This window comes from Asaia spathodeae NBRC 105894, assembly GCF_025994195.1.
Lineage (GTDB): Bacteria > Pseudomonadota > Alphaproteobacteria > Acetobacterales > Acetobacteraceae > Asaia > Asaia siamensis.
Map to the genome: position 1 here is coordinate 115343 of NZ_BAPY01000072.1, position 42121 is coordinate 157463.

Consider the following 42121-nt stretch of genomic DNA (forward strand, 5'->3'; position numbering starts at 1 on the left):
GGGTGTGGGTGAGGAGAGGAAGAACTAGTCTGGTGACCTTGAGCGCAGCAACTGCCGATGCGCCGACGCAAAGCCCGGCAATGAGAACCGAACGGTCGAAGAGGCCGAACTGTGCGTAGAGTATCAGTTTGAGGGCGTGAAGCAGCACCTCATTGGCCGCGCGTGTTGCAATGATGGCTTCCTTCTGCAGGCCGAGTTTCTGATAGAACCGGTTGAACAGGAGCCCCGTCGCGCCGGTAAAGCCTGAAATGAAACCAGCGGCAAAACCGATGGCCGGAAGGCGCTTCCAGGCGCCCTCATCAAAGGCGATCGGGGCGGTGGGGCGAAGCAGAAGAACCACGTTGCCGCTCAGAAACAGGCCCAGCAGCAATTCAAGATAGACCGGGGGCATGAGCCGCAGGCAGAACACGCCGAGCGCCGCGCCGGGTAGAGCCGCAGGAAAGAAAAAGAGCACGACGCGCCTGTCGATGGCGCTCCGGAAGGTCGCGATCCTGCCGATAGTGCTGCACATCGTGCCGATGGAAAGCGCAGCCGGTATTTTAGGGGCTGCCAGTATCAGGCCCAGAACCGGCATGATCACCAGACCCGCGCCACCGCCCGCGACCGAGGAAATGGTGAAAGCAGCGCAGGACAGGCAGAACAGCAGCAGAAAAACCAGCATGACCGGTGCATTCCGTATCAACCGCCCGGCTTCGGGCAGGAAAGGAGGAGGGCTGGCCAGCAGTTTATATGAGAATAATTCTCATATAGATATCAAATCATGTCAGTTTGTCGCGGCTCTCAGAGCTTGCGGTCGCGCTTGATACGGTCCCAGGCGGCGTTGATTCGGGCCACGCGGTCAGCGGCCTTGGCCATCGCTTCGGGGCTGAGGTTTTTCTGTCCCAGCACGTCCGGATGATGCTCCCTGATCAGCACGCGCCAGCGCGTCCGGACTTCCTGATCGCTTGCAGAGCGTGCCAGACCAAGCTCGATATAGGCATCGTTTTCATTGCTGGCCGAGCCGGAGCGCCCTGTCTCCGCACGGTCCCATGCGCCGGGAGGCAGGCCGAGGGCAGCGTGCACCTTCTTCAGAAAAGCGGTTTCCGCAGGGTGGAGTGCCGCACCGGGGGGCAGGTCAGCCCGTGCGATGACGAACAGGGCCATGAGCAGGTTTTCGAGCGGTGCGCGATCCTTGGCAAAGCCTTTGCCCAGTTCACGCGCATACATCTCGAAATCATCTGTGCGGTCGCGTGCCCGATCGAAGAGCATGCCCACTTCGCGGCTGTTATCGGCAGGAAACTGGAAGAGCGATTTGAAGGTCGAGATTTCGGCCTTGTTCACCGGGCCGTCTATCTTGGCCATCTTGGCGCAAAGGGCGACAAGCCCGATGGCATAAAGCTGGTCAGTCTTGCCAAGCAGGGTCGACATCTTGGCGGCCGCCATGAAGGCCGCGCCGTTGGGGTCAGGCTGGCCCTTGGTGCGCCAGTGTTCGTGCCAGCCCCCTGCGGGTGTTTCAAGCAGCGACCCGCGATCGGCCGCATGACCGAGTGCTGCCCCCATGAGAGCGCCCATCGGTCCGCCTACAGCGAAACCGGCCACGCCGCCGAACATCTTGCCCCAGAATGCCATGGCCTATCGGTAGCATGACGCGCGGCAGAAGTTCAAACGGTTGCCGGTCGGTCCGGTGTGGCCAGCGACGTCTCGCTGTTCTCAGGCTCGGCAGCAAGGCGCGGCAGGCTTCGGGCAATGGCCGCACGCATCTGGGCGAGGTCATAGGGCTTGGGCAGTATCTCGACCGAGCTATCTCCCTGTATCGCGTGGCTGTCGCCTGTGGCGAACACCACCCCGATATCTGGTTTCAGGCTGCGCGCCTGTTCTGCCAGATCCTTGCCTGAGAGGCCGGGCAGGTTCACGTCAGTGAGCAGCACATCGACAGGCATGGTCTGGAGCACAATCAGGGCTTCATCATAATCTGAGGCCTCGACTGTCAGATATCCCGACTCCTTCAGCATTTCCGATGTGGCCTGACGGATCAGCCGATCATCTTCCACCAGCAGGATCGTCATGCACAGCGATTGTGACGGGGATGTCGAGACCGGTGCGTTATCGACGGGCGGTATCGCGGCGGTGTGGGTAATCGACGCGGCGGATTGCTGGCGCTGCTGGCGGTTGGCGAGCACATGCCGGAACTTCCGGGCGAGCGCGTCGCGCGTATAGGGCTTCGAGAGCAGCTCGACCCCGGCATCGAGCCGGCCGCCATGCACGATGGAGTTTTCGGTGTAGCCGGAGGTGAACAGGACCGCGATATCGGGCAGGCGTTCCTTGGCGCGGCGCGCGAGTTCGGGGCTTTTCAGCGTGCCGGGCATCACCACGTCTGTGAACAGAATGTCGATAGGCATGCCGCTTTCGATCACGACCAGCGCATTGGCAGCGTCTGTGGCCTTGAGCACCTGATAGCCGAGATCTGACAGCATCTCGACCACGATCGCACGCACTTCGTCATCGTCTTCCACCACGAGCACTGTTTCGTTCCCACCGGTGACGGGGGCCATGTGCAGATCGATCTCGACATCCTCGGCATCCATGGCGCGGGGCAGGTAGAGCTTGATGGTCGTACCCTCACCGGGCTCCGAGTAGATATTGATATGGCCGTTCGACTGTTTGACAAAGCCATAGACCATCGACAGGCCAAGCCCCGATCCCTTGCCCTCGGCCTTTGTCGAGAAAAAGGGCTCGAAGACTTTCGAGAGGATTTCCGGGGTCATGCCCATGCCGGTATCCGAAACGGCAAGCAGGACATACTGACCGGCTTTCACGTCGTCATGCTGACGCACATAGGCATCGTCGAGCTGGGCATTGCCGAGTTCGATGGTGAGTTTGCCGTGACCGTCCATGGCATCGCGCGCGTTGATGGCGAGATTGAGCAGGGCATTCTCGATCTGGGCCGGATCGATGAAGGTGTTCCACAGCCCCGCTGAAACGATGGTTTCGATCTCGATCCCTTCGCCTATGGCGCGGCGCAGCATGTCATCCATACCGCGTACGAAGCGCGTGACATTGACGATCTTGGGCTCAAGCGCCTGGCGGCGCCCGAAGGCGAGTAGCTGGCTGGCCAGACGCGAGCCGCGCTGCACACCGCCCATGGCGCTGGCGACATGGCGCTCGGCACGGGCATTGCCTGCCACATCCTTGCCCAGCAATTGCAGATTGCCGCTGATGACCTGAAGCAGATTGTTGAAGTCATGGGCGACGCCGCCGGTGAGTTTGCCGATCGACTCCATTTTCTGCGCCTGAGCCAGGCGTGTTTCGGCAGCGCGTCTCTCGGTAATCTCTTCGATCACACGGTTTTCGAGCGTCTCGTTGAGTGCGCGGAGCTGTTCCTCTGCACGCTGGCGATGGCGCACCTGACGGGCCAGATCATCGGCGCGCTCGCGCAGGGCAGCTTCGGCAGCGCGCTGATGGGTGATGTCGGTATGCACACCCACCCATTCGGTGATCTCGTTCTTCTCATTCAGGATCGGCAGCGCCCGAATGGCAAAATTGCGCCAGGCGCCATCACGGCTCAGAACGCGATGCTCCTGCACAAACATGCTGCGCGCCCTCACAGAGGCGTTCCATGCGACAACAGTGGAGGCGGCATCGTCAGGGTGGACAGCATTGGCCCAGCCGAAACCCTGATATTCCTCGTAGCTCTGCCCCGTCAGTGCTGCCCAGCCGGGCTGCTCGCCAGTCATGCGACCATCGGCGCTATTGGTCCAGAGCACACCATGAACCGCCTGCATGGCGGTGCGAAAACGCAGGTCGCTCGCCGCAACCTCGGCGATACGCCGTGCCCGGTCTTCAATATCGATGCCAAGAATATGCACGCCATGCACCAGGCCGTCGTCATCGATATGCGGCACGTAGCGGAATTCTGTATGTCGCTCCGTGCCGTCAGGCTGCGGTAGAAGCGTTTCAGCCGTGATCGACCGACCCGAGAGTGCGGCTTCGAGATCGGGGCGCCGGTCTTCATAGACGCGTGCGCCCAGCACCTCGGTGACGGGGCGGTTGACGATGCGCTCCAGCGGCAGGCCAAGCCAGGTTTCATAGGCAGCATTGGCAAAGCGATAGACATGCGCCTGATCGACATAGGAGACGAGCATGGGCGTCGCATCAGTGACGCGCCGCAATTCGGATTCGCTCGAGGCGAGGCGCGTCTCGGCATGGACGCGCTCGGTGTTGTTGACAATCGTGCAGAGCACGCCCCCGGGCGTCTCACCCGTTTCATAGACAGGGGTGAAGTAGAAATCGAGGATCAGCGTCTCGACCTGATCCTTGCGGTTGAGCCTGACCTTTCGATTGAGAAAACTGGCGGCTTCTCCGCGCAGCCCTGCTTCGAGAGCGGGTCTCGTCCAGTCATCGAGTTCAGGGAATGCCCTGGCGAGTGAGGTGCCGAGCGCGCAGGGATGGCGGTCGGCAGCAATGACACTGAAGGCGTCATTATAGAACAGGATCTGCTCCGGCCCCCAGAGCAGCATCTTGGCCACCGGGGAATTGACAACATTGGTTATCGTCGCTCTCAGCGGATCAGACCATATGCGCGTCGGGCCAACGGCATGCTGTGTCCAGTCGAGCCCGCGTATCAGCGCTCCGCATTGCCCCCCGGCAGGAGGAAAGGCGATCCCCTCCCGCTTTGCCGAAAGAACCATTTTCTCACGCAGCAGGGTCAGCCCGGCTTCGACCATGGCGCGCTCACTTGCAAAGCTGCCACGCGTGATCTCGGCGTCCATGAAGGCTTCGAGGCTGTCAGGAGAAGTGGCAGTGCCAGATGGGCAAGACGTCATGGATCGATGAAGCCCCAGCGTCACAGAGGTGAGCAATATGATGTTGTCGTTAAATATCGACAACAATCGTCATTGGCTAGGGGTTCGCTCACGATCGGGTGAGGCGCAGCCCGAAGCCCCGGAAAAATTTCGTGATGATACTGACAAAAGCGCGAACGAGGCCGAGCGGCAATGGTTTTTCAGCCGGCGAAATGCAAACAGGACAGGAGTACTACAGTACACTCTTCTGTTCTCTCTATTGAAGGCGAAATCGTTTGCCCGTGCATTGCGTATTCTACCTCAATGAGAAGGATTTCTCGGTGCTTACCTGCGCGGGGTTCGGCTCGTTTCCTGCTTATTCCGGATCTGGCAATCTGACCAACCGTGCTGCGGCGACCAGCAACAGGAATAATGGCCCGCTCCCGCTGGGGCTTTACCATATCCTCGATCGGCAGTGCGGTGGCCGACTGGGTATCTTCAGGGATCATATCGGTGATCTATTCGCGGGCACCAATCGTCAGGACTGGTTCGCCCTTTATCGCGATGATGGCGTCATTGATGACCAGACATCGATTGACGGCATCAGGCGAGGGGCTTTCAGGCTACACCCGGTCGGGTTCTGGGGCATCAGCAAGGGATGCATCACGCTACCGGACGCCCATGATTTCTACCGCCTGCGTGAGTTTCTGCTCGCCCAACCTCTCGCCTATCTGAATGGCATGCGTTGCTACGGGACACTGGAAGTCAAATGAAAGCGTTCATTACCCTGTCCGTCGCTCTTCTGGTCTATCTCGCTCTGGGCAACGCGACCCATCATTATTTCGCCTGGTCGGGGCGGACATGGAAGATGCTGTCACCCGTCTTTTCTCTCAATGACGCTCTCGGCCTTGGCCTGAGTCAGGCCAGCATCATCATGGCGACCATGATGCTCGTCAGCATCTTTTTGGCCTATGTCATCGTGACAGGGGTCGGCGTATTGATAGGCCGCCGCAGGGGCTGAGTGGCTTGCTGCGCTGCGGGCAGGGCGCGCTATCGGATTACGCTCACCTGCTGCGCTGAAAAACCAGACAGGCCACCCGCAATGCCGAGGCGAGCGGGCGTTCCGGTGGGCGGGTTGCGTCGATGCTTGCGATCAGTGAGGCCAGAGAATTCTCTGCGCTCATCTCTTCTAGCACGGCCCAGAATTCAGGCTCGAGGGCGATGCTGGTGCGATGGCGTGACAAGGTGAAGCTGCGTTTGACGAGATCACTCATTCGATGCGGCTTCCTGTAATTCGGTTTGCGCCCATGCGGCAGCGTCCGCGACAATCGGGCTTTCGTCCTGCGTCAGATGCGCGACCAGAGGCAGATGCGCGCGATTGCCGGAATTGCCGAGCGCAATCAGCACATTCCGTACAAAGCGGTTGCGCCCGATGCGCTTGATAGGTGAGCCGGAAAAAAAGCTGCGGAATCCGGCATCGTCCAGCCGGGCCAGATCATCCAGTCTGGGGGCCATCAGATCGGCACGGGGCTGGAGCTTCATGTGGCGCGAGGTCGCAGCAAACCGGTTCCACGGACAGGCATTGAGGCAGTCATCGCAGCCATAGATGCGATTGCCCATGGCCTTGCGAAATTCGACCGGTATCGGCCCGTCATGCTCGATGGTGAGATAGGCAATGCAGCGCCGCGCATCGAGCGCATAGGGGCGCGGAAAGGCATCGGTAGGGCAGGCTGTCAGGCAGCGCGTGCAACTGCCGCATGACCCGGCGCGAGGCGGCGAGGGGGTGAGTTCAAGCGTGGTGTAGATTTCGCCCAGAAGCAGCCAGGAGCCATGAATGCGAGAGACCACATTGGTGTGCTTGCCCTGCCAGCCAAGCTGGGCCTGTTCGGCAAGGGGCTTTTCCATGACCGGCGCGGTGTCGACAAACACCTTTACCTGCGTGCCATCGCCGCCAACATCCTGACGCACTACGAATTGCGCCAGATGCTTGAGCATGCCTTTGAGCACATCATGATAATCGCGGTGGCGGGCATAGACCGAGATCGTGCCCGTATCGGGCTGGTCGAGCGTTTCTGCAGGATCGGCCTCGGGCGCGTAGGAAAGCCCGAGTGAAATCACACTGCGGACTTCAGGCCAGAGGGCTTTGGGGTCGCCGCGCTGGTCAATGCGCTGTTCCATCCAGCTCATCGTGCCGTGCCGCCCGTCTTCCACGAACTGGCGCAACCGCGTGCGGGCTTCTTCGGGCAGGGAGGCGTCGCAAAAGCCGATCGCATCGAAACCGAGATGCCGCGCATGGTCGGCAATGCGGTCCTCGATGCTCTTGCTCATGGGGAGAGAGGCGTCATGGGACGGGCGGCCAGTCCGGCTGGGGGAACTCGTCCTGTGTCCAGTCTCCCGCGGCCCAGTCGGCGCGCAGGGCGAGCGCTTTCTGCGGCAGGGCGCCGTCGACAATGGCAACCCGTATCTGGCGCATCAGGCGCTGGTAATAGGCAAGATTATGCCATGTCAGCAGCATCGGCCCCAGAATTTCATTGGCACGGAACAAATGATGCAGATAGGCGCGGCTATGGCGTGAGCAGGCCAGACAGTCGCAATCGGGGCTGATGGGACGGTTGTCTTCTGCATGACGCGCATTGCGCATATTGAGCGTGCCGCGCTCGGTATAGGCGCGTGCCGTGCGGCCTGCGCGCGTGGGCATGACGCAATCGAACATGTCGACGCCACGCTCGACACCGCCCAGCAAATCATCGGGCGTGCCCACGCCCATCAGATAGCGCGCATGGTCCTGCGGCAGGAGCGGTGTGGTGAAATCGAGCGTCGAGAACATCAGCTCCTGACCTTCGCCTACCGCCAGACCGCCAATGGCATAGCCTTCAAAGCCGATATCGGTCAGGGCCTTCGCCGAGCGGGCACGCAGATCGCGTTCGGTGCCACCCTGCACAATGCCGAACTGGCCATAGCCGGGGCGCTGCACGAAGGCCTCGCGCGAGCGCGCTGCCCAGCGCATGGACAATTCCATGGAGGATTCGAGACGCTCCGGCGTGGCGGGCAGGGCGGGGCATTCATCGAAGCACATGGTGATGGTGGCATCGAGCGCGTGCTGGATGTCGGTGCTGCTTTCCGGCGTCAGGCGATGCTTCGAGCCATCGATATGCGAGTTGAACGTCACCCCGTCCTGATCGAGCTTGCGCAGCGCGCCGAGCGACATGACCTGAAACCCGCCTGAATCGGTCAGGATCGGGCCTGACCAGTCCATCATGCGATGCAGGCCGCCCATCTTGCGCACGCGCTCGGCGCCGGGGCGCAGCATGAGGTGGTAGGTATTGCCCAGAATGATACCCGCACCTGTTGAGCGCACGGCATCCATGGTCATGGCCTTGACCGTGCCCACCGTGCCGACCGGCATGAACGTAGGCGTCGGGATCGTGCCATGGGCGGTATGCAGATGGCCCGCACGCGCCTGACCGCAACAGGCCTCGGCCTTCCACTGCATTTTCGTGGCGGATTCGGTCATGGGGCGCGGTCCAGCAAGCAGGCATCTCCGTAGGAATAAAAGCGAAAGCCCTGGGCAATCGCATGGCGATAGGCGTCGCGCATGGCCTCGGTTCCGGCCAGCGCACAGACGAGCATGAACAGGGTCGAGCGCGGCAGGTGGAAATTGGTCATCAGCCGATCGACCGCACGGAAACGATAGCCCGGCTTGATGAAAATGGAGGTCTCACCCTCCCAGGGGTGAACGATGCCGTGCTCGTCTGCGGCGCTTTCAAGCAGGCGCAGGCTGGTCGTGCCTACGGCCACGATTTTCCGGCCACTGGCGCGGGTGTCATTGATGAGCTGTGCCGTCCGGGTGTCGATGCGGCCCCATTCGGCGTGCATCTTGTGGCTGGCAATTTCGTCACGCACAGGCAGGAACGTGCCGGCTCCCACATGCAGGGTGAGGGTGTGGCGCTTCACACCGCGCGCATCGAGCGCTGCCAGCAGATCGGGGGTGAAATGCAGCCCCGCTGTCGGAGCGGCGACGGCGCCCTTGTGGCGCTCGAAAATCGTGGCGTAGTCGCTGTCATCCTGCATGGTCGGGCCGGTGGGGCGATCGATATAGGGCGGCAGGGCCAGCACACCGGCCCGTTTGAGGAAGTCGTCAAACGCCTCGCCCTCGGCAGAGAAGCGCATCGAGATCGCGCCATCGCCCTCATTCTCGACCACCTCGGCGGTTACCGGGTCCGTGCCGAAATGCAGTGTGTCGCCCGGCTTCAGCTTGCGGGCGTTTTTCGCCAGCGCATGCCAGCTGCCATCGCTCAGGATACGATCGAGCGTGATGCCGATTTTCGCCTCGCCCCGCCTTGCTGCGAGCTGGGCACGGATGACTGCCGTGTCATTGGCAATCAGCAGATCGCCGGGTTCGAGCAGACCGGGCAGGTCGCTGATGCGCGTTTCGGCCAAAGGCTGACCGGCAGCAACGCGCAACAGACGGGCGCTGTCACGCGGGCGGGCGGGTTCCAGAGCGATATTCTCGCGCGGAAGATCGAAATCGAAATCGGATATCTGCATGGGCGGCTTCGTTTAGGCCAGATCGGTCGGAAAATGCCAGCGCAAATCAGGAAAAACCGGGTTCTCCCTCCGCGCCCGCCGCCGCCGCCCTGCAATGACAGTCGCGGGGATCAGATCGCGAGTGTCGTTGCTTGCTCCTCGTTCATGCCTTCTCCCGCCGCGCTGCTGGCGCTTTTGCCCTCTTCAGCTTCACGCGCAGCCTGCCTTCTGGGGCAGAGCTTGAGATGGTCTATCAGCCAGCGCCCCGCAGGGCCGGGGGGTTCGGCGGTCGAATAGACCACGCTCATGGGCATGTTCGCCCCGCCCGGCGAGATCCCGTCAATGGTCAGTTCGACCAGTCTGCCAGCCTCCAGATCATCGGCAACGCTATGGACCGGCATGCCGCCCCAGCCGAGCCCGCCAAGAAGAAAATGATGCTTGGCGTAGAGATCGGCGAGGCGCCAGGTGAAGGGAGAAAGCACCCCGCGTTCGCGCCCTGCCGAGAGATCGGTGCGGTCGGTCAGCACGAGCTGCACATGCCGCGCGAGTTCGTCACGCGGGATCGGGCCGTTATGGCGGGCGAGAGGATGCTCGGCAGAGGCCACCATCATGAAACGGATATCGCCCAGGGTTTCAGTCGAGCAGGAGGGCGGTACATCCGGCAGGGGCCCCGCAATCGCGATCTGAGCGCGCCCGTCGAGAACAGGCTGGAAGACGCCACCCAAGGCCTCGACGAACAGGCGCAGCGGCGTATGGGGAAAGGTCTCGCGAAAGCCGCGCGCCACGCGGGTCATGCGATCCATAGGGAAGAACACATCGACCACCACCGACAGCTCGGGTTCGATACCCGATGACATGCCATAGGCACGCGCCTTCATATGATCGACATTCATGACAATGCCGCGTGCGTCGGCCAGCAGGGTTTCGCCGGCCTTGGTCAGCTGCGGATAGCGACCGATACGGTCGAAAAGCTGAACGCCGATCTGTGATTCGAGGGTTGCGATCATTTCGCTGATGGCGGGTTGCGAACGCCTGAAGCGTCGTGCAGCCGCAGAGAAGCTGCCCTCGTCGGCAGCGGCTATGAATACGCGCAGCTGGTCGAGAGAGATCCTGTCGAGCATGGAGCCTTCACCTATCGTGTAAAGCGATACTATCCATCGGAATATATTGACTGTCGAGATGGGTCACGATGTGGGACGGTAACAAAGACCAGCGGACCGGTGCGTTTTTCGTTTCATGCCGGGCCGCTTCATCCGACACGACATAAGGCGAAGCTCTCATGAAGATCCTTCATCTCGATTCGAGCATTCTGGGTGATAATTCGGCCAGCCGCGCACTTTCGGCAGAGACGATTGCCCATCTGAAGGCAGCTCATCCCGAGGCCGAAATCACCTATCACGACCTGGCTGCCCAGCCGATACCCGAGCTTGGCTCAGGGCATATCGCGGCGCGCTTTGGCGGCGAAGTGACCGATGAGACGCTTCAGGCCGATCTGGCCCGTGGCAACGCGCATATCGACGAGCTGCTCGCAGCCGATATCGTGGTGATTGGCGTGCCGATGTATAATTTCACGGTTCCTGCCCAGCTCAAGAACTGGATCGACCGGATCATGGTGGCAGGCAAGACCTTCAGCTACAGCGAAAAGGGGCCGGTTGGCCTGCTGCCCGAGGGCAAGAAGGCCATTCTGATCTCGACGCGCGGCGGCCAGTACAGCGCAGGTCATCCGGCAGCCTCGATGGATCATCAGGAGCCTTATCTCGCTGCCGTTCTCGCCTTTGTCGGGCTGAAGGATGTCACCTGGATCCGTGCCGAAGGCCTGAGCCGCGGCGGTGATTCCCGCGAGACGGCCATGAGCGCTGCCCGTGCTGAAATTGCCGCGCTCGCTCTCTGATCCTTTCCCGGGAGTCCTCTCTCGGGCCGCCCCCGATCCAGTCTTTTTTTGCCAACAGGATTTGTTCATGCACAAGACCCTTCTCGCCAGCGCCACCCTCATCACCGCCCTTGCCGCTGCTGGCGCGCCGCAGGCGCATGCCCAGCAGGGCGGATCGCCTGACCCGAAGGCCGTTCAGGCGGGCAGCTATGCAGTCGAGCCGTATCACACCCAGATCAGCTTCTCGCTGCTCCATATGGGGTTCAGCGATTTCTCGGGTTTCTTCTCGCAGGCCTCGGGTACGCTGACCCTTGATCCGGCGCATATCGATGCTACGAAGCTCGATATCACCCTGCCGATCAACTCGGTCCAGACCACGGTGGCAAAGCTCGATGGCGAGCTCAAGGGCGCTGACTGGTTCGATGCCGATAAGTTCCCGACCGCTCATTTCGTCTCGACCAAGGTGGTCAAGACCGGCGCGAAGACTGCCAACATCACGGGTGATCTGACCCTTCATGGCGTAACCCATCCGGTCACGATCAAGGCTCGCCTGATCGGGAGCGGCATCAACCCGCTCGACAAGAAGGAGACGGTCGGTTTCGAGGGCAATGCCGTCATCATGCGCTCGGCTTTCGGGGTAAGCCGTTATGTGCCGCTGGTGGGCGACAGCGTCACCCTGCATATCGCAGGTGCGTTCGAGCGCCAGTCCTGATCTGACTCTCTGGTGGATGACGGGACATGTCGCTAGCGACACAACGTTATGGCGCCGTGGCCATGATCCTGCACTGGATCATGGCCCTTGGTATCCTGGCGCTTCTCGCCATCGGGCTGATCATGGTCCATGGGTCACTCGATCCGGGCACCATGTTCCGCCTGTTCCAGCTGCACAAATCGATCGGCATTACGATTTTGCTCGCGGCGCTGCTGCGGTTGATCTGGCGCCTTCTGCACCGACCGCCTGTCTTGCCTGCCAGCATGGCGCAGCATGAGATCCGGCTGGCGAAACTGGGCCATTTCCTGCTTTACGGTGAAATGTTCTTTCTGCCGCTGACGGGATGGGCGCTGGTTTCGAGTTCGGTCTTTGCCATACCGACCGTGCTGTTCGGTCTGATTCCCTGGCCCGATCTTCCCTATCTGCCCCATCTCGCGGACAAGCGCCCGGTCGAGGCGGTGTTCACCACGCTCCATGCTTACGGCGCCTATTTTCTGATGGCGGTGCTCGCGCTGCATATTCTGGCGGTACTGCGCCATCATTTCATTCTGCGCGACGCCGTGCTGATGCGGATGCTGCCCTCATGGCGTCGAACCAGACACAAGGACCTCTGATATGATGTCTGTTCTCAAGCCCTTCGTGCCCGTGCTTCTATTGTGCGGTGGTATTGCCTGTCAGGCTACTGCGCAGGCGGCGAACTGGCAGGTTGAAAAGGACCATAGTCAGCTCGGCTTTGCCGGCACCCAGACGGGCTCGGCCTTCAAGGGCGTTTTCACGCGCTACGAACCGACGATCATTCTTGATCCGGCTGCGCCGGAAAAAGCGCATATCGAGCTGACAATCGATCTTGCAAGCGCAAAGACCGGCGACACCCAGCGCGATACGGCCCTACCGGGGAGCGACTGGTTCGATATCGCGCATTTTCCAAAGGCGCATTTCGTTTCGACGAGCGTCCGTCAGATTTCGGGTGACCATTATGAGGCTGTTGGCACGTTGACATTGCGCGATCTCAGCCATCCGGTGACGCTCGATTTCACGCTGCATGTCGATGGCAGCAAAGCCCATGCCCAGGGACAGGCTGCCTTTTCACGCGCCCTGTTTGGTGTGGGGCAGGGGCCATGGGCTTCAGGGCAGTGGGTCGGTCTACCTGTAACGGTCACCTTCGACTTTGTTGCCGATCAGGCACCGTAAGCGGTTTTGCCCCGCGCATTCCGGGGGGTGAAGTGACGGGCGGAATGGATTAGACAGAAAGAACAAACGTCACAGGAGATCCGCCATGTCTTATGCAGCACTCGATGCCGCCCGCGTCGCCAAGGCCGCCAAATCTGCCCTAACTGCTCTGGGTCAGGTCAAGGAACAGTCCGAGACCCATGTGCGCAAGACTGTCATGGTCGAGCGCATCGAGGCCCTCGCCTCAGCAGCAGCAGAAACCTCGCTGCCGGGCGGCGGTCTGGTCACGCTGACATCCGAAGAGTTCTGGCTGATCAGCAAGAATTGGTAAGCACGACCATTGAAAGGCGGGGCATGCCCCGCCTTTCAGCCTATCCCTGATAGGAAGCGATCTCGATCAGGTTCTGGTCGGGGTCGTGAATATAGACCGAGGTGATCGGCCCCAGCGCGCCGATACGGATGACCGGCCCCTCGATCACGGCAACGCCGCATTTCTCGAGATGACGCTGGATATTTTCTGAGTCGATGGCCGTGGTAAAGCACAGATCGCTTACACCGGGGGCAGCGCGCTCGGCTGTGGTCCAGCCCTCGGACTCGACGGGGCGGAGATTGATCTTCTGGCCGCCAAAGCTCAGCGAGACACGGTTGTTGCGGCCATATTCCTCGATTTCCATGCCCAGAACGCGCTGATACCAGTTGGCGGAGAGCGCACGGTCACGAACCGTGAGAACGATATGGTCGAGGCGATCGACGGTAAAACGCATGCGGGCCGAACCTTCGCTGACAGGGGCGCATCAAACAGAAGCGGATCAAGCACTATCAGGGTTGCGCCCTGCCTGACTAGGGTCTGTCGGTTCCTGAAGCGATCTGCGGCGGACGCGATGCGTATCATCGAGGGGAGGGAAGACGTGGTTTGTCCTGTAGTGTTTCGACAGCGCGCCATTTTCTGAGACGGGCCCGGAGCTTCGCATTGAGATGTCAATGGCGTCAGGCCCGTTCGGGGGACGAGCGCATTTTTGAGGCGCTCGTGCAGGACGAGCAACTCGACCCCTCCATCCCGGAATTTTGCCCAGAAGCCCCGCTTCGCCCGAAGGATGGATAAGCAGGTAGCGCCCATCTGGTAATCGGGCTTTCCAGAAGGCACGCACCACGTCGCGCGCTTTTGGCGATGCCAGACAATGGCCGCTCTTGCTCAGCGCAGAGCGCGAGCCGGTGTTCTACCTCCCGGGCGCATCGCATCAAGCAGCGCTTTCTGCGTCCTCTATCCCCAATCAGATACCACACCCTGCATCCCGTTCATCGCAAGGAGTCCCGTCATTCCGCTATATTCTTGAGCGCTAGCGGGCCTTGGCACCTGATGTTCCGTCAGTTGGAAGGAAGCGGGTGAGAAAGGTGGCGATGCCCGGCGCCACGATGATCAGAACCATGAAACGGGCGATCTGCATGGCCATGACGAACGGCACATCGATCGGCGTTGAGGCGGCAATAATGGCAACGGAATCGGCGCCGCCGGGGCTGGTGGCCAGATAGGCACTCAGCAGATCGACATGCGCGATATGCGCCAATGGCCAGGAAAGCAGGGCGCAGCCCGCAATCAGGATGCTGGTAGAAACCGTGACAGCAGGCAGGGCGCGCCAGACATGGTGCAGCACGTCTCTGGTAAAGCGCCGCCCGATCATCCAGCCAATAACCACATAGCTCGGCGCCAGCAGCCAGAGCGGCAGCCTGTAGTGAAAGCCAAGACCGGTCTGCACGATCAGCCCGCCTGCGAGACTCAGCAGCAGCGGGGCTGCGCCAAGTCTGACCAGAGGCGTGATCAGGGCCGTCACAGCCACAATGGCCAGACAGGGCCACCAGGGCAGGTCTGCCCCCAATGTCAGGGCATGGACGGGGCTGCGTGTCGTCACAACGAGATGCGAGATAATGGAAGTGGCCAGTGTGACCAGAAGGACGCGCAGATAGACCATGAAGGCGACGAGGCGCTGATCGGCGCCATAGCTCTCGCATAGCAGCGTCATGGCCGTGGCGGCGCCGGGAGAGGCCCCCCAGAGCGCCACATTGCCCGGCATGACCCGCAAGTGTGCGAGTATCCAGCCGAGCGTGAAGCTGAGAATGATGACTGAAAAAACGCCGCCAAGAAAAATGGCCCACTGCGCTGCGACTTCATGCAGCACTTTGAGCGTCAGGCTATGCGCCATGAGCTGCCCGATCACGGCCTGCGCCAGAGGCGGCAATCGTCGATCGAGTGGTATGTCTGCACCCATCACGGCGATGATGATCGCAGCGATCATGGGGCCGACCAGAAACGCGGCAGGGAAACCTGCAAGAGCAAGGCCCCCGGTCAGAAGCGCGGAGAGCACTCCCAGCCCGGCAAGTGTCCGTGCTCTCGTCTGCGCTCTGGTCGTCATGATCATGCCCTCATGCCGTGAAGCTGATCTCGTCGGTGCGTGTCACACGGCAAAGCCGCGGAAAGACGCGTGTGAACGCCATCTCATGCAGGTCCTTGTCGAGAGAGGTGCAGCCATCTTCGGGAACCACGAGGTCATAGCCGAGTTCCCAAGCATGACGCAGGGTTGATTCGACTCCGAAATTGGTCGCGATGCCTGCAAGGATAATGGTTTTGATGCCGCGGCGGCGCAGCTGCAGATCAAGATCGGTTCCGGTGAAAGCGCCCCATTGATGCTTGAGCACAACCAGATCGCCCTCCTGCTGCAAGCCCGAAGCAAAATCGCTCCAGTCAGCGGGAAGCGGCGCTGCGGAAGACAGAGGGGCATCGACATTCTGGGGCGGCGCATCGGCGAAATCGGCAGCAAAGCCGACATGAACGAGCACCACCTTCACGCCCGCTGCACGGGCGCGCTGCGCCAGAACAGTACCTTTTTCCAGCACGTCTTTGCTGGAATGGGGCGTGACAGGCATACTCAGAATGCCTTTCTGGAGGTCAATCAGAACGAGCGCTGTCGTTTTGGGATCAAGAGCAAGCATGGGAGATCTTTCCGCTTATGAGCACGTCACCCCCTACTTATGAGAGGGAATCCTCGCATAAGTCAAACGCTATTGCGCCGAAAAGACAGCGCGGGCGTGAGCGCGTGGCGCGTATTCTCGACGCGGCTGGAGCCTTGTTCCTCGAAAAGGGGGTCGATGGCGCGACCATGACAGAGATTGCGGCGCGCTCCGGCACGGCAATCGGCTCGCTCTATCGTTTCTTTCCAACCAAGGAGAGCCTGTCTCTCACCCTGCTCGAGCGCTTCATTCATGATCGTCTGGCACGGCTCGACGAGATCTGCGCCGGGGCACGACCGGGTGACTGCGATGCGGTGACGGGACAGTTGCTGGGGGCCTGGCTCGATAAGCGTGACGAGCGTGATTATACGACGCTGCTTCTGGCAGCGCGTCCCGATGCCGAGCAGTCAGGCAAGGCGTGGCGCGACCAGTTTCTGGCACGCGTCGTGGCTGTTCTGAAAAAGACCTGTCCTGAAGCGCAGGACACCGCAGCGGCACGCGGTATCGTGCTGCTTCATGTGCTCAAGCTGGCACCGCAGCTCGTGACAGGTGAGGGGCAGGGGGAGGTCGAGGCGGAGATCCGCAAACTCGTCTTCTCGCTGGTCAGCGCCGCCTGAAACCCTGAACGGACCGACAGCAAAACCTGTCGGTCCGTAGTAGAAAAATCAGTGAGGGCGTTTGCGGAAGGCGTCGAGGCTCACGACCTGACCTTCCTCGCCAGATGCCTGAGAGGAGGATTCTTCGGGCGTTTCGGCCTCGGGCTCTTCCACTTCCGTCGCTATCTCGCTCGGCGCGACCGTAAAGCGCAGCGCCATGCGGATATGCGGATCGGCAAAGGCGGTGATCGCTGCAAACGGAATGACGAGCACGCTGCCGATCCCGCCGAAAGAAAGCCCGACAGAGACGGTCAGGGCTTCACGATCAACCTTCAGGTCCCAGAACTGGTGCTGAAGCACGATCGTCATGTCATGCGGATATTGCGCGCGCAGACGGTCGGGAATGATGACGCCCGGATAATCGGTCAGGAAAGTCAGATAGAAGTGATGCTCGCCCGGCAGGCCTTCGGCGCCAGCGTAATCGAGTGCGCGCAGCATGACCTCGCGATAGGCGTCCTCGACCCACTCATCATAGGGCAGCAGGCTTTCTGGCAAATCGTGATCCATGCCGTCGCCCTGATCGTCGCTCATTCCAACCCATCCATTTTTCGAAAAACGATCCCGCAGGGATGCGATGTTTCATGCCTTATGGCAAGGGCAGAGAAGGGGATGGAGAAAAGTGGGAGGGCTTCTGTTGCCCGGTGCCCTCCCGAACCGCGCTTATCGCTTATGCAGCGACAGCGAGCACCTTTGTGTTATCATTGGCACTTGTGATTTAGCCCGATAACGGCGGTACAATGCCGAGCAAAAGATAAGTCTTTACCACGCACGTCGAGCCTGTTTCGTCCCCTGACTTTCCATAAGGAAAGAATGGTGGAGACGCCGGGCACTGCCCCCGGGTCCGTAACGATTATTCCACTTACCGTTTATCACCATAGCCAAGGGCAAGCCCTCCGGCACCGCTGCATATAGGCGCTCTGGCCTCCGGCGACAAGGGGGCCCCATGCGGGGCTGCAGGCGCAGGAAGTACGCCGGGCAAACTGCGTTGTGACCCCATCGAGCGGTGTCATGACCCGGCATCTTGTGGTAAGCCTCGCCCCATGCCGCTGACACCAGAACAACGCGCCGAGATCGACGCCTCCCGCCTTGCGCCCTCCCAGACGAGCCGGCCGACCGTGCCTGCGCTCGAGGCGCTTCTTTTCACCCCTATCGAGCTGCTCGACCACGGATTCGTCCGCGTTATCGACTATATGGGCGATGACGGGGCCGTGGTTCAGGCCGCCCGCGTTTCCTATGGGCGCGGCACGAAGAAGGTTTCTGAAGATACCGGGCTGATCCGCTATCTCATGCGTCATCGCCATTCGACGCCGTTCGAGATGTGCGAGATCAAGTTCCATGTGAAACTGCCGGTCTTCGTTGCCCGTCAGTGGATTCGCCATCGTATGGCGAGCGTGAACGAATATTCGGCGCGCTATTCGATTCTCGACCGCGAATTCTATCTGCCCGAACCCGGTCAGGTTTCGGCCCAGAGCGTCTCGAACCGTCAGGGACGGGCAGAGGCCCTCTCGCCTGACAAGGCGGCGGAAGTGCTTGATCTGCTGCGTCAGGATGCGTCGCGCTGCTACGAAAACTACGAGACCATGCTCGATCCTGAGGGTCTGGGTCTGGCGCGCGAACTTGCACGCATGAACCTGACGCTCAACACCTACACGCAGTGGTACTGGAAGATCGATCTTCACAACCTGCTGCATTTCCTGAGCCTGCGCGCCGACAGCCATGCCCAGTACGAAATTCGCGTCTATGCCGAGGCGATGCTCGATGTGCTGCGCGCCTGGGTGCCGATCACGGCATCCGCTTTTGAGGATTATCGTCTGGGTGCCTTTACCTTCTCTGCCGGCATGATCGACGTGCTGCGTCGCCAGCTTGCCGGTGAAGTGGTTGCCCAGTCCGATGCCGGGCTGAGCAAGCGCGAATGGGAAGAGATGCAGGCCGTCCTGAAAAAGGGCTGAGCGGGTGAACGATCTTCATCGGATCATGCAGGAGGGGGTTCCTGATCCGGAGCCCCCGAAAAAATTGCCCTCGATCATGCCCTGGGCCCTGGTGGCGCTTTTGCTGGTCCTGGTTTCGCTTGGCATCCGGCTGTTCTGGCCGGTTCCAGTCACGCAGCCTCTGCCACAATGCACCGACCAGGTGCGGACGCAGGATGCCTGTGTCCGCAAGGCACCAGAGCCTGCCGCCCCCGCGCAGTAGGGGCGAGCCCGGGCGAGGGTCTCAGTCCTTGAGACCCATCCAGCCTGGATGACGCTGCTCTATCCAGAGCAGCAGGCGCCCGCTGAGCCGGCGCAGAAACGGCACATCCTCGGCCAGAAGAAAGAAGCCCAGCGGCAGCATCCACACGCCGAGAACGGGCAGAAACGCGAGACATCCCCCGATCATGAACAGGATGCCTGCCGGTATCCTTACCCAGACACGGGAAGGGGCCAGCAGCCAGCGTGTGAGTCGCTGCAGCCGTTCAGGCAGCCTGTCGATCAGCAGATTCAGGCGCCGCTGTCTTTCCTGCTCATCGGAACGCTCCGTTTCGGCGCTATGTGTCACGGGGAAAGATCCTTCTCGGTACTGTCGAAAATGTGAGGCGAGTCTCCAGATGCTCGAGGGAAACTCGCCTGTGCATGGAAGGTTTTGCCTGCAAGCCGGAAAACAATAACCGGTTCATCGCAACAAAAGGCACACGGCACATGATGTATCCGACATTGGACAGCCTCTTCGAGGCAATCAAGACAGGCGCAGTAGGGTTGTCGTTTTCGCTGCCAACCTATGGTGGCGATGAGCCGCTGAACGCACCCGAAATCTGGTCCTGGGATGCCGATCGCTATATGGTCGGCACCTGCGCAGCCGATCTGACACTCGTGCCCCGCGACCAGTGGGCCGGAGATGTCAAACTCGAGGGCTGAGGCGCCGCATCGTTCCTGACCCTGCACAAGAGCCGGTCGGCAGGGATCGGCTTTGAGCAGGGAAGGGTGAGGAATAAGGTGTCAGTCAGCAGGATCGTCTCATCTTCTTCTCTGGCATCCCTGCTTCTCTGTGCCTGCACCCCGGCGCCACCGGCCCATCCGGACGATATCTGCTCCGTCTTTCACGAAAAGCGCGGCTGGTATCACGCAGCCCTGCGGCAGGAGAAAAAATGGAATGTCCCGTTCTCGGTACCCATGGCCATCATGTATCAGGAATCGGGCTTCCACAGTAATCTCCACACCAAGCGGACTTATCTGCTCTGGTTCATCCCCTGGGGCTACGTGACCACCGCCTATGGCTATCCCCAAGCCAAGACGGATATCTGGCAGGATTACCAGAAGGCGACCGATACCAGCGCCAGTCGTGAGAATTTCTCCGACTCGCTCGATTTCATCAACTGGTATGTCACCAACACGAAGAAACAGGCGCGGGTGCCTGTGACCGACGGGATGCGGCAGTATCTTGCCTATCACGAAGGGTGGGGCGGCTATCGCAAGCGCTCCTACGCCAGCAAGGGCTGGCTGATGACGGCAGCAAGGAAGGTAGGTGCGCGTGCCAATGTCTATGCCGCGCAATATTCAAGCTGCGAGAGTGATCTCAAGGACAAGGGCTTCTGGAGCTGGCTGTTCTGACGCTGTCGCGGCGCTTTGGCTTCCGGGTCTGACCTGAGGGGAAGGGGCCTGTTCCTCCCTTCAGGTCAGACCCAACGGGTCATTCTGCCGTGACTGGCAGGCACCCTTCAGGGATCTTGCTGGCCAGAAACGCGGCGAAATCGCGAAAGGCCGGTCCGCGTGGGTCGGAACTGCGCCAGACCAGACCGATCTGTCGGCTGGCGGGTGTCATGGGCCGGGTAACGACCAGTTCGTCCCATTCCGCCCGGTTTCTGAGCGCAAGCTGCGGAATGAGAGAGTAGCCTTCACCGGCGCCGATCATATGCCAGAGCATTTCGAGACTCGTGGCCAGGCGTTGCTGGTCGCGCATTGGCATCATGCCGCAGACAGACAGCGCCTGATCACGCAGGCAATGGCCGTCTTCGAGAAGCAGAAGCCCGTTTTCGTGATCGTGGCTCGCCAGATCTTCCATCGTCAGCGTCTCACGCGCAGCCAGAGGATGCGCTTTTGGAAAGACTGCCATGAAGGGTTCTTCGAACAGCGGTGCCGTCTCGAAGCTCTCCCCCGATATGGGCAGGGCGGCAAAGACGAGGTCGAGCTCGTTCTGTCGCAGCTTGGCCAGCATGAGATGGGTGAGGCTTTCTGTCAGCTGCAGCCGCAATTCGGGATAGGCGCGGCGCAGAAGCGGCAGAAGACTTGGCACGTAATAGGGGCCAAGCGTGGCAATCACCCCCATGCGTAGCAGCCCTTCAAGCGGGCCGGTGCGTGCGCGGGCGGCTTCGATCATGGCGCGGGCCGAGGCAAGAACCTCGCGGCCCATGGCGATCAGCCGGATTCCATCCGGAGTCGGGGCCACATGGCGGCGAGACCGCTCGAACAAGGTGACATCCAGCAGCAATTCGAGCTTGCGTACCTGTTCTGACAATCCAGCCTGACTGACACCGCAGCGTTCGGCCGCACGTGAGAAGTTGCGCAGATCATCAACCGCCACCACATACTCGATATCGCGCAGGGAGAGGCCTGAAAGAGGAATATAGGTCATACCCATAGATAGGACCAATCCTTGCGTCAGAGGAAAAAGGTTTTACCGATAACTGCCATTGACAGAAACGATTTCCGAAGCGTTCGTATGCGTGTGACAGTCTCCCCGTCACCCAATAGAGATGTGCAACCCAGGAGCATATGACATGCCACGCATCAATTCGTCAGTGAAGCCTTTCGAAACCGACGCTTATCACGAAGGCAAGTTCGTCAAGGTGTCCGACGCCGACGTCAAGGGAAAGTGGTCCGTTTTCTTCTTCTACCCGGCTGACTTCACCTTCGTCTGCCCGACCGAACTTGAAGACCTCGCAGAGAACTACGAGACCTTCAAGCAGCTCGGTGTCGAGATCTACTCGGTTTCCACCGACAAGCATTTCACGCATAAGGCTTGGCACGACACGTCGCCGGCTATCGGCAAGATCAAGTACGTCATGCTTGCTGACCCGACCGGCACCATCAGCCGCAACTTCGACGTCATGATCGAAGAAGCAGGCATGGCCGATCGCGGCACGTTCCTGATCGATCCGGAAGGCAAGATCCAGTACATCGAAGTCACCTCCGGTGGCGTTGGTCGCTCGGCAGCCGAACTGATCGAAAAGGTGCGTGCAGCGCAGTATGTCGCGTCGCATCCGGGTGAAGTCTGCCCGGCCAAGTGGAAAGAAGGCGAAGCCACCCTTTCCCCATCGCTCGACCTGATCGGCAAGATCTGAGGTCGTCATGACCCGGCGTATTCTGCCGGGTCATTTCCGGCGCGCCCCGATGGCGCGCCGCGATAATGCAGTTTTTCGGAAAAGAGCAGGATAAGCCTGATGTTGCAGGACGCCATCAAGTCACAGCTCACGACCTATCTGGCCAATCTGGCCCACCCGGTCGTGTTGGAAGCCTCTCTCGACAGCAGCGACAAGGCACGCGAAATGCGCGACCTGCTGGTGGAAGTTGCTGCCCTTTCCGAAAACCTGTCCTTTTCGGAAGACGGCGTCAGCGAACGACGTCCTTCCTTCGTCATTCGCCGGGCAGATCTGCGTCACGGGGTGAGTTTCGCTGCCATTCCGATGGGGCATGAGTTCACCTCTTTCGTTCTGGCCCTGTTGCAGGCTGGGGGGCATCCACCCAAGATCTCCCCCGAGATTGCAACCCAGATCAAAGGGCTGGCAGGCGATTTCCGCTTCGAGATCTTCGTCTCGCTTTCCTGCCAGAACTGCCCTGACGTGGTGCAGGCGCTCAACGCCATGAGCGTGCTCAACCCGGCGATTCAGGTAACGACCATCGACGGTGCTCTTTTCCAGGAAGAAGTCGCTTCTAAGAACATCATGACCGTGCCGCAGATCTATCTGAATAGCGTGGTGTTCGGTTCCGGCCGTATGGATGTCGAGCAGATTCTGGCCAAGCTCGATGATGATGCGCCGCGTCGCGCTGCCGAGCGTCTCAAGGATATGCCTGCGTTCGATGTACTGATCATCGGTAGCGGGCCTGCCGGTGCCTCTGCAGCCGTTTACGCAGCGCGCAAGGGGCTCCGTACGGGTCTGGTGGCCGATCGCTTCGGCGGTCAGGTGATGGACACGGCCGGAATCGAGAACTTCATCTCGATCAAAGAGACTGAGGGGCCGAAGCTCTCGGCACAACTCGAGGCGCATGTCCGCAGCTATGACGTCGAGATTATCTCCGGTCAGCGCGCCAAGGAACTCTTCCCGACTGCCAAGCCCGGTGGGCTCCATGGGGTCGCGCTCGAGAGTGGAGCCATTTTGCACAGCCGGACGGTCATTCTGGCAACAGGGGCTCATTGGCGCCAGCTCGGTGTGCCGGGTGAGGAACAGTATCGTACCAAGGGCGTGGCCTATTGCCCGCATTGCGATGGCCCCTTCTACAAGGGCAAGCGTGTCGCCGTTGCAGGTGGTGGCAATAGCGGTGTCGAGGCAGCGATCGATCTTGCTGGCATTGTCGGCCATGTCACGCTGCTTCAGCGCAGTTCGAAGCTGAAAGCCGACAAGGTGCTTCAGGACAAGCTGCTGAGCCTGTCCAATGTGACCGTGCTGACTGAAGCGCTGACCACACAGATCGAGGGTGATGGCACCAAGGTGAATGGCCTGACCTATCGTGGTGGCGACGGCAAGGACCATCATATCGACCTCGAAGGCGTATTCGTGCAGATCGGTCTGCTGCCCAATACCGAATGGCTGCGCAATATCCTGGCGCTGAATGATTTCGGTGAGATCAGGGTTGATGATCACGGGGCGACATCGGTGCCAGGCGTGTTCGCTGCGGGCGATGCGACAACAACGCCTTACAAGCAGATCGTCATCGCCGTCGGCGATGGCGCCAAATCGGCTCTCTCGGCCTTCGACTACCTGATCCGTCTGCCGGGTAATTGATCGATCCTGCGGGAGAGGGCCGGAACCATTTTCCCTCTCCTGCGCTCTCCCCCTCCCGGAGGGAAGAGCGGTTCATGAGCGACGAGACGACTTCGAGTGCAGAGCAGGAAGCGCGCGATCACGCCAGAGCGGCGCGCCTGATTTATGTCGACCGCACAAAACCCGGCATAACCCGGCATCGTGCGGGGCGCGGCTTCTTCTATCGTGATACGCAGGGTGAGCGGATTACCGATGAGCCAACCCTCAAGCGTCTGAAATCTCTCGCCATCCCGCCTGCTTATGAAAAGGTGTGGATCTGCGCCAATCCGCGTGGTCATCTTCAGGCTGTCGGCAAGGACAAGCGCGGCCGACTGCAATATCGCTATCATCCCCGGTGGCGCCTCGTGCGTGATGAAGACAAGTTTGCACGGATGCTTGTCTTTGGCGAAAAGCTTCCCGAAATCCGCCGTCGTGTGGATGAAGATCTGCGTCATCCCCAACTCAATCGTATGCGCGTGCTGGCTGCTATCGTGCGTCTGATGGAACGCACCATGGCGCGCATCGGGAATGAAAGCTACGCGCGTGACAATCGCAGTTTCGGGCTCACGACGCTGCGTCACCGGCACGTCAAGCTGAAGGTCGCGCAGGTCGCGCTCGATTTCAAGGGCAAGCACGGGATCGAGGCGCATTTCGCTATCAAGGATGCCCGTCTCGTGCGGGTGCTGACGCGATTGCAGGATCTGCCTGGCCAGAAGCTGTTTCAATATCTCGATGATGAGGGCGAACGCCACGATATCCATTCGCATGACGTGAATGCCTATCTGCAGGAAATCACGGGCGAGGATATAACGGCGAAGGATTTCCGGACCTGGGCCGCGACCCATCTCGCTGCGCTTACCCTGTCCAGCCTCGCACAGAGCGACACCAAGGCTCGGGCCAAGAAGAACGTCCTGCGGACGATCGAGCATGTCGCAGCGCAGCTTGGCAACACGCCCTCGGTCTGCCGGAAATGCTACATCCATCCCCAGATCCTGACGGGCTATCTCGATGGCACTCTGCGAGAAGCCTTCGCGCGCAAGGCAGAAACCCTGCTGGACAGCGAAGCCGGTGCCCATGATCTCTCTGCGGATGAAAGCATGATGATGGGCTATCTCACGCGGCTTTTGCGCAAACCCGCCAACGTGACCCACGCCTGAAGGCAACCCTGAACCCGGACAGGCTTTCTCATTCCCGAGATCAAACAGTCAGGGAGCGTATGAGGGATGGACTATCGGGTTCTCGGATCGTCAGGGTTCAGGGTTTCCGCGCTCGGGCTGGGCTGCATGGGTATGAGCCAGTCCTATGGCGCGGCAGATGAGCAGGAGAGTCTTGCAACGCTGGACCGTGCCATCGAGCGTGGTGTTACCTTGTTCGATACGGCCGAGGTCTATGGTCCGTTCACCAACGAGGCGCTGCTGGGTCGTGCCCTGGCCTCAAGGCGCAGTCGGATAAAAATCGCCACCAAGTTCGGTTTCAGGATCAACGATGGGAAGGTGAACGGGGTCGATAGCCGTCCCGCCCATATCCGTGAGGTTGTCGAGGCATCGCTGCAGCGTTTGCGAACCGACAGGATCGATCTGCTCTATCAGCATCGCGTTGATCCTGAGGTGCCCATGGCTGAGGTGGCAGGCACAGTCGGGCGCCTGATCGAGGAAGGCAAGGTGCTGCATTTCGGTCTGTCAGAAGCCGGAGCTGCCGCCATCAAGGAGGCTCATGCCGAGCATCCTGTGACGGCAGTTCAGAGCGAATACTCCCTGTGGGAGCGCAATGTGGAATCTGACATCCTGCCCGTTCTGCGCGAGCTTGGTATCGGTTTCGTGCCGTTCAGCCCGCTGGGGCGCGGTTTTCTGACGGGAACAGCGCAACCTGCTGAATCCTATCCTGCAACGGATTTCCGCCATACCGATCCCCGTTTCATGGGGGCATGCTTCGAGGCCAATATGAAGGCTGCGGCCTGTGTCGGAGACATAGCCGCACGGCATCAGGTCACGCCTGCGCAGATCGCTCTAGCCTGGCTGTTGGCCAAGGGGCCGGATATCGTGCCGATACCGGGCACAAAGCGTACGCGTTATCTCGACGAAAATCTCGGTGCTTTGGACGTCCATCTGAATGACGAGGATATGGCCGAGCTGGACAGGGCGCTGACAGCCGATCAGGTATCGGGGCCGCGCTACAACGAAGGCAATATGGCGCTCGTCAATCGCTGAGGCAGGAACCTCACCTTCCGCATTGCGGAAGGTCAAAAGCTGTCTCAGCTGATGATGATATTCGACGAGTTGAGGTCGGTCACACCCATAAACGTGACCTTCATGTTGTTATCCAGCATGATCGAGGTATTGCCGCCTTGGACTGTGGCTGTGGCGAGCAGGTTCTTAACGGCTGCTTCGGCGTCTTCCGGCTTGTAGTTGTACATGAAAAACTTGTTCCCGCTGGCCGCGGCAAAATCGGTAATCGTGATATCGCCCGCTGTGTGACCTGCAAGAACGCCGAAAGTGTTGGCTGACCCACTGCCGCCTGAGACGGTTACATGAGTAGCGTCGATGTTTCCGTCATATTCTGTACCGAAGACGAAATGATCGCTTCCCTGTCCCCCGATGACGGTCTGATCACCAGCGCCCGTCCATGCTTCCAGCGTTCCCTTCGAAGAAGAGGCATCAATCAACTGGTTACTGCTCGATCCAAGCTGGTTGCCGGTCCACAGGGCCGTGTTTCCGGCGGAGACGGTCGCTGAGAGATCGTTGGCACCCCAGAGCGTACTCTGAGCGGCCGAGATATTGGTGCTGCCCGTGCCCGCGATGAACTGCAGCGAACCCGAGACGCTGATCGTCTGGTTGCTGCCGTGAACTACCGACAGATTGCCCAACGCCGAAACAGTGTCATTCTGCGCGCCGGATAATGTGCCGTTGGCACCAGAGAAGACCACGGTAGAGCCTTGGCCCGATTGTACCGTACTGTTATCGCCAACCGTGATGAGACTGCCGGTCGTGGCATCGTCGCTGATGAAAGCGGTACCGCCCAACGAGACGATCGTGTTGCCGCCTTGAATCGTGATGGAGGCATTGCCTGCTGTGCCCCCCGTAATCGTGTCCCGCCCTTCAGAGACGACGTTATTCGTTCCCTGTTGCAGCAGGATCAGATTGTTACCGGTGCCTGCGTCGATATAATTGGTTCCGTTCGTGGCGAGAATGGTGTCGTTGCCACCGGCCGTGACGATAGTCCAGTTCGCGCTTTGTGTCCCGCCGTTGAAATAGTTGTCGCCAGTCACCGCCAGAAAGCTGCCATCGCCCACGCCAGCTTCAAAGGTCAGGCCCGCAGTAGTGCCGCCGAGCACCGAGAGGACGCCCGTGGCGTTGATGCCCGAACCGTTGACCGTGACACGCTCATTGAGCGAGGCCGTCGAATTCGTAGCGTCGTTGAGTGCCCCCACCCCGATGAAATCATAGGTGCCGGTAGGAGCGTAGCTGCCTCCGGTTGTGACGAAGCCACTATAGAGGCTCCCGTCCGCGTCGAGGGGGGTGGAAACACCGGGTGAGAGGAGGACAGTTGTGAGTTTGTCGCGCGCCAAGGCGTCGACCATCTGCCGCGCATAGACCTCTGCGAGGTCCTGTGCCTTGCCGCCGCCGACAGTTACGTGAATTGCGGTGCCGGAGCTTCCGACAATCGTGACAATGCTCATAATGTTCCACCCTCATTTAGGAAGCCCGGGGGCGCTACGAGCGTATTGTCGTTAAACGAGTGTAGTTGAAACGACTAGTTACGTTATCTTTATAAGATTATCGTTTATAAACGTCCTCAAATCGTCAAAAAACATCAAAACATAATTATACTGGTTAATTTAGAAAATAATTAATGGGTCTTCGCGCTTATGCAGATGCTTTTGCTGACTAATGAGACAAAAAAAGTCCCTGCCACCGGTTGGAGGCAGGGACTTTTCTAAATTATTCAAAATATTTAAGAAAAATTTAGATTACCGGGCGCCGTCGTGGTCGCCATCGCGCATCTGGCCGGTCGGCTCCTGGGTGTGAGCCTCAAGGAACCACAGATGCTTGTCGAGCGCGCGCGATGCTTCGGTGAACAGGTCGGCCGTGTCGGCATCACCGGCTTCATCGGTAATGTCGATCGAGGCGCGCACGTTGTTCGCGACCGTTGCATAGCGATCAATCAGCGCCGAAATGTGGTCGGCAATCTTGTAGATGTCGGTCGGATAGGGCTTGCAGGAAGAGCTCTTTGTCACGTCCTGCGTCGTGCCATAAGCCGTGCCACCGAGCTGGACAGCGCGTTCAGCTACTTCATCGACCAGATTGTCGACGCTGTCGCGGAAGCCATCGAGCATTTCATGAACGCCGATGAACTGCGGGCCCTTGAGGTTCCAGTGAGCCTGCTTGGTGATCAGCGCCAGATCGATCAGATCGGCTAGGCGGGCATTCAGCGTCTCGATCGAGACGGTCTTTGCATTCGACTTGAGAGCATTCTGTGTCGTGTGCATCGCATGTTTCGTTGTCATGGTTTCACCCTTACGATTTTCTATCGGACAGTCGCAGAAAGCGATGATGATTGAACGTGAAAGATATGGGACGGTTGCGCGCTCAGACAAGGAAAGACACATGCGCAACCAGCACGCGCCAGACGCCATTCTGGCGAATCCATGTCTGGCTCTGGCGCCCGGTCTGGCCTGTTCGCAGATTTTTGAAGATGACTGTCACGCAGCCTGATTCTGGCCCCAGAGCGACGATTTCACGCCTCAGCCGCTCGCGCGGCGGGGCTCCGCCACGCCTTTGGCGGCGGAATTCGGCGATCTCGGCAGAGCCGAACAGATTTTCGGTTGCCCCCAGCCGGATGACGTTCGGGTCGTCGCAGAATAATGCGTCGAGTGTTGCAACATCATTCTGTGCCAAAGCCTCTTCGTATTGATCCGAAGCTAGGGTAAGGGCTGAAACTGTCTCGGGGTTGGCGGTAAGGTCCATGGGCGCGCCCTGATTCAAGATTACAATTTTGGAAAGAATTGCTGAGGGTGGCATGAGCGGCTTGAGATCCGGCGATCTGGCTCGGTCGATGCGTGACATACGCGTCATATTTTTTAGTCTTGGGCTTGGTGCCTTTGCAATCGGCACGGCAGAATTTGCTGCGATGAGTCTCGTGCCCATGATCGCCCATACCTTTGGTGTGAGTGATCCCGAGGCGGGTCATGCCATCGTGCTCTATGCCGCTGGCGTGTGTATCGGTGCGCCGGCCATCGCGCTTTTCAGCGCCGGAATCAGCCGTCGCACCATGCTGATCAGCATGATGCTGCTCTATACGCTCGGCAACGGGCTGAGCGCGGTTGCCCCCAATTATCTGCTTTTTCTTGTCTGCCGCTTTATCAGCGGTCTGCCGCATGGTGCCTATTTCGGCATCGCGAGCATTCTGGCTTCCTCCCTCGTGCCGCCGAACAAGCGCTCGCAGGCGGTGGGGCGGGTTATTCTCGGCCTGACGATTGCCACGATCGGTGGTGTGCCACTGGCAAACGGGATCGGGCAGATTGTGGGCTGGCGTTGGGCCTTTGGCCTTATCGCAGCTCTCGCACTCTGCACGGCGCTTCTCATCATCCTGTTCGCCCCCAAGGATGCACCGCGCAAGGATGCCAGCATTCTCAATGAATTTACGGCACTCAAGATCAAGCAGGTCTGGCTTACCCTCGCCATCGGAGCGGTCGGGTTCGGTAGTGTGTTCTGCGTCTATACCTATCTTGCCTCGATCATGATCCATGTGACCCAGGTGCCTGAATCCTATGTGCCGATCATGCTCGCCGTGTTCGGTGTGGGCATGACGATCGGGACACTGGTTTGCGCCTGGCTGGCCGACCACAAGATGATGCCCACCCTTGCCGGTGTGCTTCTGATGGGGGCAGCAGCCATGGCTGGCTTTCCCGAGGCAGCGCATAAATTCATACCGCTGGCTATCAACGTGTTCATGATCGGTGCAAGCGGTGGTCTGGCAACGGTGGTGCAGGCGCGTCTGCTGACAGTTGCGGTCGGTGCCGAAGGCCTGGCGGCAGCCCTTAACCAGAGCGCCTTCAACATCGCCAATGCAGTGGGGCCCTGGCTCGGCGGTCTCGCCATCTCCGCCGGGCTCGGCTGGACGTCTGTCGGCTGGGTTGGACTGGCGCTCTCCCTAGGCGGTTTTGCCATCTATCTCCTGAGCATCGCCGACGAGTTCAAGAACAAGAAAGTTGAGTCATCCCGCGAATAAGGGGAAGGGGGCCTCGGCCCCCTTTTTTATGTGCTGCGCGGATCGACCAAATCGAAAAAGGGCTGCAGGTCGACTGTGAAGAAGCGCGGATAAGCGGGGTCGCGCTCATAGAGCGCCTGTCCTGCCCAGCGCCGCTGCATCACCTGTCCCTCTTCGAAGAAGCGGGCCTCGTGCTCCGGCACGTCGTCGGAGCCACGGGTGAGGCTTTCGTGATGGGCGGCAACGGCTTCGGCGCAATAGATGATGCGATGCCCTGCCGAACGAATTCTGAGGCAGAGATCGACATCGTTATAGGCGATCTTGAGGTGCTCCTCGTCAAAGCATCCGACTTCGTCAAAGACGTCACGACGCACGAGCATGCAGGCCGCCGTAACGGCGGTCACCTCATGGCTTAGCAGAATGCGCCCGATATAGCCGTAATCCTCGGGGCCGCAGCCGCGATGGGCGTGGGCACCGACACCTGCCGGCCCCACGACGACACCGGCATGCTGGATTGTCTGGTTGGGGTAGAGAAGGCGCGCGCCAACAGCGCCGACGCGATCGCCCGCCAGTGCCTCATTCATCATCAGACGCAGCCAGTTAGCCTGCTCGACAAAAACATCGTTATTCAGGAACAGGAGATAGTCCGACGTGCAGGTCTGGGCGGCAATATTGTTCAGGCGTGAATAATTGAAAGCCTCCTCGATTGTCAGGAAGCGTATTTTTTCCTTTGCGCCATATTCCCGCATGAAGTCGCGTGCCTGGGCTGTGACCGACCAGTTATCGACAAGAACGATTTCGAAATTGCTGTAATCCGTGTGGTTCAGCAATGCCTCGACACAACGCCGGGTGAAGTCGATCTGGTCCTTGAAGGGGATGATGATCGAAACAGAGGGCGTATCTGTCAGGCGCCAGTCAACGCGATAGAGCGTCAGCCCGTTGATGGAGGAAACCGCGGCCTCGTATCCCCGGCGCGCAAGGTGGTCGGACACCGCCTTGACCCCGGCCGAGATGGCGTAATTCTTGTTGCCGACCGTCACCGCCGTCGAGTTGGGGGTCATGCGCCAGTGATAAAGCAGCTCTGGCACATGGGCGATTTCGTCATGAGGCAGGATCTCGCAGGCGCGCAGAATGAAATCGTGATCCTGCGCCCCGTCATACTCTGCACGCAGAAGCCCGACGTCGCGCATGGTAGCGGTTTCGATCATGGTCAGATGACAGATGTAGTTGCAGCCCAGCAGATAGCGGTAATTGAAATCCGGCTTGAAATTGGGCGATTGCCAGTTATTGGCCTGATCGACCTTGTCTTCATCTGAATAGAGCAGACGCGCGCCGGTTTCCTGCACTTTGCGCATCATGGTTTCGAGGGCGACATCGACCAGCATATCGTCATGGTCGAAGAAGACCGTATACTGCCCTGTTACGGCTTTCATACCTTCGTTGGTCGCGCCTGAGATGCCAAGGTTCTTGCTGAGGGGCAGAATGCGGATGCGGCTGTCCTTTGCCGCAAAATCCTCCATCAGTGCGGTGGTCTGCGGGCAGACCATGCCGTCATCGATCAGGATCAGTTCCCAGTTGCGCCAGGTCTGGCTGATAACCGAGTTGATGGCCGTCACATAATCGGCCCGGAGGGGTTTGTAAGTCGGGCAGAGAATGCTGATCAAAGGCTCTTCTGTAATCGGCGCCTTGATGCGCAGCATTGCAGTGCGTTCGCGTAGCGCAGTGTAGTAAAGTGATGCCCAGCGGTCATAATTGCCCAGATTATAGCCCGCCTGCGGAATGGCGCTGCGTATTTCCGTGCGAAGTTTGGTCAGTTCGCGATGAAGCTTGTCGATAGTGTCGGCAATATCGAGCAGGCGGGCTTCGAGCGCATCGTCAGCGATGGAACTGGTGAAGGGGCTTCCCATGAGTTCATCGCCCTCGGGAAGTACCTTGACCGAAAAGCTGCGTGGGGAAGACCCGCGAAAACGTTGCGGAATCGGGATGTCGAATCCACAATTAGGCGCGCACCCAACGGCAGCGGCTACGTCTCCGCGGTAACGGTCGGCTCTGACCTGTGCCACCAGAACGCCATTGGCCGAGACCGATACCACGCAATCCCCACGCCACTCGTCTTCCCCCGGCATTTTCTGCAGGATCCAGCCTTTGAGCGCGCCCTGTTTGATGCCATCGACGCAGCTCGTGTATTCAGGTCGTGATTCTATAGTAAAAACATGAAATAATGTTTTGCCTTCTGGTACAGCCTGGTCTGTAATTGGTAAAATTGTCCGATCTGGAAGGCGTATGGAAATATTATGTTCTTTCCCATCCATGAATTTTGGTGGAATGGAGAAGGTGAATCCCAGTCTGTCATGCGGCGCCTTCAGCGCCGTCTGCACATCGCTGCGCGATTGATCTGCCAGGATCTGGGCAATTTCCTGCCCGTCGATCAGAATATGCAGGCGTGTGGGGGTTGTCGGATCCAGCCTGTTGACGGCCCATCCGATCAGGGTGTCCTTATGGACACCATCGCAATAACCGATGAACGGACTGTTGGCTGGGGCAGCATGCATATTCTGTCTTTCGTGCCGATCGGATCGATAGCTGTTTTGCGTCGTTGCTTCCAGAGATGCCGCAGTTCCATCCTTATGGCTAGATAAATGCCCCGATTTCGACCCGATAGGGCTGTTTCATGAGACCCGAGCCCAGAGCAGGTGAGCCCAGAATACGTGTCGTGATGATGCAGCGTGATGAAGGAATCATGCTCATGGCATGGCTTTCCTATTACGGTCAGATCTTTGGGTTTGAGAATCTGACGATCTTCGACAACGGTTCACGCGATCCCTTCACGCTCCATCTGCTTGACCACGCCGCGCGATGTGGTGCGACCGTCAGGTACGATCGAGACGATCCGGCCGATTTTCATGGCAAGGGTCTTCATCTGGCGGAGCAGATCCGGCTCTGGGATGAAGGCGATCATTACGACTTCGCCTTGCCTGTCGACTGCGATGAGTTCCTCGTCGTCTTCGGAAATTCCGGAATATCGACGAGCAGGGAGAGCATAATGCGCGAATTCAGTGCGCATATCGGTGAAAGACGGACGCTCCGTATCGGAAGCTCCCTTTTCAATATTCCTTCAAGTCCCGGCTGGTTCGCTCTTGATATCGAGTTTTTCAAGGGCTTCCTTTCCGCCCGCAGCATCGGGGTGATGGATAACGGGCAGCATAATCCATCTTCGCGCCTGGCATCCGGCTACGCGATGACACGCTTTTCCTATCTGCACTGGCATAACCACGATTATGAGGAAATGCAGCGCCGGACCCGGGTGAAACTATCCAATTCCCTGCTCGATCCTGGCGATCGCACCATGCTGACGCGCTATGCGGCCACCCCCAATCTCCCGGGGCGTCATCTCGTCGATATACTGCTTGAGGACGAGGCGCATTACCTGTCACGCTATAATGGTATGCTCCATCTTTACCTGCCATGGGCGAAATCTGCGTCAGCCTTGCCTGTGCATCTCGCTAATGCGCCGGTTCTGATGCGCGACAGTCGGATGGTTCAGCCCTGGTCCAGCAGCGCCTATGAGGCGCGGCATGAGGATGTGAAAGGCTGGGCTCTTGGCCCATTGATGCATTTCCTCCTTCACGGCTGGGCAGAAGGGCGGCAGTTTTGAGCATGTCATGAAATATTCATGGCGCCCGATTGGCGAGGCTTGTTGTCTCAGCGTGACGGGGAAGCTACACGACAGACTGGCACATGGTGCCTTGTTGACCTGTTTACTTCTTGTCTGAGCCAGGACGTACCGACCGAATGACTAGCGCCGCCGCTCCGCGGACCCAGCCTGCACCGATACAGGAAGCCCGGAAAATCCCGTTCTGGAAGGGCGATCGCCTCTTTCGGCTGCTTGTCGCTGCCTGCGCCCTGCTTGTTCTGGTGTCGCTCGGCGGGCTCGTTCTCACGATGGCATTCGGTGGCAGCAAGGCGTTCAGCACCTTCGGTCCATCCTTTGTCATTCGCAATGTCTGGAACCCGGTTACCAACGAATACGGGGCACTGGCTCCGGTTTTCGGCACGATCGGCTCCACGCTGATCGCGGTTCTGATCGGTGTGCCTCTGGCCTTCGGAGCGGCCTTCTGGCTGACCAATATTGCGCCCCCGATGGTGGCTGGTGTTGTCGGCACAGCCGTGCAGCTTCTTGCCGCTGTACCGTCGATCATTTTCGGCATGTGGGGCTTCTTTATCGTCGTGCCTTTCATGGCGCAGCATGTGCAGCCCTTCTTTCGTCACCATTTTGGCCATGTGCCCGGTATCCGCTGGCTCGTGCATGGCGCACCGTTTGGCTATGGCCTGCTGACGGGCGGCATCGTTCTGGCGGTCATGATCACGCCTTTCGTCACGGCCGTCATGCGTGACGTGTTTGCTGTCATGCCCCCCATGCTCAAGGAGAGCGCCTATGGGCTGGGTGCCACGCGCTGGGAAGTCATGCGACGGGTCATCGTTCCCTGGTCACGCGCTGGCATGATCGGTGGTGTGGTGCTGGGTATGGGCCGCGCCCTTGGCGAGACGATGGCCGTCACCTTCGTGATCGGCAACGCCAATACGATCGGCTGGTCGCTCTTTGCCCCGCGCAACACGGTGGCTTCGCTGGTTGCGCTAGAATTTCCCGAAAGTGCCGCAGGCAGTCTCAAACTCTCCTCGCTGCTCGCACTCGGCTTCATTCTGATGCTGCTTTCCTTCACGACCCTTGCGATTGCGCGCTGGCTGCTGCGGGAGAAAAAGGCATGAGCAAGACCATGGGAGAGGGCTGGCGCAAGGACCCGCGCGCCACACAGCGCCTCGTGATGGACCGCCTTGCAACTGGCATGAGCTTCGCCGCGACGGGCATTCTCGTGCTTGCCCTGGCATCCATCCTCTGGACATTGCTCTGGAACGGCCTTGCCGGTCTTTCCATCGCAGCGCTGATCCATCCGATGGGGCCGCCGGGCAGCAACGGCGGTCTGGCCAATGCTATTCTCGGCAGCTTCATACAGACGGCGGTGGCGCTCATTCTGGCAACGCCGATCGGCCTTGGCTGCGGCATCTATCTTTCCGAATTCGGCAGTGGCTCGAAATTTGCGACAGCGGTTCGATTTGTGTCCGACGTGCTTCTTTCGGCGCCGTCCATCCTGATCGGTCTGTTCGTCTATCTCGTTCTCGTGGCGCCCTTCGGCCATTTCTCCGGCATTGCCGGATCGGTGGCGCTTGCCATTCTGGCTGTGCCCATCATCGTGCGCACGACCGAAGACATGCTGCGCCTTGTGCCGGTGGCCATGCGCGAGGCTGGCTCGGCGCTTGGGGCCGCGCATTGGCGCGTGGTGCTGTTCCTTTGCCTGCGCTCGGCCCTGCCGGGTGTGCTGACGGGCATCCTGCTGGCGCTGGCACGTGTCAGCGGCGAGACGGCGCCGCTCCTGTTTACCTCGCTGGGCAATCAGAACTGGTCTTTCAGCCTCAACAAACCCATGGCGAGCCTTCCGATTGCCATCTATCAATATGCTGGTGCGTCCTATGACGACTGGGTTCGCCTTGCCTGGACCGGCGCCTTGCTGGTCACACTTGGCGTTCTGAGCATCAATATCATCGTGCGGTTCGGCTTCCGCAGCAAACAGTCATAAGCAAGAGGACGTTACGCTCATGAGCGAAGCCCTGCAGGATCTTCCCCTCTCGTCGCAGAATCCCGCCTCGCCTGAGGCTGCCCTCGCCGTACGTGAGCTGGATTTCTATTACGGTGAGAAACAGGCTCTCAAATCCATCACCATGGATTTTCGCAAGCAGAACGTGACCGCCATGATCGGCCCATCGGGCTGTGGCAAATCCACGCTTCTACGCATTTTCAACCGTATGTACGATCTCTATCCGGGTCAGAAAGCCACGGGAACGGTGCTTTTCGATGGCGCGGATATTCTCGATCCGGGCCTCGATCTCAACATGCTGCGGTCGCGTATCGGCATGGTTTTCCAGAAGCCGACGCCCTTCCCGATGTCGATCTACGACAACATCGCCTTCGGGGTGCGCCTGCATGAAAAGCTTTCGCGTTCCGAGATGGACGCCCGCGTTGAGGACGTGCTGACGCGCGTGGCCCTGTGGAAGGAAGTGCGCGACCGTCTGAAAGAGCCGGCGGGCGGCATGTCGGGCGGTCAGCAGCAGCGCCTGTGCATTGCGCGCAGTATTGCGACAAAGCCCGAGGTTCTGCTTCTCGATGAGCCGACCTCGGCGCTGGACCCCATCTCGACAGCGCGTATCGAGGAACTGCTCGACGAGCTCAAACAGGATTTCACAATCGCCATTGTGACGCATAACATGCAGCAGGCGGCACGCTGCGCCGATCAGGTTGCCTTTTTCTATCTTGGCTCGCTGATTGAAATGGATAGCGCTGACCGGATGTTCACCAATCCGCGTCAGAAGCAGACACAAGATTATATTACCGGGCGTTTCGGTTAAGTTTTCCCCAAGCGGGTAGGGACAAGCAATTATGCCAGCGGACAGCCTTCACACCGTCAAGAGCTACGAGCAGGAACTAGACCGCATGCGCGCCATGATGGCGCGTATGGGGGGCATCGTCGAAAGCCAGGTGGCGCAGGCCGTCGCCGCCGTGACCGAGCATGATGAAGACGCGGCCCAGGCGGCCCCTGCGCAGGACCCGCAGGTCGATATGCTCGAGCGCGATGTCGAGGCGCTGGCCATTCGTCTGCTCGCCCTGCGTAGCCCGATGGCTGGCGATCTGCGCGAGATCGTGGCTGCGCTCAAGATCACGGGAGATCTCGAACGCATCGGCGATTACGCGGCCTCCATCGCGCGTCGTAGCCAGCGTTTTGACCTGGTCGACCGTCAGATCTCGCTTTCGGGCCTGCGCAGCATGGGGCGCCTCGTGCAGGAAAATCTGCGTCGCGTTATCGACGCCGTCACCCAGCAGGATTCCGACCGTGCGACGGAAGTCTGGCAGGCTGACCGCGAGGTGGACGAATACTACACGGCGATGTTCCGCGAGCTTGTCACCTATATGATGGAAGACCCGCGCAATATCAGCCCTTGCACGCATCTGCTCTTCATCGCGAAGAACTTCGAGCGTATCGGTGACCACACGACAAATATCGCCGAGCGCGTCTATTATGCTGTGACGGGTGAGAATCTGCCTGCAGTGCGCCCGCGTGGCGGTATTGCAGCCGGGGATGATCTGGTTTCACGATGAGCGGCGCCCTCGTAAAGATTGTTGTCGTTGAAGATGATCCGTCTCTTCAGCTGATGATACGCTATAATCTCGACAAGCTTGGCTATGACGTCTCGGCCTTCCCCGAGGCCGAACAGGCCTGGGAGCATATTTCGCGCGCGCGTCCCGATGCGATTGTGCTCGACTGGATGCTGCCGGGTATGTCGGGTCTTGATCTCTGCCGACGCATCAGAGGCACGTCGTCGCTTCACGACCTGCCGGTATTGATGCTGACGGCCCGCGCCGACGAGCAGGACAGCATTCGCGGCCTCGACAGCGGGGCGGATGACTATATCGCCAAGCCATGCAGCATCGAGGCTCTCGATGCCCGTCTGCGCGCGCTGCTGCGTCGCACCCAGCCGGTCAAGCAGAACGTGCTGAATTTTGCCGATCTGCAACTCGATCTGCAGACACATCGTGCCGAGCGCAACGGGCGCGCCCTCACGCTGGGCCCGACCGAGTTCCGTCTCCTCGAATTCCTGATGCGCCACCCGAGGCGCGTCTTTTCGCGCGAGGATCTGCTTCAGAAGGTCTGGGGCTCGAATGTGCATGTCGAATTGCGAACGATCGATGTGCATATCCGGCGCCTGCGCCGCGCGCTCAATCTGGATGACGAGATGGATTATGTGCGTACCGTGCGCTCTGCCGGTTACGCCCTCGACGATCAGGCCTGAGGGAGCCCGGCCCTGACCTTTGCTCTTATCGCGCTTCTTGCGCTTTCGCTTCTGGGGTGGGGTTTTTCATGGCGCGCCTGGCAGCGCCGGCTGGTTCTGGTTCCCCCCACCGCCCTGACGCCCAAACCCGTTCAAGGTGAGGCGCCAGGGGCGCCGGTTTTCTGCGATCTGCTGCCAATTCCGGCCGTACTGCTCGATCAGGGCGGGCGCATCTATCATGCCAATCGTGTCGCACATTCCACCTTTGGCGATGCGCTGGGCGCGGTAATCCGTCATCCGGCGGTACAATCGGTACTCGCGACCCTGACGCCTGAGACCGGTGTCGTCACGCGTGTCGAACTGGACGTGCCTGTGCGACGCATCGTGCAGGTGACCTTCCGCAAATGGTCCGAGCGTTTCGCAAGCGATATCGGCTGGGTCGATGGCGTTCTTGCCGTGCTTGAGGATTGTTCGGAAGTCGAGGTGGTCGATCGGATGCGCGCCGATTTCGTGGCGTATGCCAGCCACGAACTGCGCACACCTCTCGCCTCGCTGATCGGGTTCATCGAAACCCTGCAGGGGCCTGCTTCTGACGATCCGGCGGCGCAGCAGCAGTTTCTGGCTGTCATGGCGGCTCAGGCCGCCCGTATGGAGCGTCTGATCGAGCGTCTGCTCTATCTCTCCCGCGTGCAGCGTCTCGAGCATATGCGCCCTAATGATCTCGTGGCGGCGCAGGACATCATGGATCGCCTGCTGGAAGACAGCCAGATCCTGATACGATCCTCAGACGCAAAGCTGATCCTTCTGCCGACGGATGAAGATCTGTTCTTTCCCGCAGATGAAGACCAGATCGTGCAGGTTCTGCTCAATCTGGTCGAGAATGCGCTCAAATATGCGGGGCCGGAGATCGAGATCCGTGTCGGGATCGTCGCCGATAACGGCAGGGGGGTCGAGATCTCGGTCTCCGATAACGGGCGTGGTGTCGATACGCAGCACGTGCCACGACTGACCGAACGCTTCTACCGGGTGGAAGGGCGCGTCACGGCTTCCCAGAGCGGGACCGGGCTTGGTCTGGCGATCGTGAAACATATCGTTGATCGCCATGGCGGGCGCCTTCGTATCGAAAGCGCCCCCGGCAAAGGCATGACCTGCCGTATCTGGCTGCCAAAGGCGAGCTGACCTTACCTCCCGCAGGGGAGGCGCAGAGACAGCTTCAGAACCAGCCGCGCGGGTTACGCATGGGCACTTCGTCGGTGAGCGCAATGATCGGACGGATAACGCGAATAAGCCACCAGACGAAAAGCAGGCTGAACAGGATATAGCCGACGAAGACGAGGCAGAGGAGGCCTGAGATGGCCGCGCCGCACAGACCCAGCCAGAAAGTGCGGATTGCGTAGGTGAAGTGGCTCTCATAGATCGTGCCCTTTGCATCGCCACGCTTGAGATAGGCCACGATCACACCGGGAATACTGGTGATGCCGAAGAAAAACGACGCGATGAACAGAATGTGCACGATCCAGGCCCAACGCCTTGCCCGTTCGCTGCGTTGAGAGACAGGCCAGGCCTGGGAAAAACCGGGTTGCATGGGGATTTCGATCCTTTTGCCGTGCTGTGGTAATGAAAGAGTCGGGTCTTCTGTGCTCACGCTACCCTGAAGAGGCCCGATGTTGTTACAGAAAACTGATCGGTGACATGATTTCGTCTTCGCGTATTTTGACTTTGCTTGCTCTGGCAGCTCTCGTTTCGCCCTCTGTGGCGCATGCCCAGAGCGTCACGGGCGCCGGTTCAAGCTTTGCTGCTCCGCTTTACGAAAGCTGGGGCGTGCTGGCACGAGGCAAGGGCGGTATCAGTGTCAATTACCAGAGTGTCGGCTCTGGCGCGGGCCTCAACCAGGTCGTGGCGGGAACGGTCGATTTCGGCGCCTCGGACAAGCCTGCGGGGAAGGCGCTTCTGGCCGATCACAAGCTTTATCAGTTCCCGACGGCGCTCGGTGCCATTGTCGTCATCGTCAACCTGCCCGATCTGCCTGCTGGCGTCCTGCGTCTCGATGGTCCGACGCTCGCTGCGATTTACGATGGACGCATCAGCGAGTGGAATGATCCGCGCATCAAGGCGCTGAATCCCGATCTGACCCTGCCGGATATCGATGTGGCCCCCATTCATCGTGCCGACGCATCGGGGACGAGCTTCGTGTTCACATCCTATCTTTCTCACGTCTCGCCCGAATGGCGCGCCAAGACCGGCGCCGGTACCTCCGTCGCCTGGACCGAGGGCGCTGGCGCGCGCGGCAATGACGGTGTGGCTGCCAGTGTGCGCGAGACGATTGGCGGGATCGGTTATGTCGAATATGCCTATGCGAGCCATAACCACATCCCGATGGCGCGCATGAAGAGCCATGACGGGGCCTATGTTGAGGCCAATCCTGCGAATTTCGCTGCTGCGGCGGCACAGGCTGACTGGCAGCACGCACAGGGTCATGTGATCGATCTGCTCGATGGTCCCGGCGCAAATGCCTGGCCGATCATGAGCGCAACCTATGCCATCGTACCCAGAGCCTCGCACCCCGAGGTCAGGCGGTTTTTTGAAATCGGTCTGCGCGATGGAGAGGATGAGGCCAGGAAGCTCGACTACATCACCCTGCCGGCTTTTGTGCGCGACGACATTCTCGGGAACTGGCCGCGCTGATGGGATGATCTTCCATCAGGAGGAAAGTTCCGTATATCTGAAGTAGCAAAGTCTTGATAAGACGCGCCATTCTCAACGGCGCTGGGCGGTCTATTCTGTATCGATCCTTTAATGGCAGGGGTGTTATCCCCGCCATGGGCTCTGAATAGTGATCAAGCGGGAATATCCCTATGCCTCTGCCTTCTTTTCTCTTTGTCTGCACAGGCAATATCTGCCGTTCCCCGCTCGCTGAAGCTGCCATGCGCGCCGAAGCTGCCAAACGCGGTCTGACTCTGGATATCGACTCTGCTGCTACCGGCGTGTGGCATGTGGGCGAAGCGCCCGATATCCGTGCCCGCCGCGTTGCCAAGCGTCATGGTCTCGATATCGAAAACTATGTCGCCAGGCAGGTTCAGGAGGACGATTTTACCCGCTTTGACCACATCATTGCCCTTGATTCCGGCCATTTGCGGGCCCTGCGTCGCCTCGCGCCCAAGGCGGATCACGAACGCATCCGCCTCCTGCTCGATTATGTTCCCGAACGTAGCGGAGAGGAAATTTCCGACCCGTTCTATGGCAAGGATATCGACTTCGAGACAGCGTGGCAGGAAATCGCGCTTGGTTGCGCCAGTCTTGCCAGTTTCACGCTGGATTCCTGATGCCCACACGGCTTGAGAGCGCGGCCCTGCTGATCGGGGAGTCATTCAGTTTCGACGCCGCGCCGATGGGCGGCGGCGACCTCTCTGAAATCTGGCATCTGCGTTTCGAATCGGGTCGTGAGGCGGTCGTCAAATTTGGCGGTCAGGCAGCGGCAGAGGCGGCCATGCTGCGTGCCATTGCGGCGACCGGTGCCCCGGTGCCGGAGATACTGGCAGCGCAGGGGGATCTGCTCGTTCTGTCTTTCATCAGGGCGGCACGGCTTTCAGAGGCTGGATGGGCCGCTTTGGGAAAAACCCTTTCGACTCTCCACGCTGCCAATCAACCGCCCCGTTATGGCTGGTCGGAAGATTATGCTTTCGGGTCCATGCCGATTGCTAATGCCTGGACCTCCGACTGGCGTAATTTCTGGCGCGACTACCGGCTGGCCCCCTGTCTCTCCTTTTTACCCAGAGAGACCGCCGCAAGAGTCAGCCATATCGGCAGGACGCTCGAGCGTTTTCTTCCCGAGGCGCCACGTCCCAGTCTGCTGCATGGCGATCTGTGGGGCGGGAATTTCATTCTGACCCGAACCGAGCGCGCCGAGACCAAAGCTGTGCTGATAGACCCGGCATCGCTTATCGGGGATGCCAGTGCCGATTTCGCGATGCTGACACTTTTCTCCGCACCGCCCGAAAGCTTCTGGCGCAGCTACGGCCCGTTGCCTGACGGTTATGATCGTTCGATTGATGTCTATCGTCTGTGGCCAGCCCTCGTGCATTACCGGCTTTTTGGCCAGACCTATCTCGGCATGGTCGAAAGCCTGCTCGACCGGCTCGAGGTCTGAAACCAGGCTTCAGCGGGTCTGCGACGCTCACGGCTGATCAAGACGGGGCGCTGCGTAGCAGGGGAAACTTATGCACAGTGAATAACCTGCACGCCTGATCTTCTGCCCGACAGGCCGGGCAGGAGATCAGGCCAGACGCTCGTAAACGAAAGAGTTGTGGCTGGGGGGGGCTCTCTCCGGCAGCGACGCTGAGATGGGGG

47 protein-coding genes and 1 other RNA gene (1 of these 48 only partly in view) are annotated in these 42121 nt (G+C 59.8%); 27 read left to right on the forward strand and 21 right to left on the reverse strand.

Annotation, left to right across the window (positions count from 1 at the left end; genetic code table 11):
* The 3 genes from AA105894_RS14265 to AA105894_RS14275 all read right to left on the reverse strand — a co-directional run.
* Positions 1-661: the 5' portion of a sulfite exporter TauE/SafE family protein gene (locus tag AA105894_RS14265; RefSeq protein WP_267312345.1), read on the reverse strand. Its footprint begins 347 nt before the window's first position; only the first 661 of its 1008 coding nucleotides appear in the window; the start codon lies at positions 659-661; the stop codon falls past the left edge of the window.
* 119 nt (positions 662-780) lie between these two features.
* Positions 781-1608, reverse strand: a complete 828-nt coding sequence (locus AA105894_RS14270) for a TerB family tellurite resistance protein (RefSeq protein WP_267312346.1) — start codon at positions 1606-1608, stop codon at positions 781-783.
* 32 nt (positions 1609-1640) lie between these two features.
* Complete coding sequence (locus AA105894_RS14275; protein WP_267312347.1) at positions 1641-4802, reverse strand: response regulator; 3162 nt, start codon at positions 4800-4802, stop codon at positions 1641-1643.
* Between the two features lie 260 nt (positions 4803-5062).
* Here AA105894_RS14275 and AA105894_RS14280 point away from each other — a divergent pair, with 260 nt between their 5' ends.
* Positions 5063-5533, forward strand: a complete 471-nt coding sequence (locus tag AA105894_RS14280) for a DUF2778 domain-containing protein (RefSeq protein WP_267312386.1) — start codon at positions 5063-5065, stop codon at positions 5531-5533.
* Positions 5530-5781, forward strand: coding sequence for a hypothetical protein (locus AA105894_RS14285; protein WP_267312348.1), 252 nt, complete (start codon positions 5530-5532; stop codon positions 5779-5781). The genes AA105894_RS14280 and AA105894_RS14285 overlap by 4 nt, the downstream gene beginning before the upstream one ends.
* A gap of 43 nt (positions 5782-5824) precedes the next feature.
* On the opposite strand, the gene AA105894_RS14290 is transcribed toward AA105894_RS14285, so the two are convergent.
* The 5 genes from AA105894_RS14290 to AA105894_RS14310 form a co-directional block, all read right to left on the reverse strand.
* Positions 5825-6034: a ribbon-helix-helix domain-containing protein gene (locus AA105894_RS14290; protein ID WP_188426137.1), complete on the reverse strand. Its 210-nt coding sequence runs from the start codon at positions 6032-6034 to the stop codon at positions 5825-5827.
* On the reverse strand, positions 6027-7088 hold the full coding sequence (gene queG, locus AA105894_RS14295; protein ID WP_267312349.1) for a tRNA epoxyqueuosine(34) reductase QueG: 1062 nt from the start codon (positions 7086-7088) through the stop codon (positions 6027-6029). The genes AA105894_RS14290 and queG overlap by 8 nt, the downstream gene beginning before the upstream one ends.
* Positions 7089-7101: 13 nt before the next feature.
* Entirely contained in the window at positions 7102-8274 is a 1173-nt protein-coding gene (tgt, locus tag AA105894_RS14300; protein ID WP_267312350.1) for a tRNA guanosine(34) transglycosylase Tgt, read from the reverse strand.
* Entirely contained in the window at positions 8271-9308 is a 1038-nt protein-coding gene (gene queA, locus AA105894_RS14305; protein ID WP_267312351.1) for a tRNA preQ1(34) S-adenosylmethionine ribosyltransferase-isomerase QueA, read from the reverse strand. The genes tgt and queA overlap by 4 nt, the downstream gene beginning before the upstream one ends.
* Before the next feature lie 110 nt (positions 9309-9418).
* Positions 9419-10408: a LysR family transcriptional regulator gene (locus AA105894_RS14310; protein ID WP_267312352.1), complete on the reverse strand. Its 990-nt coding sequence runs from the start codon at positions 10406-10408 to the stop codon at positions 9419-9421.
* 158 nt (positions 10409-10566) lie between these two features.
* On the opposite strand from AA105894_RS14310, the gene AA105894_RS14315 reads away from it, so the two are divergent.
* The 5 genes from AA105894_RS14315 to AA105894_RS14335 all read left to right on the forward strand — a co-directional run bounded on the left by AA105894_RS14315 (position 10567) and on the right by AA105894_RS14335 (position 13370).
* On the forward strand, positions 10567-11178 hold the full coding sequence (locus AA105894_RS14315) for an FMN-dependent NADH-azoreductase (protein WP_267312353.1): 612 nt from the start codon (positions 10567-10569) through the stop codon (positions 11176-11178).
* Positions 11179-11245: 67 nt separating this feature from the next.
* Positions 11246-11869 carry a YceI family protein gene (locus tag AA105894_RS14320; protein ID WP_267312354.1) on the forward strand — a complete coding sequence of 208 codons (624 nt, stop codon included), beginning with the start codon at positions 11246-11248 and terminating at the stop codon, positions 11867-11869.
* 26 nt (positions 11870-11895) lie between these two features.
* Complete coding sequence (locus AA105894_RS14325; RefSeq protein WP_267312355.1) at positions 11896-12483, forward strand: cytochrome b; 588 nt, start codon at positions 11896-11898, stop codon at positions 12481-12483.
* A 1-nt stretch (position 12484) separates the two neighbouring features.
* Positions 12485-13060 (forward strand): YceI family protein, encoded by a 576-nt coding sequence (locus AA105894_RS14330; protein WP_267312356.1) that lies wholly within the window; start codon positions 12485-12487, stop codon positions 13058-13060.
* A gap of 85 nt (positions 13061-13145) precedes the next feature.
* Complete coding sequence (locus AA105894_RS14335) at positions 13146-13370, forward strand: hypothetical protein (RefSeq protein ID WP_188426129.1); 225 nt, start codon at positions 13146-13148, stop codon at positions 13368-13370.
* 40 nt (positions 13371-13410) lie between these two features.
* Here the strand turns inward: AA105894_RS14335 and AA105894_RS14340 are convergent, their stop codons facing one another.
* From AA105894_RS14340 to AA105894_RS14350, 3 genes are all read right to left on the reverse strand, one after another.
* Positions 13411-13803 carry a VOC family protein gene (locus AA105894_RS14340; RefSeq protein ID WP_188426128.1) on the reverse strand — a complete coding sequence of 131 codons (393 nt, stop codon included), beginning with the start codon at positions 13801-13803 and terminating at the stop codon, positions 13411-13413.
* A gap of 573 nt (positions 13804-14376) precedes the next feature.
* Positions 14377-15447: an AbrB family transcriptional regulator gene (locus AA105894_RS14345; RefSeq protein WP_267312357.1), complete on the reverse strand. Its 1071-nt coding sequence runs from the start codon at positions 15445-15447 to the stop codon at positions 14377-14379.
* Positions 15448-15457: 10 nt separating this feature from the next.
* Positions 15458-16024, reverse strand: a complete 567-nt coding sequence (locus AA105894_RS14350) for a hydrolase (RefSeq protein ID WP_267312358.1) — start codon at positions 16022-16024, stop codon at positions 15458-15460.
* 17 nt (positions 16025-16041) lie between these two features.
* On the opposite strand from AA105894_RS14350, the gene AA105894_RS14355 reads away from it, so the two are divergent.
* The gene (locus tag AA105894_RS14355) at positions 16042-16659 is read left to right on the forward strand and encodes a TetR/AcrR family transcriptional regulator (RefSeq protein ID WP_267312359.1); all 618 of its coding nucleotides are present in this window, start codon (positions 16042-16044) and stop codon (positions 16657-16659) included.
* Between the two features lie 48 nt (positions 16660-16707).
* Here AA105894_RS14355 and AA105894_RS14360 read toward each other — a convergent pair whose 3' ends face one another.
* Positions 16708-17229, reverse strand: coding sequence for an SspB family protein (locus AA105894_RS14360; RefSeq protein WP_188426124.1), 522 nt, complete (start codon positions 17227-17229; stop codon positions 16708-16710).
* 87 nt (positions 17230-17316) lie between these two features.
* Positions 17317-17636, reverse strand: a transfer-messenger RNA (tmRNA) gene (ssrA, locus tag AA105894_RS14365).
* Positions 17637-17738: 102 nt separating this feature from the next.
* Between ssrA and thyX the strand changes: the two genes are divergently transcribed.
* Entirely contained in the window at positions 17739-18647 is a 909-nt protein-coding gene (gene thyX / locus AA105894_RS14370; RefSeq protein ID WP_267312360.1) for an FAD-dependent thymidylate synthase, read from the forward strand.
* 4 nt (positions 18648-18651) lie between these two features.
* Positions 18652-18888: a hypothetical protein gene (locus tag AA105894_RS14375; RefSeq protein WP_267312361.1), complete on the forward strand. Its 237-nt coding sequence runs from the start codon at positions 18652-18654 to the stop codon at positions 18886-18888.
* 21 nt (positions 18889-18909) lie between these two features.
* Here the strand turns inward: AA105894_RS14375 and AA105894_RS14380 are convergent, their stop codons facing one another.
* On the reverse strand, positions 18910-19233 hold the full coding sequence (locus AA105894_RS14380) for a hypothetical protein (protein WP_267312362.1): 324 nt from the start codon (positions 19231-19233) through the stop codon (positions 18910-18912).
* Between the two features lie 74 nt (positions 19234-19307).
* On the opposite strand from AA105894_RS14380, the gene AA105894_RS14385 reads away from it, so the two are divergent.
* Positions 19308-19589: a hypothetical protein gene (locus tag AA105894_RS14385; RefSeq protein ID WP_267312363.1), complete on the forward strand. Its 282-nt coding sequence runs from the start codon at positions 19308-19310 to the stop codon at positions 19587-19589.
* Positions 19590-19667: 78 nt separating this feature from the next.
* Positions 19668-20282 (forward strand): transglycosylase SLT domain-containing protein, encoded by a 615-nt coding sequence (locus AA105894_RS14390; protein ID WP_229719743.1) that lies wholly within the window; start codon positions 19668-19670, stop codon positions 20280-20282.
* Positions 20283-20361: 79 nt separating this feature from the next.
* Here AA105894_RS14390 and AA105894_RS14395 read toward each other — a convergent pair whose 3' ends face one another.
* On the reverse strand, positions 20362-21303 hold the full coding sequence (locus tag AA105894_RS14395; protein WP_188426287.1) for a hydrogen peroxide-inducible genes activator: 942 nt from the start codon (positions 21301-21303) through the stop codon (positions 20362-20364).
* 145 nt (positions 21304-21448) lie between these two features.
* On the opposite strand from AA105894_RS14395, the gene ahpC reads away from it, so the two are divergent.
* The 4 genes from ahpC to AA105894_RS14415 all read left to right on the forward strand — a co-directional run bounded on the left by ahpC (position 21449) and on the right by AA105894_RS14415 (position 25896).
* Entirely contained in the window at positions 21449-22012 is a 564-nt protein-coding gene (gene ahpC, locus AA105894_RS14400) for an alkyl hydroperoxide reductase subunit C (RefSeq protein WP_188426119.1), read from the forward strand.
* Between the two features lie 99 nt (positions 22013-22111).
* The gene (ahpF, locus tag AA105894_RS14405) at positions 22112-23671 is read left to right on the forward strand and encodes an alkyl hydroperoxide reductase subunit F (protein ID WP_267312364.1); all 1560 of its coding nucleotides are present in this window, start codon (positions 22112-22114) and stop codon (positions 23669-23671) included.
* Positions 23672-23745: 74 nt separating this feature from the next.
* Entirely contained in the window at positions 23746-24846 is a 1101-nt protein-coding gene (locus tag AA105894_RS14410; protein WP_267312365.1) for a DNA topoisomerase IB, read from the forward strand.
* Positions 24847-24912: 66 nt separating this feature from the next.
* Positions 24913-25896: an aldo/keto reductase gene (locus tag AA105894_RS14415; RefSeq protein ID WP_267312366.1), complete on the forward strand. Its 984-nt coding sequence runs from the start codon at positions 24913-24915 to the stop codon at positions 25894-25896.
* 44 nt (positions 25897-25940) lie between these two features.
* On the opposite strand, the gene AA105894_RS14420 is transcribed toward AA105894_RS14415, so the two are convergent.
* From AA105894_RS14420 to AA105894_RS14430, 3 genes are all read right to left on the reverse strand, one after another.
* Positions 25941-27365: a beta strand repeat-containing protein gene (locus AA105894_RS14420; protein WP_267312367.1), complete on the reverse strand. Its 1425-nt coding sequence runs from the start codon at positions 27363-27365 to the stop codon at positions 25941-25943.
* Positions 27366-27656: 291 nt separating this feature from the next.
* Complete coding sequence (gene dps, locus AA105894_RS14425) at positions 27657-28193, reverse strand: DNA starvation/stationary phase protection protein Dps (RefSeq protein ID WP_188426114.1); 537 nt, start codon at positions 28191-28193, stop codon at positions 27657-27659.
* An 82-nt stretch (positions 28194-28275) separates the two neighbouring features.
* Positions 28276-28653 carry a nuclear transport factor 2 family protein gene (locus AA105894_RS14430; protein WP_267312368.1) on the reverse strand — a complete coding sequence of 126 codons (378 nt, stop codon included), beginning with the start codon at positions 28651-28653 and terminating at the stop codon, positions 28276-28278.
* A 52-nt stretch (positions 28654-28705) separates the two neighbouring features.
* Here AA105894_RS14430 and AA105894_RS14435 point away from each other — a divergent pair, with 52 nt between their 5' ends.
* On the forward strand, positions 28706-29917 hold the full coding sequence (locus AA105894_RS14435; RefSeq protein WP_267312369.1) for an MFS transporter: 1212 nt from the start codon (positions 28706-28708) through the stop codon (positions 29915-29917).
* 26 nt (positions 29918-29943) lie between these two features.
* Here the strand turns inward: AA105894_RS14435 and AA105894_RS14440 are convergent, their stop codons facing one another.
* Entirely contained in the window at positions 29944-32448 is a 2505-nt protein-coding gene (locus AA105894_RS14440) for a glycosyltransferase family 2 protein (protein WP_267312370.1), read from the reverse strand.
* A 194-nt stretch (positions 32449-32642) separates the two neighbouring features.
* Between AA105894_RS14440 and AA105894_RS14445 the strand changes: the two genes are divergently transcribed.
* The 6 genes from AA105894_RS14445 to phoB all read left to right on the forward strand — a co-directional run bounded on the left by AA105894_RS14445 (position 32643) and on the right by phoB (position 37795).
* Positions 32643-33551, forward strand: a complete 909-nt coding sequence (locus tag AA105894_RS14445) for a glycosyltransferase family 2 protein (protein WP_267312371.1) — start codon at positions 32643-32645, stop codon at positions 33549-33551.
* 137 nt (positions 33552-33688) lie between these two features.
* The gene (gene pstC, locus AA105894_RS14450; protein WP_188426109.1) at positions 33689-34663 is read left to right on the forward strand and encodes a phosphate ABC transporter permease subunit PstC; all 975 of its coding nucleotides are present in this window, start codon (positions 33689-33691) and stop codon (positions 34661-34663) included.
* Positions 34660-35529, forward strand: a complete 870-nt coding sequence (gene pstA / locus AA105894_RS14455; RefSeq protein WP_373316786.1) for a phosphate ABC transporter permease PstA — start codon at positions 34660-34662, stop codon at positions 35527-35529. The genes pstC and pstA overlap by 4 nt, the downstream gene beginning before the upstream one ends.
* Positions 35530-35548: 19 nt before the next feature.
* Positions 35549-36355 (forward strand): phosphate ABC transporter ATP-binding protein PstB, encoded by an 807-nt coding sequence (gene pstB / locus AA105894_RS14460; protein WP_267312372.1) that lies wholly within the window; start codon positions 35549-35551, stop codon positions 36353-36355.
* A gap of 31 nt (positions 36356-36386) precedes the next feature.
* Entirely contained in the window at positions 36387-37103 is a 717-nt protein-coding gene (gene phoU, locus AA105894_RS14465; RefSeq protein WP_188426106.1) for a phosphate signaling complex protein PhoU, read from the forward strand.
* The gene (gene phoB, locus AA105894_RS14470) at positions 37100-37795 is read left to right on the forward strand and encodes a phosphate regulon transcriptional regulator PhoB (protein ID WP_188426105.1); all 696 of its coding nucleotides are present in this window, start codon (positions 37100-37102) and stop codon (positions 37793-37795) included. Before phoU ends, phoB begins: the two co-directional genes overlap by 4 nt.
* Positions 37796-37861: 66 nt before the next feature.
* Here phoB and AA105894_RS14475 read toward each other — a convergent pair whose 3' ends face one another.
* On the reverse strand, positions 37862-38071 hold the full coding sequence (locus tag AA105894_RS14475) for a hypothetical protein (RefSeq protein ID WP_267312373.1): 210 nt from the start codon (positions 38069-38071) through the stop codon (positions 37862-37864).
* 69 nt (positions 38072-38140) lie between these two features.
* Here AA105894_RS14475 and AA105894_RS14480 point away from each other — a divergent pair, with 69 nt between their 5' ends.
* A complete protein-coding gene (locus AA105894_RS14480; protein WP_267312374.1) occupies positions 38141-38953 on the forward strand; it encodes a sensor histidine kinase in 813 nt (270 codons plus the stop codon).
* A 34-nt stretch (positions 38954-38987) separates the two neighbouring features.
* On the opposite strand, the gene AA105894_RS14485 is transcribed toward AA105894_RS14480, so the two are convergent.
* The gene (locus AA105894_RS14485) at positions 38988-39359 is read right to left on the reverse strand and encodes a DUF4870 family protein (protein WP_267312375.1); all 372 of its coding nucleotides are present in this window, start codon (positions 39357-39359) and stop codon (positions 38988-38990) included.
* A 107-nt stretch (positions 39360-39466) separates the two neighbouring features.
* On the opposite strand from AA105894_RS14485, the gene pstS reads away from it, so the two are divergent.
* From pstS to AA105894_RS14500, 3 genes are all read left to right on the forward strand, one after another.
* On the forward strand, positions 39467-40459 hold the full coding sequence (gene pstS / locus AA105894_RS14490) for a phosphate ABC transporter substrate-binding protein PstS (RefSeq protein ID WP_267312376.1): 993 nt from the start codon (positions 39467-39469) through the stop codon (positions 40457-40459).
* A gap of 170 nt (positions 40460-40629) precedes the next feature.
* The gene (locus AA105894_RS14495; RefSeq protein ID WP_267312377.1) at positions 40630-41097 is read left to right on the forward strand and encodes a low molecular weight protein-tyrosine-phosphatase; all 468 of its coding nucleotides are present in this window, start codon (positions 40630-40632) and stop codon (positions 41095-41097) included.
* The gene (locus AA105894_RS14500) at positions 41097-41921 is read left to right on the forward strand and encodes a fructosamine kinase family protein (protein ID WP_267312378.1); all 825 of its coding nucleotides are present in this window, start codon (positions 41097-41099) and stop codon (positions 41919-41921) included. The genes AA105894_RS14495 and AA105894_RS14500 overlap by 1 nt, the downstream gene beginning before the upstream one ends.
* Positions 41922-42121 lie beyond the last annotated feature (200 nt).

Excerpts from the sequence above, each read along its gene's own strand:
- AA105894_RS14270 (WP_267312346.1), bottom strand. The coding sequence starts at position 1,608 with ATGGCATTCTGGGGCAAGATGTTCGGCGGCGTGGCCGGTTTCGCTGTA.
- AA105894_RS14275 (WP_267312347.1), bottom strand. The coding sequence starts at position 4,802 with ATGACGTCTTGCCCATCTGGCACTGCCACTTCTCCTGACAGCCTCGAA.
- AA105894_RS14285 (WP_267312348.1), top strand. The coding sequence starts at position 5,530 with ATGAAAGCGTTCATTACCCTGTCCGTCGCTCTTCTGGTCTATCTCGCT.
- AA105894_RS14290 (WP_188426137.1), bottom strand. The coding sequence starts at position 6,034 with ATGAGTGATCTCGTCAAACGCAGCTTCACCTTGTCACGCCATCGCACC.
- queG (WP_267312349.1), bottom strand. The coding sequence starts at position 7,088 with ATGAGCAAGAGCATCGAGGACCGCATTGCCGACCATGCGCGGCATCTC.
- tgt (WP_267312350.1), bottom strand. The coding sequence starts at position 8,274 with ATGACCGAATCCGCCACGAAAATGCAGTGGAAGGCCGAGGCCTGTTGC.
- queA (WP_267312351.1), bottom strand. The coding sequence starts at position 9,308 with ATGCAGATATCCGATTTCGATTTCGATCTTCCGCGCGAGAATATCGCT.
- AA105894_RS14310 (WP_267312352.1), bottom strand. The coding sequence starts at position 10,408 with ATGCTCGACAGGATCTCTCTCGACCAGCTGCGCGTATTCATAGCCGCT.
- AA105894_RS14315 (WP_267312353.1), top strand. The coding sequence starts at position 10,567 with ATGAAGATCCTTCATCTCGATTCGAGCATTCTGGGTGATAATTCGGCC.
- AA105894_RS14320 (WP_267312354.1), top strand. The coding sequence starts at position 11,246 with ATGCACAAGACCCTTCTCGCCAGCGCCACCCTCATCACCGCCCTTGCC.
- AA105894_RS14325 (WP_267312355.1), top strand. The coding sequence starts at position 11,896 with ATGTCGCTAGCGACACAACGTTATGGCGCCGTGGCCATGATCCTGCAC.
- AA105894_RS14330 (WP_267312356.1), top strand. The coding sequence starts at position 12,485 with ATGATGTCTGTTCTCAAGCCCTTCGTGCCCGTGCTTCTATTGTGCGGT.
- AA105894_RS14335 (WP_188426129.1), top strand. The coding sequence starts at position 13,146 with ATGTCTTATGCAGCACTCGATGCCGCCCGCGTCGCCAAGGCCGCCAAA.
- AA105894_RS14340 (WP_188426128.1), bottom strand. The coding sequence starts at position 13,803 with ATGCGTTTTACCGTCGATCGCCTCGACCATATCGTTCTCACGGTTCGT.
- AA105894_RS14345 (WP_267312357.1), bottom strand. The coding sequence starts at position 15,447 with ATGACGACCAGAGCGCAGACGAGAGCACGGACACTTGCCGGGCTGGGA.
- AA105894_RS14350 (WP_267312358.1), bottom strand. The coding sequence starts at position 16,024 with ATGCTTGCTCTTGATCCCAAAACGACAGCGCTCGTTCTGATTGACCTC.
- AA105894_RS14355 (WP_267312359.1), top strand. The coding sequence starts at position 16,042 with ATGAGCACGTCACCCCCTACTTATGAGAGGGAATCCTCGCATAAGTCA.
- AA105894_RS14360 (WP_188426124.1), bottom strand. The coding sequence starts at position 17,229 with ATGAGCGACGATCAGGGCGACGGCATGGATCACGATTTGCCAGAAAGC.
- thyX (WP_267312360.1), top strand. The coding sequence starts at position 17,739 with ATGCCGCTGACACCAGAACAACGCGCCGAGATCGACGCCTCCCGCCTT.
- AA105894_RS14385 (WP_267312363.1), top strand. The coding sequence starts at position 19,308 with ATGGAAGGTTTTGCCTGCAAGCCGGAAAACAATAACCGGTTCATCGCA.
- AA105894_RS14395 (WP_188426287.1), bottom strand. The coding sequence starts at position 21,303 with ATGACCTATATTCCTCTTTCAGGCCTCTCCCTGCGCGATATCGAGTAT.
- ahpC (WP_188426119.1), top strand. The coding sequence starts at position 21,449 with ATGCCACGCATCAATTCGTCAGTGAAGCCTTTCGAAACCGACGCTTAT.
- ahpF (WP_267312364.1), top strand. The coding sequence starts at position 22,112 with ATGTTGCAGGACGCCATCAAGTCACAGCTCACGACCTATCTGGCCAAT.
- AA105894_RS14410 (WP_267312365.1), top strand. The coding sequence starts at position 23,746 with ATGAGCGACGAGACGACTTCGAGTGCAGAGCAGGAAGCGCGCGATCAC.
- AA105894_RS14415 (WP_267312366.1), top strand. The coding sequence starts at position 24,913 with ATGGACTATCGGGTTCTCGGATCGTCAGGGTTCAGGGTTTCCGCGCTC.
- AA105894_RS14420 (WP_267312367.1), bottom strand. The coding sequence starts at position 27,365 with ATGAGCATTGTCACGATTGTCGGAAGCTCCGGCACCGCAATTCACGTA.
- dps (WP_188426114.1), bottom strand. The coding sequence starts at position 28,193 with ATGACAACGAAACATGCGATGCACACGACACAGAATGCTCTCAAGTCG.
- AA105894_RS14430 (WP_267312368.1), bottom strand. The coding sequence starts at position 28,653 with ATGGACCTTACCGCCAACCCCGAGACAGTTTCAGCCCTTACCCTAGCT.
- AA105894_RS14435 (WP_267312369.1), top strand. The coding sequence starts at position 28,706 with ATGAGCGGCTTGAGATCCGGCGATCTGGCTCGGTCGATGCGTGACATA.
- AA105894_RS14440 (WP_267312370.1), bottom strand. The coding sequence starts at position 32,448 with ATGCATGCTGCCCCAGCCAACAGTCCGTTCATCGGTTATTGCGATGGT.
- AA105894_RS14445 (WP_267312371.1), top strand. The coding sequence starts at position 32,643 with ATGGCATGGCTTTCCTATTACGGTCAGATCTTTGGGTTTGAGAATCTG.
- pstC (WP_188426109.1), top strand. The coding sequence starts at position 33,689 with ATGACTAGCGCCGCCGCTCCGCGGACCCAGCCTGCACCGATACAGGAA.
- pstA (WP_373316786.1), top strand. The coding sequence starts at position 34,660 with ATGAGCAAGACCATGGGAGAGGGCTGGCGCAAGGACCCGCGCGCCACA.
- pstB (WP_267312372.1), top strand. The coding sequence starts at position 35,549 with ATGAGCGAAGCCCTGCAGGATCTTCCCCTCTCGTCGCAGAATCCCGCC.
- phoU (WP_188426106.1), top strand. The coding sequence starts at position 36,387 with ATGCCAGCGGACAGCCTTCACACCGTCAAGAGCTACGAGCAGGAACTA.
- phoB (WP_188426105.1), top strand. The coding sequence starts at position 37,100 with ATGAGCGGCGCCCTCGTAAAGATTGTTGTCGTTGAAGATGATCCGTCT.
- AA105894_RS14475 (WP_267312373.1), bottom strand. The coding sequence starts at position 38,071 with ATGACGGATTACCGCGCCCAGCGCATCGCCAAAGGTGGAATGTGCGAC.
- AA105894_RS14485 (WP_267312375.1), bottom strand. The coding sequence starts at position 39,359 with ATGCAACCCGGTTTTTCCCAGGCCTGGCCTGTCTCTCAACGCAGCGAA.
- pstS (WP_267312376.1), top strand. The coding sequence starts at position 39,467 with ATGATTTCGTCTTCGCGTATTTTGACTTTGCTTGCTCTGGCAGCTCTC.
- AA105894_RS14495 (WP_267312377.1), top strand. The coding sequence starts at position 40,630 with ATGCCTCTGCCTTCTTTTCTCTTTGTCTGCACAGGCAATATCTGCCGT.
- AA105894_RS14500 (WP_267312378.1), top strand. The coding sequence starts at position 41,097 with ATGCCCACACGGCTTGAGAGCGCGGCCCTGCTGATCGGGGAGTCATTC.